Genomic DNA, 54,194 nt, shown 5'->3' on the forward strand with positions numbered 1-54,194 from the left:
GGTCCGCGCGGATTCAGTCATCGTTTCACGAACAACGACCTACTCAGGTGCCAGTCCAGCCATTTGCCCATTCACCTACGGGACTGTCACCCGCTGTGGTCACGCTTTCCAACGTGTTCGGTTTGGGGGAATGGATCTGTGATGACTGGTCCTACAACCCCGAGACGCAAGCGTCTCGGTTTGGGCTGATCCCTGTTCGCTCGCCGCTACTGGGGGACTCGATGTCTCTTTCTCTTCCTCCAGGTACTGAGATGTTTCAGTTCCCTGGGTTCCCTCTCCTTGCGGAGTCCCTCTTGCGAGGGGGGTTTCCCCATTCGGACATCCCCGAGTCAACGCGTATCTCCAGCTCGTCGGGGCTTTTCGCAGGTAATCGCGTCCTTCATCGGCTCCAGTGCCAGGGCATCCACCGTGGACCCTTAGTATCTTGACCTGTCCATTCATTTCACACCACTCAGCCGACCACCGGACAAGTCCAGCGGGCGCCGTGGTGGCGTTCTATGTGCTTGTTCTCTCGCACACCTCTTCGCTTGTCATGCTCCGCGCCTCGCTTGAGGCTCGGAAAAGATACAGGGGAAGACACGACCTGTCAACTCCCCCCGCCTGGTTGTTTCTGAACCTCGCTCGACATGCGGGAAAAGCCGCACCCAGTCGGGGAAAGCACTGCCGCCTCGACCCGAGTGCATCATGGGGGCGTGACCTCGCGCTTCCTTTCCCTCTTCCGACTCATGCTGCCCGCCCTCCTGCCCTCCAGTCTGGTCGGATGTGGTCAAGGGGAGGCCGCGCAAGTTCGGCAGGTCACTACAGGCGGCACCCTCTACACCGTGGCGACGGTGGACCTGACGCGGGACCGCCTGGAGCTGCACTGGGTCAATCCCACCACGGGGCAGCCTTACGGAACGTTTCGGCAGGTCACGGCTCGGCTCGGCAAGAGCGGGCGGCGCGTGCTGTTCGCCACCAACAGTGGCATCTACGCGCCTGGACTGAAGCCGTTGGGCCTGCATGTGGAAGGAGGCCGGACGTTGGTGCCTCTCAACAATGCCCGCTCAGGCGGCAACTTCGCCCTGCTGCCGAACGGGGTGTTCTGGGTCAGGGGCAAGCAGGCGGGCGTCACGGAAACCCGGGCGTATCGCCGTGCGGACCTGCGGCCCACCTTTGCCAGCCAGTCCGGGCCACTGCTGGTCGAAAAGGGGCGGCTGCATCCGGCCTTCAACAAGAGCGGCACCAGCTTCAAGGTTCGCAGTGGCGTGGGCGTGTGCTCGGACGGGAGGGTGCGCTTCGTGGTGAGCGGTGCGCCCGTCAACTTCTACAGTTTTGCGGTGTTCTTCCGGGACACGCTGGGATGTCCGGACGCCCTCTATCTGGACGGCAGCATCAGCGCCTACGCAACGCCACAGACCGACACGCAGTTCGCAGAGTTCGCCGGAATCTGGACGGTCAGCCGTTAGGCAGCCGAAAGCCGCCCCCGAGGAGGCGGCCTGTGAAGGTGGGGGAGGTCAGTTGGCGACGGTCAGATCGACGGTGCTGAGGGGCTCGGCATTGGGGTCTTCCAGGGGGCGCACGTCATAGGTCACCTCGCCGGGACCGGGGCGGCTCTGGTAGCTCCAGCCGCAGGTGCTGTCGAGCAGAACCCGCTTGGTGCCCACGACCCGCTCGCCCCGGCGCACTGTCACGAGGTAACCCTCGCCCGCACCCACCCCACCGAAGCGGAAGGGCTCGCTCACCGTCTGGCCGTCGGAGATGCTGAGGCTGTAGGGCTCGTCGCAGGTGGCGGCGCTGGCGTTGGGATCGGCGGCAGCTACAGTCACCGCCACGCTGGCGAGTTCGGTGCCCGCCTCGTCCTGCGCGGCGTAGGTGTGGGCACCCTCGGCGGGGCTGGGCACGTCGAGGTTCCAGGTGCCGTCGTCCGCGACCGTGACGGACCCCAGGCTGGTGCCGTCTTCCAGAATCTGCACGCTCTGGCCGGGCTCACCCGTGCCGCTCAGCGTGAAGCCCCCAGCCGGGAGTTCGGCGTCAGCTGCAGGCTCGGCAATGGCGAAGGCCGCTGCGGGTTCGGCAGACTCCGTCGCCGTGGTCTCAGTAGTCTCATCTGTGCTCGTACTCGCGGGAGGCGCAGTCGTCGCGCCCGACGCCGCAGTTCCGGTGCCCGGCGAGGCAGGCTCGCTCGGCGGAGTGGCCGGGGTGGTGCCGTTGGCCTCCTGCGCCGGGCTCTCCGTCGCGGCGCTATCGTCGGAGGCAGCGGCCGTACCCGCGTCCGCCGCGGCGTCGGCATCCTCCACGACATTGACCCGGAACTGGCTCTGGGTGCCATCGGAGCCTTCCACGGTGTAGACGTGTTCACCGAGGGTAGGGGCGGGGAGTTGGGCCTGCCAGTTGCCCGCATCGTCCACCGTCGCGGTGGCGACCTCCTGACCCTGGTCAGAGACGGTGAGGGAGATGCCGGGTGTGGCAGTGCCGCTCATCTCGAAGGGCTCGGCGGGGAGATTGGCCCCAGCGGTGGGGTTGGTCACGAGGATGCTCTCGCCGTCACCGGGCGCCGCGGCCGCGTCGTCCACGATGTTGACCTTGAACTGGCTCTGGGTGCCGTCCGAACCTTCCACCGTGTAGGTGTGTTCGCCGGGAGTGGGCGCCGGGATCTGCGCTTCCCAGTTGCCTGCGTCGTCCACGGTGGCAGTGGCGACCTCGTCCCCTTCGTCGGAAATGGTGAGGGTCACGCCAGGAGCCGCCGTCCCGCTCATAACAAAGGGCTCGGCGGGAAGGTCGGCGTCCGAGGTCGGGTTGGTGACCAGGATGCTCTCGCCGTCACCCTGGGTCGCGGCGGGGGCGCTGGCGGTCGTCGGCTCGCGGCCATTCTGCTGGGTCAGCCAACAGCCGCCCAGGCCGAGCAGCAACAGGAGGGGAATTAACCACCAGGGGAAGCCGCCGCGCCGCCGGGTCTGGGTGACGGTGGTGGTGCTGGTCGTCGTGCTGGTGGAGGGGGCGGGTGCAGGCTGGGGCGCAGGAGCAGCCCGCACCTGCGGGGTCGCCGACGCGACGGTGGGCGGATTCAGCAGGGCGGAAAGGCCAGACATTCCCGCCGGAATCAGCCCCGGCAGCAGGCCCGGCAGGTCGCCCAACACCCGGCTGAGGCCCGCCGCGTTGGTGCCGCTGGCCCGAGCCTCGCGGCCCAGCAGCCCCAGCACCACGGGGGCGAGGAGCGCCAGCAGCTTGCCCGCACTTGTGCCCGAGCCCCCCACCGCCGAGCCGAGGCGCCCCGTCACGGCGTCGGCAGAGCCGAACAGGTGCGTGACGAGCGGACGGCCCTGCCCCTCCAGCCGGGTGACCTCGGCAGAATCGGTGGGGAGGGGACCAGCGGCCAGACCCTCCAGGTCGCGGCTGCGGCTGAGGAGGTCGGCGGCTCCAGCCTCGTCCTGTCCCTTGCGGGCGATGGCGGCGAGCAGGACAGGGAGGGAGGCAGCCGCCGCACGACCCGCCGTGCTGGAGGTGAATCCGGCGGCGCGGCCTAGTGCCTCGCCCGACGACCCGCCCAGGTGACCGCGCAGGGTTTCGAGCAGCCCGGCAGCGGTCAGCCCGGCGGCGACGGGGGCCGTTCCTGTGCTTCCCACCGTGGCCGTTGCCACCAGATCGCCGGGCCGCAGGCCCCGCCCCGCGAGCAGGCTCAGCAGGAGAGGCAGGGCAAGCTGGAGCAGGCGGGTGGCTCCCGCCGAATCCGCCGAGCCGAGCCGGGCCGCAATAGACGGCAGCGGCTCGCGCAGCACGTTCGCGGAAAGCACCTCGCCCGCCTGCATCAGCTCGGAGGCGCCGCCGAGGGCCGACAGGGCCGCGTCCACGCTGGGAAAGTTAGGGATGGCCGCGTAGGCCTGGTCGATGGCGGCCCGGCCCTCCGGCGTGCGGTCGGTATCGGCCAGCGCCTGCACGAGCAGGGGGAGGCCGCCTTCCAGCACGCGGCCGGAGTCGGCGGGGGACAGCCCGGCGATCTCGCCCAGAGCGGGCGTCGCGGGGCCAAAAAAGGAAACGAGCGGATCATTCACGGTCATGCAGGCTCCTGGGCAGACGGGAAAGGCGTGGGAAACTGCCGCCCACTGGGGCGGCCCGGCTCACCGTACCTCAGCGCCGCAGCCGCGCCCTGACCGTCACCATGACCTTTTCCTAAGAAAAAGAGGGAGGGCCAGGTGGCCCTCCCCCTCTCCCCTGCCCACACTTCTACGCTTCCAATGCCGGGTCCATCTCGTCGCGTGCCCGCTCTACCAGGGTCAGGATGTCGTAGGTGGCGACGAGTTCCTCGTTCTGGTTGGTGATCTCGGCCCGCCACTCGACCACGCCGGTCGGACGGGTTTCGCCGGGGCGCAGGTCCTTGCGAATCTTGCGCTTGCAGGTCAGGCGGGTGCGGATGGTGTCCCCGATGCCGACCGGCGTGATGAAGCGTAGGTTTTCCAGGCCGTAGTTCGCCAGCACCGGCCCCGGCGCGGCGGAGACGAACTGCCCAGCGGCGGCCGAAATCAGGAAGTAGCCGTGCGCCACCCGCTTCCCGAAGATGCCCTCCTTCGCGCCGATCTCGTCCACATGGGCGTAGAAGTGGTCCCCGGTCAGGCCCGCGAAGTTCACGATGTCGGCCTCGGTGACGGTGCGGCGGTGGGTCAGCAGGCTGTCCCCGACCTGAATCTCGTCGAAGGACTTGCGGAAGGGGTGAACCACGTCCTCGCGCACCTGGGCGCCGGGCACGTACTCGCGGGTCACGGCCGCCAGCGTGGTGGGGTCGGCCTGCACCGCGACCTTGTTCATGTGGTGCTTGATGCCCGCCACGCCCGCGAGTTCCTCGCCACCGCCCGCGCGACCGGGGCCGCCGTGCTTGAGCTGGGGCAGTGGGCTGCCGTGCCCGGTGTTCTCCTTGGCGTTGTCGCGGTTGAGGACCAGCAGGCGGCCGTGCGTGCTCGCCATGCCCATCACGAGGTCGGTGGCCTCAGTGCGGTCATGCGTCAGGATGCTCCCCGCGAGGCTGCCCCGGCCCATCCGGGCGAGGCGCACGGCGTCGTCCAGTGTGTCGTAGGGCAGCAGGGTCGCCACCGGGCCGAACGCCTCCAGCTCGTGCGGGCCGCGTGCGGTCAGGGGCGAGTCGCACAGCAGCACGGTGGGGTCGAGGAAGGCCCCCTTCTCGCGATCACCGCCCAGCAGGTCGCGTTCCTCGCCGCCGATGACCACGCGGGCCTCCTCGCGCAGCGCCTCCAGGGTGGCCTGCACCCGCTCACGCTGAGCGGTGCTCACGAGGGCGCCCATCCGGACGTCGTCGCGGGCGGGGTCGCCCAGGGTCACCTTGCCCAGTTCCTTACGGAGCGCCTCCACCACCGCCTCCACCCGGTCGCGGGGCACTAGGGCGCGGCGGATGGCCGTGCATTTCTGCCCGGCCTTCCCGGTGATCTCGCGGGCAACTTCCTTGATGTAGAGGGCGAACTCGGGGTCCTCCGGGCGCACGGTCAGACCCAGCACCGAGGCGTTCAGGCTGTCGGCCTCGGTCACGAAGGGCACGTTGCGGGTGACGATATTGGGGTGCACCTTGAGCTTGGCCGCCGTCGCCGCCGACCCCGTGAAGGCCACCATGTCCTGTTCCTCGAGGTGGTCCAGCAGGTCGCCGGGGTCTCCGGTCACGAGTTGCAGCGCCCCTTCAGGCAGCAGGCCCGACGCCACGATGTCGCGCACCACCCGTTCGGTGAGGTAGGCCGTCTGCGGGGCGGGCTTGACGAGGCTGGGCATCCCCGCGATAAAGGCGGGCGCGAGCTTTTCCAGCATTCCCCAGACCGGGAAGTTGTAGGCGTTGATCTGCACCGCCACCCCGTCGCGCGGCACGAGGATGTGGCGGCCCACGAAGGTGCCCCCCTTGCCCAGTTGCTCCACCTTGCCGTCGGGCAGGAAGCGCTCGTCGGGCAGCTCGCGGCGGGCGAGGCTGGCGTAGGAGAACAGGGTGCCGATGCCGCCCTCGATATCCACCCACCCGTCGCGGCGGGTCGCGCCGGTCAGCAGGTTGAGGGTGTAATAGTCCTCTTTGCGCTCCATCAGGTACGTCGCCAGCGCCCGCAGCGCCCGCGCCCGCGCGTGGAAGGTCAGTTTGCGAATGGCCGGGCCACCCACGTCGCGCCCGTAGGCGAGCGCCTGCGCGAAATCCACCCCCTCCGAGGAGATGACGGCGACGGGACGGCCGTAGATGGCGTCCACCAGGGTTTCGCCGTCGGGGTTGGCGTGCCAGGTGCCGTAGACGTAGGAGGCGGGGCGGAGGAGGTCAGGGGTGGGAAGGGTGGTCATGGGGACTCCTTACAGAGTGGGGATAGAAAGCAAAGGCAGATGGCAAAAAGCCTGGAGCCTTCTGCCATCTGCGGTGCGTCTGTGGCGCGGTCAGACACTCTTGAAGCCCTCAAATGGCTCCTTGCAGCTATCGCACACGTACAGCCGCTTGCACAGCGTCGGACCGAAGCTGCCGGTCATTCTCACGTTGAAGCTGCTGCACCGTGGGCAACGGGTCGGTTCAATGTCGAGGGTGATCAGGGGCAAGTCGCCCGCCGGGGCCGGGGGTGCGATCCCATACTGGCGCAGGCGTTCGCGGGCGTCCGGCTGAATCCAGTCGGTCGTCCAGGGGGGTGTGAGGGTGCTCCGGACCTCCACGTCCTGCACGCCCAAAGCCCGCACCGCCTCCCCGATGGAATCGCGGATGACGTGTAGGGCCGGGCAGCCAGAGAAGGTGGGCGTGAAGGTCACGCTGACCCGCCCTCCGTCCACCGTCACGTCCCGGACCATGCCCATGTCGGTCACGGAGACGACGGGAATCTCGGGGTCAGGCACAGCGGCGAGCGCGGTCCAGACCTGTTCGGGGGTGACGGGGAGGGTTGTCATAACTTCACCACACCTCGGCGTTCGGCACCGCGCGGGCCACGCTCTGCATCTCAGCGAGGAGCGGGGGGAGGTGCTCGGTGTGCGTGTCGCGTCCGGCCCCAGCGTCGGCGGGCGCGTCCGGCAGGGTCAGGCCGCACTTCCCGATCAGGTGGGGCAGCACGAAGCTTTCCCAACTGCCGCGCAGCTTGTTCAAGTCGGGGACGATCCGGGCCGTCACCAGCTCGGCCTCGCCGGGCACAGGCTGGAACAGTTGCGCCGCGTAAGGCCACAGCTCGTCCAGCGCGGCCTGGGTGCGGCGGCGGCTTTCCTCGGTGCCCAGCGCCAGCCGCTCGACCCATAGGGCCGTGTGCTGGAGGTGAAACTTCTCCTCGCGTAGCGCCTTGGCCGCGACCGCGGCCAGCGGCGCGTAGCTGCTCGCGCGGGCCGCTTCCAGCCACAGCGCCTCGTAGGTGTCGAAGAGGAACTGGCGCAGCATGGTGAAGCCCCAGTCGCCCTTCGGCAGCTCGACAAAACGGGTGCAGCGGTACTCGGCGGCGTCCCGGAAGAAGGCGAGATGATCGGCGTCCGAGCCGTCCAGCGCCCGCCGCAGCTCCAGATACAGCCCGGCGTGCCCCAGCTCATCCTGCGCGATGTTCGCCAGCGCAATGTCCTCTTCGAGGATGGGCGCGTGCCCGGTCCACTCGCCGTCCCGGTGCGCGAGGACAATCTCGTCGTCGGCGAGGGCGGTGAGCTTCTCGATCAGCGCAGCCCGAAGCTCCGGGGCGAGGTCGTGCTGATCGCTGACAGCTGACGGCTGAACGCTCCCCGTCATTCCTGCACCCCTTCCTTCGCGCGGCCGGGAATCAGGCCCTCACGCTTGAGTTCTCCGATGTGGCGGCCGATGACCCCGTAAAACTGCTGCTGCTTGTAGGTCTTGTCCTTCGCCGGGGCAAACCAGCTCTCCACCGTGCCGGGGTCCTCATCGGTGCGGACCACCGCGCTCTCGGGGAAGACCAGCCACGTCAGCGCGTCGGGGTACCCCTCCCGCGCCTGCCGCAGCGCGTCACCGGGACCACTCGCCTCCAGGGTGCCCACCAGGTCCACGAAGGTCATGGAGCGCTTGTGCGTGCGCTTGAGGCCCACGTGGTAGGTGCCCGCCTCGCCGGGGGTGTCCAGCACCTCGGGACGGGCGGCAACTTTCTCCGGGGTGGCGGTCAGGATGTCGGCCTCGCGCACGGTCCACAGGCTCACGGCGGCGGGGCGGCGCACGAAAACGTTGCGGGCGGTGACCAGCGCATGCTGCGGGTCCCCGGCGTGGACGCTGCCCACCGCCTGATGGGGGCGGCCCGGCGCGTCCTGCTTGAACACTTCCCAGCGGGGCCACTGGGTGTCGGCGGACGCGGTCATCAGTCCGCCGCCTGTTCCATCTGCCGCGCCGCGTACGCTTCCAGCGCCTCGCGCACCCAGGCACCGTCCTCGTGGGCCTCGCGGCGAGCACCGAGACGCTCCCTGTTCAGCCCCTGCTGGCCCCTCACGACCGCCCAGAACTCGTCCCAGTTGATCGGGCCGTGCCGCCAGTTGCCGTCCGCGTCCTGGTGCAGGTCGGGGTCGGGGATGGTCAGCCCGGCTTCCAGCAGCTCCGGCGCATGCTCGTTGATGAACTCCTGGCGGACCTCGTCGTTCGTCTTGAGCTTGATGCCCCACCCCGCCAGCGCCCCGGTGTTGGGGCTGTCGGCGTCGTGCGGCCCCAGCATCATCAGGGCAGGCCACCACCAGCGGTTCAGGGCGTCCTGCGCCATCTGGCGCTGCTCGGGCGTGCCCTGCGCGTAGGCGACGATCATCTCCTTGCCCTGCTTGTGGTGGAAGGTCTCCTCCGAGCAGATGCGGACCATCGCCCGGCTGTAGGGGCCGTAGGAGCAGCCCGCCAGCATGGTCTGGTTCTTGATCGCCGCGCCGTCCACCAGCCAGCCGATCATGCCCACGTCGGCCCAGTTCCGGGTGGGATAGTTGAAGATCGAGGAGTACTTGGCCCGGCCCGACAGCAGCGCGTCGAGCATCTCCTCGCGGCTGATGCCCAGCGTCTCGGCGGCGTGATAGAGGTACTGCCCGTGCCCCGCCTCGTCCTGCACCTTGGCGATCAGGATGGTCTTGCGCTTGAGGGACGGCGCCCGCGTGATCCATTCACCCTCGGGCAGCATCCCGACCACCTCGGAATGCGCGTGCTGGCTGATCATGCGGATGAGCTGGCGGCGGTACTCGGCGGGCATCCAGTCGCCGGGCTCGATCTTCTCGCCACGGGCAATCCGGGCGTTGAAAGCGGCGTGCTGCTCGGCGGTCTCGGCGGGCGTCAGGGTCTGGGTCATGCGGGCTCCTCCTGGGTCGGGACAACGTGCCTAACGAGCGTTTGTTAGATGATACAGGAGAGCAGCCTCCACCACCTTCCCTGGCTTACAAAGTGCGGGGCAGAGATCAGGGCTGGAGGTCACCCTCGGGCGCGTCCGCGAGGGCTTGCAGGGCCGGGCGCAGAGCAGGCAACTCCACCCGTGCGGTGTGCCACACCAGCCGGGGGTCCACCCCGAAATAGTCATGCGCGAGCAGGTTGCGGATATCGCGCAGCCGGGGCCAGGGTACGCCGGGGGTGCGGTCCTGCACGCTCTGGGGGATGTACTTGGTGCCCTCGCCCAGCCGCAGCAGGTTGGAGAGAACGGCGTCCTGGGTGCGTTCGTCGGCGAGGAAGGTGGTCAGGGTATGGCCGTCGGTGTAGGCGGTCACCCGGTCCAGCGCCCGTAGCAGATCGTGGACCCGCCAGCGCCAGCGTTTGCCCCGATGCGAGTGGGGCGGCGGGTCGGGCACGGCCAGCACGTCCACCGCGTCGGCCAGAATCTCGCCGCGCAGGGCAGGGTGCAGGCCGCCTTCGGTCAATACATCCACCCGGCGGCCCAGCAGGTCCTCGAACACGGCCTTGGCCCGCATCAGGTCGAGCAGGCCCACCTCCTCCCCGAAGTCCAGCAGCAGGTCGATATCGGCCGACGAGTCCGCCTCGCCCCGCGCGACCGAACCGAAGACGCGCACACGCGACACACCCACCGCCCGCCACGCCGCCTCGCCGGCGCGCAGGACGGCGGCGATGGTGGGGAGGCGCAGGTCGGGGAAGAGGCTGGGGGGCGGCGCGGCCATGCCCGGCAGGATAGGGCGGGGCCGTGTCAGGATGCCTGCGGAATGATTGTCGCCATCGGCCATGACCTCATCGAGATCGAGCGCATCCGGGGCCTGCTCGCGCGGGAGGGGCGGCGGGCCGAGAAGCTGTTCGCCCCGTGCGAACTGGCCTACTGCGCCGGGCACGCGGACCCCGCCCCCAGCCTCGCGGCCCGGTTCGCGGCCAAAGAGGCTTTCCAGAAGGTCTGGCCGCGCCCGCACGGCTGGCGCGACGTGTGGGTCGAGCGCGAGCCCACGCCAGAGGGTCCTTTTCCCTTCGCGCGGCCGGTGCTGGGCTTCGCGCCGGAGATCGCGGCGGAGCTGGAGGCGCGGGGCTGGGTCGCGCACCTGACGCTGACGCACACGAAGGAACATGCGAGCGCGGTGGTAGTGCTGGAGGAGCGGACAGCCGGAAGGGGGTAGCGTTCGCCGCCGTTCTATGGGGCACGGCTCAGCCTACCCACCCCCGCACCCCCTCCACCCCGGTGAGTTGCTCGCTGAGGCGCACGCCGTCCAAGAGATGCGCCCGCAGGACATCGGGCAGCCAGGGCAGACAATCTGGCGGCAGAGCGTTCGGCGCGAACCAGCCCACCTCGGAGGTCTTGTCAAGGGGGAGCGGATCGCCCTCCCACGCGTCAGCCAGAAAGAGGAAATCCACCCCCGCGACCGGGCCACCCAGACCCACGATGTCGTAGCGGGACACGCCCAGCGAGCGCAGCGCGGCCGGGTCGAGCCGCAAGCCGACCTCCTCACGGGCCTCGCGGGTCACGGCGTCCAGCAGGCCCTCGCCGGGTTCGACCCCGCCGCCGGGCAGGTTCCACAGGCCATCCGCAAAGGTCGTCCCCGACCGCCGCCCCAGCAGCACCCGGCCCGAGGCGTCCCGCACGACCAGCCACACCACGAGAGTCAACACCGCGCCACTCTAGCCGGTGCGCTATGCTGCCTCCGCGTCACCGGGGGTGCCCCTGCTGCAATCGGCACGGGCTGAGATCACACCCCAGGAACCTGAACCGGGTCATTCCGGCGGAGGGAGCGTGACGGAGCTGGCCCTACACGGGGCACGGTTCCTCTGCTTCCCCTCGTGACGCGAGGGGGATTTTTTATGCGCAAGACCCTGCTGCTCGGCCTGCTGCTCGCGGGCACCGCCCACGCCCAGACCACCCTGACGGTCATCACGCACGACTCCTTCGACGTGGACAAGAAGCTGGTGGCCGAGTTCGAGAAGACCAACAAGGTCCGCGTGCGCTTCGTGCGGGGCGGGGACGCGGGCGAACTCCTGAACCGCCTGATCCTGACCCGCCGCGCCCCGATTGCCGACGTGGTGTACGGCCTGGACAACGCCATGCTGCCCCGCGCGAGGGCCGCCGGGATTCTGGAGGCCTACCGTTCCCCCGCGCTGGCGAAGGTGCCCGCCGCCTACCGTCTGGACGAGGCAGGGCTGCTGAACACGGTGGATTACGGGCTGGTGGCGCTGAACTACGACCGGGCGGCGTGGGCGAAAACGGGCCTGCCCCTACCCCGCAGCCTGGACGACCTGAAAAAGCCCCAGTATGCCCGGCTGACGGTGGTGCCCTCGCCCGCGACGAGCAGCCCCGGCCTCGCCTTCCTGCTCGCCACCGTGAACCACTACGGCGAGGCGGGCGCGTGGGCGTGGTGGCGGGAAGCCCGCGCAAATGGGATGAAGGTCGTGCGCGGCTGGTCGGACGCCTACAACAAGGACTTCAGCAAGAACGGCGGTAAATACCCCATCGTTCTGAGCTACGCGAGCAGCCCCGCCGCCGAGGTCTATTACGCCGACGGCTACGACCCCAAAAAGCCGCCCGCCCAGGCCCCCACCGCCAACCTCTTCCTGCCGGGCAGCACGTTCCTGCAACTGGAGGGCGTGGGCGTCCTGAAGGGGAGCAAGCAGCCCGCGCTGGCCCGCAAATTCGTGGATTTCATGCTCTCGGGCGGCGTGCAGGCCGATATCCCCACCCGCATGTGGATCTACCCGGCCGTGAGTGGCACCAAACTGGACCCCGTCTTCCGCTTTGCCGAGAAGCCGGAGACCAAGCCCGTGAAGGCCAGCGTGACGGCCAATCCGCAGCGGCTGGTGGACGCGTGGGTGACGCAGGTGCTGCGGGCGCGGTGGGGAAGCTGACGCTGCTCACGCGCCCCCTCACCCCAGCCCTCTCCCACGAGGGGAGAGGGAGCAACAACGCTCAAGCTTTAGCCTCCCCAACCCGCCTACAGCGGACGGCCGATCAGCCCGCGCGGCTGACCCTCGCACCGCCTTCACCACGTCGGCTCGCGCAGCGAGACGGTGGCCGCCCGCAGCACGCACCAAGATCAAACATTCCGCGCCGAGGAACACGAACACCGATGCACCGGACGAAGGCCCTGCCCAGCGCAGCGCCGCTCCCCCTGCCCCCTCTGGGGGTAGGGGGCTGGGGAGTGGGGGCGAAGACGAATCAAGACGTCCTGCCCCTCCCATGACCCCTTCCCCCCGCACCGGCTGGCTCCTCGCCCTCCCCCCCCTTCTTTTCCTGACCCTCTTCCTTGCCCTCCCCCTCGCCCGCACTCTGGCCGAAGGTGGCGTCAACCTCGCCATCTGGCAAGACCCCTACTTCCTGGGCCGCCTGACCTGGACGCTGACCCAGGCAGGCGCGTCCGCCCTGCTCGCCCTGCTGATAGGGGCTCCCCTCGCCTATCTGCTCTCGCGCCACGCGGTCCCCGGCAAGGCCCTGCTGCTGCGTCTCCTCCTCCTGCCCTTCGTGACGCCGACGCTGGTGGCCGTGCTGGGCCTCTCGGCGCTGCTGGGACCGCAGGGGTGGATCAGCCGCCCGCTGAGCCTCGACCTGGAGGAGACGCCCGCGCTGCTGATCCTGGGCAACCTCTTCTTCAACCTGCCGGTGATGGTCCGGCTGGCCTATGCGGGCTTCTCGCGGGTGTCGCCGGGACTGATCGGCGCGGCGCGGACGCTGGGGGCGTCGGGCGGGCGGGCGGCGCTGACGGTCGCGCTGCCACTCGCGCTGCCGGGGTTGCTGGCCGGAGTGATTCTGGTCTTTCTGTATTCGGCACTGAGCTTCGGGCTGCCGCTGGCGCTGGGGGGCGAGCGGTACGCCACGCTGGAGGTGGAAATCTATACGCTGACGGCCTACCAGTTCCGGCTGTCAGAGGCGAGTGCCCTGATCGCCGGGCAACTCGCGCTGACGCTGGGGGCGACGTGGGCGTATGTGACCCTGCTGCGCGGCGGGACGGGCGTGCCCGCGAGCGGCCTGCCCCCGGCGCGGGGTGCGGCGGCGGTGGGCCTGTGGAGCCTCGTGACGTTGGTGGTCCTGCTCTGCTTCGGGCCACTGCTCGCCGTCGTGGCGCGGGGGCTGCTGGGGTCAGCCGGGCCGACGCTGGCCTACTGGCAGGGCATCCTGGCGGACCCGGAGACGCCGCTGCTGGTGGGCAACACGCTGCGTTTCGGACTGTTCGGGCTGGCGGGGGCCGTGCTGCTGGGCGGATTGCACGCGCTGGGGGCCTGGCGGGCACGGTCCCGCCTCCTCGACCTGCTCTCGCTGCTGCCGCTGATGGTGTCGCCCGTGAGCCTGGCAGTGGGCTACCTGCTGGCGTACCCGGCGCTGTCGGCCACCCTGCCCCTCCTGATCGCGGCCTATACGCTGCTGGGCTTTCCGCTGGTGACGCGCAGCCTGCTTCCGGCGCTGCGGGCACTCCCGCCCCGGTTGACGGAGGCGGCCCGCACCCTGGGTGCTCGGCCCCTCGGGGCGCACCGCACAGTCACGCTGCCACTCACGCTTCCAGCCCTGCGGGGCGGTGCGGCGCTGGCGCTGGCGACCGTACTGGGCGAGTTCGGAGCGACGCTGGTGCTGACCCGGCCCGAGTGGGCGACCCTCAGCGTGGGGCTGTATGACCGGCTGGGCCGCCCCGGCGAGCGCAATCTGGGCGAAGCCTGTGCGCTGGCGACGGTGCTGCTGCTCCTCGCAGCCGGGGCCTTCACCTTGCTGGACGGCGGGGAGGGGGAGGTGACGTGAGCCAGAATGCGGCCGTGCCCGCCCTCTCCCTCCACAATCTCTCCAAACGCTATGGCCCCACCCTGGCCGCCGGGGAAGTCTCTCTGACCGTCGGCGCAGGTGAAACGGTTGCCTTGCTGGGGCCGAGTGGCTGCGGCAAGAGCACGGTGCTGCGCTGCGTGGCGGGGCTGGAACGTCCCGATATGGGCCGGGTGGAGATCGGTGGGCGGGACGTGACGGCCCTGCTCCCGGAGGCGCGGCACGTCGGGCTGGTCTTTCAGGACTACGCCCTCTTTCCGCACCTGACCGTGCTGGGCAACGTCGCCTACGGTCCCCGGATGCGGGGAGCGCGGCGGGCGGAGGCCGAGAGGCGGGCGCGGGACGCCCTGGCGCTCGTAGGCCTGGACACCTTGGCGGAGCGCAAGCCCGCGCAGCTTTCCGGTGGGCAGGCGCAGCGGGTGGCCCTGGCCCGTGCGGTGGCGACCGGGGCTCCCCTGCTGCTTCTCGACGAGCCACTGAGCAATCTGGACGAGCAACTCCGGGCGCGGCTGCGCGCCGACCTGCGGGCGCTGTTCGGCCAGGTCGGCGCGGGCGTTCTGCTCGTCACCCACGACCAGCGGGAGGCGTTGGCGCTGGCCGCCCGGGTCGCCGTCATGCGGGCTGGACGGTTGGTGCAGGTGGGGGGGGCACAGCAGGTCTTCGCCCGGCCCGCGACCGCGTGGGTGGCGGCCTTCCTGGGGCACGCGAATGTGCTGGCCGCTCCGGGCGGTGTGGCGCGGCTGATCCCGGAGGAGGCGGTGCGGCTGGGCGAGGGCGACCCCTTCCCCGTCACCGCGCACCAGCCCACCGACACCGGGGCCGAGGTGACGGTCGCGCACCCCCTCGGCCCCCTCACCCTGCACCTCAGTCCCCGGGAGGCAGCGGACATCGAAGAAGGGCGCCTCAGGCTGAACGTGGACGAGGAGCGTGTCCTGACCCTGCCGGATGACCGGGAGGGCCTGTGACCGCCTGGATTCTGGTTGGAGGGCGGCTGGTCCCCACGCCTGCCCTGGCTGCCCTCCCCCACCCTGACCTCGTGGTGGCAGCCGACGGTGGAGCACGGCACGCGGCGGTGCTGGCAGTGCCTCTTGACGTGTGGGTGGGCGACTTCGACTCGTCCGGGGGCCTGGAACTGGATGCCCCGCGCGAGGTTCACCCCGCCGCCAAGGACGAGACGGACGCCGAACTCGCCGTGCGGGTGGCACGGCACCGGGGGGCCACCCAACTCGTGTTTCTGGGGGCCTTCGGGGGCCGCTTCGACCACGCGGCGGCGCTGGCCCTGGGAGCGGTGCGGCTGGTGCGGGAGGGATGCGGCGTCACCCTCCACAGCGGCGACGAGAGCGGGCATCCGCTGCTGCCGGGTCAGGTCCTGAGCCTCGACCTTCCTTCCGGCGCCACGCTGAGCGTGCTCGCCCTGAGTGACCTTCGTGGCCTGACCCTGACCGGGGTGCGCTGGCCCCTCTCCGGGGCCGACGTGCCCCTGGGCAGCGGCTGGACCGTCAGCAACGAGGCGCTGGGCGGCAAAGTTCAGGCCAGTCTCACCGCCGGGATGGGGTTGGTCACGGTCCTGCACTCAGGGGAAGGTCAAACCGCGCTTGCCCGGTAGGGCCGGTTCAGGCGGCGCTCCAGCAGGGCGAACAGCCGCGCCGCCACGTTCGACAGCAGGAAATAGATCAGCGCGACGGCGAGGTACAGCGGCACCGGCTGGTAGGTGATGGACACCAGCCCACGGGTGGTCAGCAGCAGTTCGGACACCGTGATCACGCTGGCGAGGCTGGAATCCTTGAGGAGGCCGATGAACTGGTTCCCCAGCGCGGGCACGGCCGTCCGGGCCGCCTGCGGAATCAAGACCAGCCGCAGGATGTCCCAGGGCTTCAGGCCCAGCGCCCGCGCCGCCTCGGTCTGGCCCCGGTCCACGGCGTTCAGGCTGCCCCGGATGATCTCGGCGGCGTAGGCCCCGGCGAAGAGGCTCAGGCCCAGCACCGCCGTGTTGAAGGCGGGCAGCGAGACGCCCGTGATCTGCGGCAGCGCGAAGAAAAGGAAAAAGAGCTGCACCAGCAGCGGCGTGCCGCGGAAGGTCTCGATATAGGCCCCCGCCAGCAGCCGCACGGGCGCCAGGCGCGACCTCCGCCCCAGCCCGGCGATCAGACCCAGGATCAGGCCGAAGATGCTCGCCAGGACCGTGAGGGACAGCGTGAGCTGGGCGCCGCGCCACAGGGCCGCGAGCGCGTCGGGGGTGAACACGGTGGAGAGGGTGGACAGCATGGGCAGAACCTCCTATATCGGCGGGGCCAGAAGAAGGGGCCGCACGGCTGATCCGCACGGCCCACTTCCGGCTGCCTGGTTTTACTTGGCGGGCACCGTGATGTCGGAGCCGAGGTACTTGAGGCTCAGGCGCTTCATCGTGCCGTCGGCCCGCATGGCGGCCAGCGCCTTTTCCACGGCGGCCTTGAGCTGCGGCTGGTTCTTGCCCAGCGTGATGTAGGGGTTGTCCTGCAACAGCACCGGCCCGGCCAGCTTGAGCTTCTGCCCGTTCTTGATGGCGACGCTGCCCACCGTGCGGGTGGTGATCATCCCGGCGGCGCGGCCCGCGTTCAGCGCCAGGAAGATCTCCTGCTCGCCGCTGTAGGTCACGACGTTGGTGTACTTGCGGTCGCGCAGGAACTTTTCGAAGACGGTGCCCTGGGCCACCGCAACGGGCTTGCCGTTCAGCCCCGCGAGGCTGCGGGCCGATGAATTCGCGGGCACCACCAGTTGCAGGCCGTCGTAGTAGTAGGGACGGCTCAGGAAGTCCACCGCCCGCTCGCGCTCCGGGGTCTTGCTCTGGGAGGCGACGGCGATGTCGAACTGCCCGGCCTGCAACCCCGCGATGATGGAGGGGAACTCGGCTTTGATCAGCCGGGCGCGGACGCCGAGGCGCTTGGCGATCTCGCGGGCCACGTCGGCATCGAAGCCGGTCAGCGAGCCGTCGGGGGCAGGCTGCGAGAAGGGCGGGTACTCACCGCTCATCACGACGCGCAGTTCGCCGCGCTTGCGGACATCGGCGAGCTCGGCATGCGCGGCCGAGGTGACCGCGAGGGCGAGGGTGGACAGCAGCAGCAGACGGGATTTCAACATGGGACTCTCCTGACCCTGGAACGTGAAAGAGGGCAAACGGGTCCCACGCTACCCCGTCTGCCCCCCGATTGCCGAGAAGGGTTTCTTAAGTTGGTACGAGAGGCTACAGGTCAGGCCTTGCGGATCAGGGTGTTGCCGGGCACGCCTCTACCCCCGCACGGGTCTTGCGGGTAAAGCGGCAGCCGTAGGTGGGGCTGGCGACGGTGGTAGCGGTCAGCACGTCATCCCCGGCGGGCTTCACGCCCGTGCGCTCCCAGGCCACGAGGTCATTGAAGGCTTCGACGAGTTCCGCCCCATCGAACTCGCAGTGGCCCGCCGCGCGAATGGCCCGCTGCACCAGGCGGTCGCCGTTGCCACTGGCCTGCGCCGCCTGGCGGTAGAGCTGCTGGTGCCGGAAGGGCACGTAGAAGTCGCCCAGCGTGTGCAGGGTCAGTACGGGCACGCTGAACTGACCGTTCACGGCGGGCAGCCAGCGCAGGCCGCCGGGCCGGGCGATGTTCGCGGCGGGATCGGCCTTCACGCGCAGAATCACGTCGTTGAAAGTCTTCTCGGCGGCGGTGGGGGCGGCGTCGCTCGTCCAGCGGTAGACCCGGCCCTCGTTGCCGTAGAGGTTGCGGGTCAGGATGCCGTTGATCGTGCCGTCGGACCCACCCGTGCTGAAGACCGCGTTCTGGTAGGCGGCGAGGCGGAAGCCCTGCTCGAAGACGGGGCGGTCCCCGCCGGTCAGGCGGCGGGCGATCTCGCGCAACCGGGCACCCTGGGCCTCGTTCTCGGTCCAGGTCGGCCCCTCGGTCTCGGTGAAAAGGGCCTGTTTGATCGCGGGCAGCAGGTCCTGGTAGTTGCTCTGGGGGAAGGTGCGCGGCCCCAGCCCGGCGAGCTGGGCGGCAACCAGGGTGTAGTCGCCCAGCCAATCGAACTGGTACGCCTCGTCCATCACCCCGCACAGCGGGAGGGCGGCGGCGTAGTTGACGCGGTTTTTGGCCGTCGCCAGCGTCTCCTTTTCCACGGCGGCGGCCGTGATGTGCCCGCCCATCGAGACGCCCATGATCAGGTACTTGCTCGGCTTGGCGTACTTGTTGCCGGTCAGGCGCTCGAAGGCGAGCGCGAGTGCGTTGGTGTCCTCCACCCCCGCCTGCACGTCGTAGTAGTTGGCCGAGTAGCTGCTCGCGGCCCAGGCGTATCCCTGCGCGAGGAGGGCGGCGCGGATCGGGGGCGGGGCCACGGTCAGGTTCTCCCCGGTGCCCGCGTAGCCGTGCGCGTACATGACCAGGGTGCCGTTCCAGTTCGCCGGAACCTCGATCTGGTAGGCGGCGTCGCCGCGCAGCCCCGCATAGGTGCCCTGGTAGAGGGTGGCGCCCGTCACGGAGGCGAGGGTGGGCGGGACGGCCTTGAAGGTGCGGCCCGCCTGGGCAGGCACCTCGGCGGGGGGCCGCACCTGGGTGCAACTGCCCAGCAGCAGGCTGGCGGCAAGGAACACGGGCACGGGGGAACGGAAGAGCGTCATAGAACCTCCGAAGAAGGGGAAGCCGTCCGGCGACCACGCGGGGACCCGGGGAGAGGCGAAGCGGATTGTGAACAGAAGCTCCCCCAGTTAAGGGCACCCGGGCGGCCCCTGTCAACGCGCCGGGAACCCCCCACCCGCCCGCCCCGTATGGGGGGCTATGACGAGACGTGGACCCGGATGTGGCTGCCTGGGGTGTGGGGGCGGCGGCCTGCTCGTGTTGGCCGTGCTGGGAGCACTCGCGTGGTTCCTGGTGATTCAGCCTGCGCGGACCTTTCTGGAATCGTGGCAGGGGGCGGGGACGGCCACCACCCAGCCGCAGACGCCGCCCCCCTCCCCGGGCGGAACGGGCATCGACGTGCCCACCCTGCCGGGGCCGAACGGCGGGAGCACGGCGACCACGCCCCCGCAGGGGGAAGCGAGCCAGCCCGCTTCCCCAGCAGGAGCGCCCCTCACCCGGTCGGATGTGGAGAGCTTCCTGGCCGTGCGCCGAGACGTGCAGGCCGCGCTGGGAGACAACTTCGCGCAGCTTCAACAGGTCTGGACCGACATCCAGCAGGGCCAGTCGCCCAACATCCTGACGCTGGCGCAGGTGCTGGGGCGCGTCAGCGGCAGCGTCGGCGCAGCCCGCACCGCCCAGGCGCAGGCCCTGACCCGCGAGGGCCTCAGCCCCGAGCGCTACGCCCAGATTCGCGGCGCGGTGAACCGGGCGCTCGGCGTGCCCGACATCGACTTCGCCCAAGCCGCCGAGGCCCTGCGCTCGGGCCGTCTGCCCGACCTAGGGACGACCGTGCGGGCGGCGACGCCCGAAGAACGTGCCCTGGTCGCCCCCTACCGGGCGGAGTTAACGCAGACAGCGGCGCTGGGGTTGCTGGGGCTGTAGACCCTGCCTCCACCAAGCGGAGATGCCCTGGCCTCGGCCGGGGCACTTTTCCTTTTGGCAGGCTCAGCACGGATTACTGACGGGCCTTCTCCACACCCCGTAAGGTAAGCCCATGACCACCGACTCCCTTCCTTCCACCGCCCGGTCGGAGGCGCTGTTCGCCCGCGCCCGCGCCGTGACCCCCGGCGGCGTGAACAGCCCGGTGCGGGCCTTTAAAAGCGTGGGCGGCACCCCGCGCTTTATCCGGGAAGCCCACGGTGCCTTCCTCACCGACGCGGACGGCACCCGCTACCTCGACTACATCGGCTCGTGGGGGCCGATGATCCTGGGGCACGACCACCCCGCCGTGCGGGAGGCCATCGCCTCGGCCCTCGCGGGCGGCACGTCCTTCGGCGCTCCCGGCGAGCGCGAGGTGCAACTGGCGGAAACCGTTACCCGCATCACCGGGGTCGACCGCGTGCGCTTCGTGAACAGCGGGACGGAAGCCACCATGAGCGCCCTGCGGCTGGCGCGGGGCTTCACCGGGCGGAAATACCTCCTGAAATTCCGGGGCAACTACCACGGCCACGCCGACGGCCTGCTCGTAGAGGCCGGAAGCGGATTGATGACGAACGCGGCGGGCGCCCTGGGGCAGGCGGCGCCCAGCAGCGCGGGCGTGCCGGAGGAATACGCGGCCCTCACGCTGGTGAGCGAGTACAACGACCCGGCGGCGCTGGACGCGCTGATGGCCGAGCGCGGCGGGGAGATCGCCGCTGTCATCTTCGAGCCGGTGGTGGGCAACGCGGGCGTGCTGATTCCCACGCCGGAGTTCCTGGCCGCGCTGCACCGGGTCCGCGAGCACGGCGTCCTCCTGATCGCGGACGAGGTGATGACGGGCTTCCGCCTCTCGCTGCGGGGAGCGACCGGGCGTCTGGGCCTGTCCCCCGACCTGATCTGCTGGGGCAAGATCATCGGCGGCGGGTTGCCGGTGGGGGCCTATGGCGGTCGGGCCGACGTGATGGACTTCGTGTCTCCGCAGGGGCCGGTGTACCAGGCCGGGACGCTGAGCGGCAACCCGCTGGCGATGGCGGCGGGCCTCGCCACGCTGGAGGTGCTGGAGGGTGACCCCGGCATCTACGAGCGGCTGGAGACGTATACAACTGCCCTCGCGGACGGCCTGCGCTCGGCGGCGCGGGAGGCGGGCGTGCCCCTCAGCGTGAACCACATCGGCTCGATGCTCACGGCCTTCCATCAGGACGCGCCTGACGGGTCCATCCGCACCTACGCGGACGCGGCCCGCAGCGACACGGCCGCCTTCGCCGCGTGGTTCCAGCACATGCTGGGCCGGGGCATCTACTGGGCGCCCTCGCAGTTCGAGAGCATCTTCGTGAGTGCCGCCCACACCGACCACGACCTGAACGCCACGCTGAACGCCGCCCGCGCCGCCTACGCCGGGCTGGGGAGGACCGCATGACCCTGCTGGAAAGCACCCCCGACGTGATTCGCGTTCTGGCCGACAACAAGGTGGTCGCCGTCGTCGGCTTTCACCCCGACCCGATGAAACCCGCCCACTACGTCCCCGAGTACCTGCACCGCCAGGGCTACACGGTGATTCCGGTGAACCCGGCCCTCGCCGCGCGGGGCGAGAGTTACTTCGGGCAGAAGGCGGTCGCCACCCTCGCGGAGATCGGCACGCCGGTGGACGTGGTGGAGGTCTTTCGCCGCAGCGACAAGGTGCACCAGCATCTGGGCGACATTCTCGCCATGCAGCCCCTGCCGCGCGTGGTGTGGCTGCAACTCGGCATCCGCGACGACGCGACGGCGCGGGCACTGACCCAGCGCGGCATCGACGTGATTCAGGACCGCTGCATGCTGGCGGACCACCGGGCGCTGCTGTAGGAAGCCGTCAGGGGTCGGTCCCCGCCCCGATCTGCCGGGGACCGACCCCTACAGCCACACCACCTCCACCTCCTCCCCCACCGGCACCCCTGGCCCCTCCGGGATGACCACCAGCACGTCCGCCTCGCCCAGCGAGCGCAGCACCCCGCTGCCCTGCTGGCCGTAGTCGCGAACCTCGCCGCCCGACACGACGCCGCGCCAGAGGGCTGTCTTGTCGGGCAGGCCCTTGAAGGCCGTCCCGGCCCGCAGCCGCAGCGTCCGCAGGGGCTGTCCGGTCAACACGGGCCGCACGATGACCCCGAACACGACGAGGCTGCTCACCGGGTTGCCGGGCAGCCCGAAGACCGGGAGCCCCCCCCAGCGTCCCAGCAGGGCAGGGCCGCCGGGCCGCATCCGAATCTTCCAGAAGACGACCTCGCCGCGTTCGATCAACAAGTCGCGCATGAAGTCGTACTTGCCCATGCTGACGCCGCCGCTGGTGAGCAGCAGGTCAGCGCCGCCCGCCGCCGCCAGGGCCTCCGCCAGCGCGTCGGGGCTGTCGGGAGCGTGGCCGAGGTTGAGCACGTCGCAGCCGCACTCTTCCAGCAGGGCCGCGAGGCCGTAGCGGTTGCTGTCGTAGACCTGCCCCGGCAGCAGGGCCTCGCCCGGTTCACGCACCTCGTCCCCGGTGGAGAGCAAGGCCACCCGCAGGCGGCGGCGCACCGGCACCTCGGCGTGCCCCAGCGCCGCCGCGAGTGCGACGCGGGCGGGTGTCAGGAGGACTCCGGCCCGCAGGACCAGCTCGCCCGCCCGGAAGTCCCCCCCCTCGGGCCGCACGTCGCCAGGGCTGGCAGGGCGGCGCAGGAGGACGTGCTCGGGGCCGTCCTCCGCCAGTTGCTCCACCGGGCAGATCGCGTCCGCGCCCGGTGGCAACGGCGCCCCGGTGTAGATGCGGACACACTCACCCGGCTCCACGGTCCCCGCGAAGGGCAGCCCCGCGCGGCTCTCGCCCACCACCCGCAGGCGTGCAGGCGTATCCGGGCTGGCCCCCAACGTGTCGGCCTCCCGCGCGGCGATGCCGTCCAGGGCGCTCTCGGTCGCGCTGGGATGGCTCACGCGGGCGGCGAGGTCGGCGGCGAGGCGGCGGCCCCGTGCTCCGGCCAGGGGAAGCACCTCGGTGCCGGGGTCGGGGAGCAGGGCCGCGAGGCTCTGCCGCGCTTCGGCCACACCGACGTGCATGGGAAAGGTCGGGCGGGTCATGGGGGCAGCATAGGGCGGCGAAGGAGCGGGGCCGGAGCGACGGGGTAGACTCCGGGGGCAAGTCCGCGATTCTGGCCCGCCTATTTCCCCGAATGGAGACTCCCATGAACATTACCCAGGACAAGGTTGTCGAGATCGACTACGTGCTCAAGGTGGACGGCGAGGTCGTCGACGCCAGCGAGGGCGGCGAGCCGCTGACCTACCTGCACGGCCACAACAACATCATCCCCGGCCTGGAGCGGGCGCTGGAAGGCAAGCGCCAGGGCGACAGCCTCCACGTGACCGTGCAGCCCGAAGACGGCTATGGCGCCCGCGACGAGGACAACATCGAGACCCTGGACCGCGAGGACTTCGAGGACGACATCGAGGTCGGCGCGACCTACTACGCGCAGGCCGAAGACGGCTCCGTGCTGCCCTTCACGGTACTCGCGGTCGAGGGGGACACCGTACAGGTGGACTTCAACGCTCCCCTCGCGGGCAAGGTGCTCGACTTCGACGTGACCGTCAAGGCCGTGCGCGACGCCACCGCCGAGGAACTGGAGCACGGCCACGCCCACACGCCGGGCATGCACGACGAGGAATAAGCCGCCAGCAGATGAGAAGGCCCCAGTCTGAAGCTGGGGCTTTCTGCTTTGGGTTGGCCGCTTCCCTACACCCTCGCCGCCGCCCGCCCCGCCAGCACATCCACCAGATGCGCCCGGTACTCGGGGCTGGCAAAGCGGTCGCCCAACAGATTGGCGGCGTCCACCAACCCCTGCCCGGCGGGCTGGCCCGCGTTCAGGCGCTCCTCAAGGAGGGTCAGGCGCTCGGCCTTCTCCCCCGCCCCGGTGTAGGCGGCACGAATCTGCCCGTCCGCGTGGCGCACCACGGCCACGCCCGCAATCGCGTAGTGGCTGGCGGGGTGCTTGAACTTCTCGTAGGCGCCCCCCCGCACGGTCGCCGGGATGCGGATGTGGGTGAGCAGCTCGCCGGGCTGCACCGCACTTTCGAACATACCCACGAACATCTCGTCGGCGGGGACGGTGCGTTCACCGCCGAGGCCGCGAATGACGAACTCCGCGCCGAGCGCCAGCGCCACCGCCGGGTAGTCCGCGCTGGGGTCGGCGTGGGCGAGCGAGCCGCCGATGGTGCCCCGGTTGCGGACCATCGGGTCCCCGACCTCGTGGGCGACCTCGGGGAAAAGGGGCAGTTCCGAGCGCAGCACCTGCGCGTGGGTGGTCATCGCGCCCACCACGAACACGTCCCCCTCGCGCCGGATGCCCCGCAGTTCCTCCAGGCCGAACACATCGAGCAGGGCGGGCGGTTGGGCCAGCCGCAGCCGCATGGCGGGCAGCAGCGAGTGGCCCCCCGCGATCACCTTGAGGTCGGGATTCTCGGCCATCAGCGTCAGGGCTTCCTGCACGCTGCTGGCGCGGTGGTAGTCGAAGTTGACTGGGTACATAGGCCTCCCTTTGGTCGGTGTCTCAGGGTCAAAGGGTCTAAGCGTCCAAGAAGGGCAGGAACTTTAAGCCCTTAGACCCTTTGACTCTCGACTCTTAGACCTTCGTCAGTCGTCCGCCGCCTGCCCCATCCCCGCTGCCCGCACTTCCCGGATCGCTCGCCAGACCTTTTCAGAGGTGTAGGGCATATCCAGATGCGCGATGCGGCATTCGTGCCACAGGGCGTCCATCACGGCGTTGGCGACGGCGGCGGTGCTGGCGATGGTGCCCGCCTCCCCGATGCCCTTGACCCCCAGGGGGTTGTGCGGGCTGGGGGTGACGGTGTGGTCGGTCTGGAAGTTCGGCAGGTCGTCGGCGCGGGGCACGGCGTACTCCATGAAGGTCCCAGCCAGAAAGTTGCCTTCCTCGTCGTAGGCGGCGTCCTCCCACAGCGCTTGCCCCGCCCCCTGCGCGATGCCGCCGTGAACCTGCCCCTCCGCGATCAGCGGGTTGATCAGGGGGCCGCAGTCGTCCACGCAGCCGTAGTCGCGGAGCTTGACCACGCCTGTGTCCGTGTCGATCTCCACGACCGCCACGTGCGTGCCGAAGGGATACACGAAGTTCTTGGGGTCATAGAAGGCGGTCGCCTCCAGCCCCGGCTCCATACCGTCGGGCAGGCTGTGGGCGAGGTGCGCCATCAGCGCCACGTCGAAGAAGGTCTTCTGCTGCCCCGGAGCGCCCTTGACCCGGAAGACGCCGCCTTCGTGCTCGATGTCCTCTTCCGAGGCTTCGAGGAGGTGCGCGGCGATCTTCCTCGCCTTGGCGGTGATCTTCTGGAGGGCCATCTTCAGCGCACTCCCGCCCACCGCCGCGCTGCGCGAGCCGTAGGTGCCCCAGCCGTAGGGCATCCGGCCCGTGTCGCCGTGGATGAGGTCGATGTCCTCGATGGGAATCTGGAGTTCGTCGGCGGCGATCTGCGGGAAGGCCGTCTCGTGGCCCTGGCCGTGGCTGTGCGAGCCGGTGTACAGCTCGACCTTGCCGGTCGGGTGCACGCGCACCAGCGAGCTTTCCCACTGCCCCGCCTGCGCTCCGAGCTGCCCGACGAGGGCGGATGGGGCCAGCCCACACGCCTCGAGGTACGAGATCACGCCGATGCCCAGAATCTTGTTGCTCCCCTTCATCCGCTCCTGCTCGGCGCGGAGGTCCTGATACTTCATCATGTCCAGCGCCATGTCGAGCGCGGGTTCGTAGTTGCCCGAGTCGTAGACCAGCGCGACCGGCGTCTGGTACGGGAACTCGTCCGGGCCGATGAAATTGAGGCGGCGGAACTCGGCAGGGTCCATCCCCAGTTCGTGCGCCATCACGTCCACCGTGCGCTCGATCAGGTAGGTGGCTTCCGGGCGGCCCGCGCCCCGGTAGGCGTCCACGGGGACGGTGTTGGTGACCGCGCCCGTCACCTTCGCGTGGACGGCGGGGAACTTGTACACGCCGTTCAGCAGCGTGCCGTACAGGTAGGTCGGCACGGCGGGCGCGAAGAGGGTCAGGTACGCGCCGAGGTTGGCGACCGTGTTCACCCGCAGCCCCAGCATCCGGCCCTCCGCGTCTACGGCGAGTTCGGCCTCCGACTCGTGGTCGCGGCCCTGCATGTCGGAGACGAAGCTCTCGGAGCGGCGGGCGGCCCACTTGACTGGCTTGCCCAGCAGCCGGGAGGCGAGCAGCACGGCCACTTCCTCCTGATACTGGAAAATCTTGGAGCCGAAGCCCCCGCCCACATCCGGGCTGATGACCCGCAGCTTGTGCTCGGGGATGTTCAGCACGAAAGCCGCCAGGATCAGGCGGTGGATGTGCGGATTCTGCGAGGTGGTGTAGAGCAGGTATTCGCCGCTGGCGGGCGAGAACTGGGCCAGGGACGCCCGCGGCTCAATCGCGTTGGGCACCAGGCGGTGGTTGCGCAGCTTCACCTTCACCGTCTTGTGCGCCCGGTTGAAGGCCTCGTTCAGCGCCGTCTCGTCCCCAATCTCCCACCGGAAGGCCACGTTGCCGGGCACGTCGTCGTGGACCTGCGGGCTCCCTTCCTCCAGCGCCGCGCTCCCCAGCGCCACCGAGGGCAGGGCCTCGTAGGCCACCGCGAGCAGGCCCGCCGCGTCCTCGGCCTGCGCCCGCGTCTCGGCCACCACGACGGCCACGATGTCGCCCACATGGTTGACCTCGCCCTGCGCGACCGCGTGGTGCGGGGGCACCTTGAGGTCGGGCAGCAGCCAGCCCACCGGGATCGGCCCCGCGCCCGCCGCCGCCACGTCCTCGCCCGTCAGCACGGCGACCACACCGGGCAAGTCCTCCACACTGCTCTTGTCGATTCCGGTGATCCGGGCATGCGCGTAGGGGCTGCGGACCATCGCCGCGTGCAGCATCCCCGGCAGCACGAAGTCGTCGGTGTACTGCCCCGCCCCGGTGATAAAGCGCGGGTCCTCCTTGCGCTTGAGGGCCTGGCCCATGTACTTCTCAGTTCGGTCGGTCATTGTGCCTCCCTTTGGTCGGCGTCTCAGGGTCAAAGGGTCTAAGTGTCCAGAAAATCGGGGACTTCATGCCCTTAGACCCTTCGACTCTCGACCCTTGGACCTGCTTCAGTCGTCCGCCGCCTGCCCCGCCCCCACGCCGCGCTCCCGCATCGCCGCCGCCGCGTGCTGCACGGCGAGGACGATGTTGTGGTAGCCGGTGCAGCGGCAGTAGTTGCCTTCGAGGTGGTGGCGGATCGTGGCCTCGCTGGGGTCGGGGTCGTGCCGCAGGAGTTCGGCGGCGCTCATGATCATGCCGGGGGTGCAAAAGCCGCACTGGAGGCCGTGTTTCTCCCAGAAGCCCGCCTGAAGGGGGTGGAGGTCGGCGGCGGTACCGATTCCCTCGATGGTGGTGACCTCCATCCCGTCAGCCTGCACCGCGAGGACCGTGCAGCTTTTGACCGCGTCGCCGTTCAGGTGGACCGTGCAGGCCCCGCACTGGCTGGTGTCGCAACCGACGTGGGTGCCGGTCAGGCCCAGGTCCTCACGCAGGAAATGCACCAGCAGGGTGCGCGGTTCCACGTCGCGGGTGTGGGCCTTGCCATTGACCGTCACGGTGACGTTCATGGCCGCCTCCCGGCGCGGGCGGGGAGAGGAGGAAACGGGGAGTGCTCCAGCATGGTCGACCTCCGGGTGGGGGGTGAGCGGGCGGGGCAAGCAGGAACCGGGTTGTGTGTACTCGCCTATTGAAGCATGAACGCCGCCGCCCATGCGCGGGACAGGTTGCGGTCTAGCCCTGGTGTGCCCGGTGACAGACGCGGTTGGTGTAGGCTGTACGCTGTTGTCACGACCGGGGCAGACCCCCCGGCGGCTTTTTGTGGGACGACCACTGCCCCGGAGCCAACTCGTGAATTCCTTCACTGGAGAGTGTGCATGAAGACCCTGATCCTCGGTGCTGGCTACGCGGGCCTCGCGGTGGCCACCAAGCTCAAGCCCACGCCGGGCCTCGAAGCCCTGCTGGTCGAACAGAACCCCTTTCATACCTTCGAAACCCGGCTGCACGAGGCCGCGGCCCACAACACCCGCGTGACCCTGCCCATCCAGCCCCTGCTGCGCGGCACGGGCGTGGAGTTTGAGCAGGCCTCGGTCGAGGGCGTGGATATCGACGCCCGCGAGGTCACCCTCAAGGACGGCCGCGTGCTGACCTACGACACGCTCGTCGTGGGCCTGGGGTCGGTCACGAACTTCTACCGGATTCCGGGACTGGCCGAGCACGCCTCGGAGCTCAAGCAGCTCAGCGACGCCGACGAGATCTACGGCTTTGTCAATCAGGTCTACTCGGGCGACTACCCGGGCAACCGCGACATCGTGGTGGGCGGCGCGGGCCTGACCGGCGTCGAGCTGGTCACCGAGCTGGCGCAGCGGGCCGAGCTGCTGTCCAAGGCGCGGGGCCTGCCCCCCTTCCGCATCTACCTCGTGGAAGCCGGACCCAAGATCCTGCCCATCCTCGACGAAGCCCTGCGCCAGAAGGCCGAGCGCGTACTGCGCGACTATGGCATCGAGATTCTGGTCGGGCACCGCATCACCCAGGCGACCGAGGGCAGCGTCACCGTGCAGACGGCAGACGGCGAGCAGAAGGTCATCGAAGCGGGCAAGATCATCTGGACCGGCGGCATCCAGGCCCGCGACATCGTCAAGGGCGAGCGGCTGGAAAAGGGTCCCGGCGGGCGTATCGCCGTGGACGAGTTCCTGCGGGCCAAGGGCTACCCCGACGTGTTCGTGGTGGGCGACATGGGCCTTGCTTTGAACCAGGAAGGCAAGCCGGTGCCCACCACCGCGCAGCACGCCGGGCAGCAGGGCCGCCTGACAGGCAAGAACCTCCTGCGGCTGGTGCGCGGCGAGGAGCTGGAGCCCTACGAGCCCACCACCCTGGGCGAGTTCGTCTCCCTCGGCGGCCTGATGGCGGTGGGCTGGATGAAGCTGCCCTGGAACCAGAAGCTTGCCATCACGGGCGGCATCGCCCACGTGATGAAGAAGGCCAGCGAGTGGCGCTGGCGGGCCAGCATCGACTGAGTCGGCGCTGAGCACGACAGAGGGGGCTGCCTGCGGGTGGCCCTCTTCCCTTTGGGTGGGAAAATTCTCTGTCAGACCTCTGCACGAATGCCACGCCTACACTGCCCCCCATGGTGCGCGGTGATCTGGCGGTCTTTCCGTTCCTGCCCGTGATGCAGATGTTGCTGTCGAGCGGTCGCCGGGGGCGGCTGAGCGTGGCGCACGCACGGGGCGGCGAAGTGTGGGTCGAGCCGGGCGAGCTGGTCCACGCCCGGTCTGGGGGACTGACCGGCGAAGGTGCCTTGCAAGTCCTGAGCACGCTGGACGGCGGGCAATTCACCTTCGCCCCCGACGTGCCCGCCGCCGAGCGCACGCTCTCGCTGCGGCGCGAGGCCGCCCTGCGCCGCTTGATCGAGGAGTCGGACGCCTGGGGACCGCTGCTGCACGTCTTTCCAGACTGGAGCCGCCCGCTGCGCTTCACGGCCCGCTGGACCGAGGCTCAGCCCGTGACCCGCTCGCAGTACGTAGCTCTGAGCCTGATTCCCGAGGCACTGCCCCTGCGAACCATGCTTGACCGCTGCGGCCTTCCCCCCCGGAACGCCCTGGAAACCATTCACCCCTTTGTCACGGCGGGGCTGGTAGAGGTCGGCTAACTAGAGCCGGACCTCTCCCAGCGCGGAAAGCGGGATCGTTCCCCGGTACAGCACATGGGGCACGTCCGACCACAGGATCAAGGGGGCTTGCGGGGGGAGGGTCCGCAGCCGCTTCAAGGTTGTGACGGGCGGCTCGCTGACCTGCGCCAGCGTGGGAGCGTCGTAGGGGGCGTAGTCGTCCGGGAGGGGCGGTGTGTAGCGCCCACCGGGCCAGAGGCGCACGCGCTTCACGCACGCCCGCGCCGGGTTCAGCGCGTCCGCCCGCAGGGTCCAGAAGCGGATGGGCGGCACCTCGCGTCTGGACTCGCGCACAGCGTCCAGCAGTGGGCCGGGGTGAACGGGCGAAAAGAACAGCACGTCGCCCCAACCGCACTCCAGGGGAAGCACCCGCTCGGCGGCCAGTTCCTCGCGGCCCGCGTATTTGGCAGCCTCGCGGGCATAAATGTCGGGGTGGGCTTCACGCAGCGCGTTGAGCGGCAGGAGCCTACCGCCTCGTACGTCCCGCGCGGCCCGGTGGTAGAGGGTGAACTCGCTCAAAGCTGGCATCGCCCCAGGGTGACGGCCCCGCCCTTCCCCTACTATTCGCCAGGAGGCGGATTGAAACCCGCCCGCCCGCACCCTAGACTCCCCATGCAGTGACCGGGAGGAGTACCCGGCAGGAGCGCACCCACAGAGAGCCGGGGCCGTGGCTGAAAGCCCCAGCGGGAAGGCGCACCGGGGAAAGTCGCCCGCGAGCGTGGGGGAAGAAAGGCACCTGAACAGGGGGCCGAGTAGAACCCTCCGGGACGCGCCCGTGACAGCGCAGCACGAGTGCCCCACACGGGTGGGGAAACGCGGTGGTACCACGGGACATACAGCCTCACGTCTCGTCCGCATCCGGCACACGCCGGTCGGACGGGACGTTGTTCGTTTTCTCTCTTCGCAGGACGGCCAGCAGGAGCCCACATGCTCACCCTTTATCACCTTGACGAAGCCCGCGCCCACGCCAGAGCCCGCCACCTGCGGGAGAAGGCGGTGTGCCAGATCACCCGGCAGACCCAGGGGAGCGCCGAGCTGCTGGTCTTCGACCACGTGCCCGACAACGGATCCGGCGTGCAGGTCGTGGCGGGCGGCGTGGACCCCGGCGAGACGCCCGACGAGGCTGCGCTGCGGGAAGCGCAGGAGGAGACCGGACGCACAGGCTTTCGCCTGGAGGGATACCTCGGCAGCACCGAGTGGATTGACGACCTCCACGCGAAGCGAGAGTTGCGCCACTTCTACCACCTGACCGCCCCGCCGGGCCTGCCCGACACCTGGGACCACGCCGCCGACGGCCATTTGTTCCGCTTCCGCTGGGAGGGGCTCTCCAACGCCCGTATTGACTGGCACATGGACGCTTTCCTCCCCACTCCCACCCCCGAGGAGACCTCCGCATGACCGACCTCCCCACCCTCCACGACACGAACGACACTGCCCTTGCCAAGGCCTTCGACCCTGCCGCCATCGAACCCGGCTGGGCGGCCCGCTGGCGCAGCGAGCCCTTCCGCGCCGACGCGAGCAGCGCCCGCCCGCCCTTTACCATCGTGATTCCGCCGCCCAACGTGACCGGGAACCTGCACTTGGGGCACGCCCTGGACAACACGCTGATCGACACCCTGATCCGCTACAAGCGCATGGCGGGCTTCGAGGCGCTGTACCTCCCCGGTACCGACCACGCGGGCATCTCCACGCAGGTGGTGGTGGAGCGGCAACTGAAGGAACTGGGACAGACCCGCTTCGACCTGGGGCGCGAGGCCTTTCTGGAACGCGTCTGGGACTGGAAGGCGCAGTCGGGCGGCATGATCTTGGAGCAGCTCACCCGCCTGGGCGTGAGCGCCGACTGGACCCGCGAGCGCTTCACGATGGACGAGGGGCTGTCCAAGGCCGTGCGGGCGCAGTTCGTGCGGCTCTACCACCAGGGCCTCGCCTACCGGGGCGAGCGCATCGTGAACTGGGACCCGGCCTCGCAGACCACCCTCTCCGAGCTGGAAATCGACCGCGAGGTGAGGAAGGGCAAGATGTCCACCCTCTCCTACAAGCTGGAGGACCCCAGCACCCCCGCCAGCAACGGCGAGCCCGGCGAGATTCGCATCGCCACCGTGCGCCCGGAGACGATCTTCGCGGACCAGGCGATCGCCGTGCATCCGGAAGACGAGCGCTTCGCCCACCTGATCGGCCAGCGGGCGCGGATTCCGCTCACCGACCGCTTTATCCCGATCATCGCGGACGAGGCCGTGGAGCGTGAGTTCGGGGTGGGGGCGCTGAAAATCACGCCTGCGCACGACCCCACCGACTTCGAGATCGGGGAACGGCATGGACTAGCGCGGCCCAGCGTGATCGACCTGCACGGCCACCTGACCTCCGACCTCGTGCCGGAACCGTTCCGGGGGATGGAACGCTTCGCCGCCCGCAAAGCGGTGGTGGCCGCGCTGACCGAATCCGGCGACCTGATGGAGGAAAAGGACCACGACACCGCCATCGGCCTGTCCGAGCGGACGAAGGTGCCCGTGGAGCCCATCGTGTCCACCCAGTGGTTCGTGAACATGAAGCCGATGGCCGCGCGGGTGCTGGAGGGGCTGGACGCGGGCGAAATCCGGCTGACGCCCGAGCGCTACGGCAAGGTCAACCGCGACTGGCTGGAGAACATCCGCGACTGGAACATCTCTCGCCAGCTCTGGTGGGGCCACCAGATTCCTGCGTGGTACGACGAGGAAGGCAACGTCTACGTGCCGGACCCGGAGAACCCCGAGCTGGATTGCGACCAGGACCCGCGTTACGCCCACCTCAACCTGCGCCGCGACCCCGACGTGTTCGACACGTGGTTTTCGTCGAACCTGTGGCCCTTCTCCACGATGGGCTGGCCCGACACCGACTGCGAGGACTACCGCAAGTTCTACCCGACGCAGGTGCTCGTGACCGGCTACGACATCCTCTTTTTCTGGGTGGCGCGGATGCAGATGGCCGGGTACGCGATGACCGGGCAGGCGCCCTTCGAGACGGTGATGCTGCACGGCCTCTACCTCGACGCCAAGGGCCAGAAGATGTCCAAGAGCAAGGGCAACGGCATCGATCCCCTCGAGCTGTTCGGCGAGTACGGGGTGGACGCCTGCCGCTTCGCCTTTACCAGCCTCAGCACGGGCGGGCAGGACATCCGGCACGACCCCCGGCGGTTCGAGCAGGGGCGCAACTTCGCCAACAAGCTGTGGAACGCGGCCCGCTTCGCCCGGCTGCGACTCTCGGAGGCGGCTCCGGCCCTCACCGGCGAGGACGAGCTGACCCGCTACGTGCGCAGCGCGGTGGAGCAGCCCGACGCGCACGGCAGCGACCCCATGCGGAGCCGGGACGTGCTGGCCGCCCTGCGCCACCGGCTCGACCTGACTCTGGCCGACCGCTGGATCATCAGCCGCCTGAACGCGGTGACGGCGGAGGCGACGGTCCAGCTCGACGAGTACGACATCGGCGCGGCTATTCGGACCCTCTACGCCTTTACCTGGGACGAGTTCTGCGACTGGTACATCGAGGCGGCCAAGCCCGCGCTGGCGGCGGGGCACCTGGGCACGCTGGCGACCCTCAAGGCCGTGCTGGAGCACATCCTGAAGCTGCTGCACCCCTTCATCCCCTTCATCACCTCCGAGCTGTACGCGCACCTGGGGCACCGCCGCCAGATCGCGCTGCACTCGTGGCCGCAGCCCGACGCCGCGCTGCACGATGCGGAGGCCACCCACGCCTTCGACGCGCTGCGGGCCGCCGTGAGTGCCGCCCGTTCCCTCAAGAACGAGCTGGGCCTCTCGCCGCAGGACCGTCTGGGCGTGTCGGTGGAGGGCGACCTCGCCCCGACCGTGCTGGAGAACGCCCGCATCGTGGAGGGCATCGCCCGCGTGACGCTGGTGCCGGGGTTGGAGGGCCGCACGCTGAGCGCCGTGGAACAGGGCGTGACCGTCCGCGCTCCGCTGGAGGGCACGGTGGACATCGCCGACTGGCTGGGCAAGCAGCAGAAGCGCTTGGCCGAGCTGGACAAGCAGATCAAGCAGGCGCAGGGCAAGCTGAACAACGCCGGATTCGTGGCCCGCGCCCCGCAGGAGGTCGTGGAGGAGGAGCGGCGCCGGGTGCAGGATTTTGGCGCTCAGAAGGAACGGCTGGAGGCGGTGCTGGCGCAGTTCGCGTAAGCCGGAGGCTGGGGGAGTCCCGCTGCCTGGGAGGGTGGCGGGACCCTTCTTTTCGGACTGGCAGAGACACGACAGCCCCTCCGCAGTGCAGGGCGCATCCTGACTCCATGACCCCACCCACCCTCACCGACCTCGCCCGCTGGCTTGGGGCCGAACTGGACGAGCCGGAGCCGCTGCGCCGGGACGGTCCCGCCGAGGTACGGCGGCTGGCCCTCGCGCTGGAGCCCACCGACCTCCCGCCCACCTTGGAGGCCGACGCCCTCTTCCTGCACCGCTCGCGCCGGGTGGGGAACGGCTGGCCGGGGCTGGGCGTGCTGGCCGCCCACGACGGCTTCGACACCCACTTGACCACCGGGCCGAATCACCGGCTGGCGCGGGTGCTGGGCTGGACAGAGGTGGAGGAGGTCGTGTGGGAAGGACGTGTCGTCGGGATCAGCGCGACGCCGCCCCAACGTGGGTGGGCCAGCTTCCGCGCGGCGCTACACGCCGAACTGGGCGGGGAAGATACGTCGTGGTCGCCTGAACCGCCCTCCGGTGCGTTGCGGCTCGCGCTGATGAATGCGATGAATCCGGCCTTGATCGGACATGTCGCGGGGCTGGGGGTGCGGGTCTACTTGACGGGGCAGCTTCGGCCCTCGGCGGTCGGGGCCGCGCGGGAGCAGGGGCTGGGGGTGGTGGCGCTGGGGCACCGCCGTACCGAGCTGTGGGCGCTGCGGCGGCTGGCACGGGAGTTAGAGGGAACGTTTCCGGGGCTGGAGACGCGGGTGTACGGGGCCTGAGACGCGCTTAGAATCGGCTGAATTCGGCCGCCTGGACCAGCGCCGCTGCCGCCGTATCCACCTCGGTCTCAGTGGTCGCCGCGCCGAAGCTAAAGCGCACCGAGGCGCGGGCGTCGGCTTCGCTGAGTCCCAGGGCCGTCAGGACGTGGCTGGGCTGCATTGTCCCCGCCGAGCACGCGCTGCCTGCGCTCGCGCATACGCCCATCAGGTCCAGGTTCATCAGCAGGGCCTCGCCGTCCGCACCGGGGACCGTCAGCGAGGCGACCTTGGGGCTGCCGTCCGCCGGGTGGTTGAGGCGCAGGCCGGGGATGGCCGAGACGCCCGCCAGGAAGCGGTCGCGCATCCGGGCGAGGTGGGCAAACGTCTCCTCGCGTGCGGCTTCCGCCGAGGTCAGTGCCACGCCCGATGCGTACACCCCCGCCGTGTTCCCGGTGCCGGGGCGCAGGCCGCCCTCCTGCCCGCCGCCCAGGGTCACCGGGGGCAGCTCGGTCCCGCGCCGCACGTACAGGAAGCCCACCCCGCGCGGCCCCCCCCACTTGTGGGCGCTGAAGGTGGCAAAACTGACGCCCCAGCCCGTCAGGTCGAGGGGCAGCACGCCGGGGGCCTGCACGGCGTCGGTGTGGTAGGGGACGCCCCGTTCCTGCGCCACCGCCGCGAGCGCTGCCGTGTCCTGCACGGTCCCGATCTCGTTGTTCGCGTGATGGATGGAGACGAGCGCGGTGTCCTCCCGCAGCACCTCCGCCAGTTGTGCCGGGGCGTAGTGCCCCCCTGCGTCCGGCGTCAGGAAGGTGACGACCCACCCCTGCGCCGCCAGGGCGCGGGCCGGGGCCAGCACCGCCGAGTGCTCAGTGGGGGTGGTCACGAGGTGGCCGGGGCGACCGTGCCGCTCGCGCCACGCCTGCGCCACCCCCAGGAGCACGTGGTTGTCCCCCTCGGTGCCGCCGCCGTTGGCGATCAAGGTGCGGGGGTCCACCCCCAGCGCGGCGGCGACTCGGGCGCGGCCCTCCTCCAACCGCTCGCGGGCAGCCTGCCCCGCCGCATGGACGGAGGACGGATTGCCGGGCAGCGCGGCGGCCTCGGCGTAGGCGGCGAGCGCCTCCGGGGTCATGGGGTGGGTGGCGGCGTAGTCGAGGTAGATCATGTGGGGGCGATCAGAGCAGTAGCCTTACGGCGTGACCGTCGCGTATTCCTCGCCGTCGCGGCGAATCACGATGACCGCGTTGCCCCGCACGGTGAGGGGGTCGGCGGGGTCGCTCTCGGCCACCGCGCCCGCGAGGTCGGCGCCGCTGTAGGGGCCGTCCACCTGGCGCTCGCCGTCGGCGTCACGCACCGAGATGGTGTAGGTCCCGGCGGGCAGGTCGGCGGGGAACTCATAACGGAAGTTGACCGTGCGGGTGGCGTCGGGCACCGCTTCCGGCTCGGCGGCCTCGGGCTCGGTGGGGGCCGTCTCCTCGGGCACGCTCTCGGGGGGCGTGACCGGGGTGGGCGTCTCGGCGGGGTCCTCCGGGGTGGGGGCTGTCTCGGTCGGCGGCTCGGCAGGGGCCGTGCCCTCGCCGGACGGGTCTTGCGGCTCCTCCTCCTCCGGCTCGGGAACCACCGGGGGCGGCGGCAGGGGCAGGCTGCCCGCGGGCTCGGCGGGGGGGCTGTAGCGGGCAGTGGCGACCGTCAGGGTGACCGGGCCATTCACCGGCACCCGCACGTAGGGGGCGGGCGTCTGGTCGAGGATGGTGTTCTCGGCGGCGTCGCTGGGCTGCTGAATGACCCGCGTGACCACCAGCCCAGCCAGCCGCACGTGCTCGCGGGCATCCTCGTACTCCAGGCCGGTCAGGTTGGGCAGGTAGGTTTCCTTGCCGCGCACTCCGGTCGAGACGATCAGCGAAACAGGCTGGCCGCGCTCGATGGTCGCGCCTGCCTCCGGCACCTGCGCGATCACGCGGCCTTCCGGGGTCTTGGTGAGGGTGCCGTCCGCGCGGATGATCTTGCCGGGCACCAGCGCCCCGTCGCGCAGGGCGGCGCGGGCCTGGGTCAGACTGAGTTCTTCCAGCCGGGGCACGGGCACCGAGGGCGGATTGTTCACCGTCAGGGTGACGAGGCGGCCCACCGGGAGGTTGGTTCCCGCCGCCGGGTCCTGCCGGATCACGGCGCCCACGTCCACCCCCGAGGCGTCCCCCAGGGTGTACTCCACCCGGAAGCCCGCGTCGGTCAGGGTGCGGGCCGCCTGCTGCCCCGGCTGCCCGGTCACCGAGGCCACCTCGCGCACGGGCGGGTTGAGGTAGACCTGCGCGGCCTGGGCGCCCAGGTAGACGGCGCCCCCCAGGAACAGCAGCCCCGGCACGAAGGTGAGCCACGCGCCCGGCTGCCGCTTGCGCTTGATGCGGCCGCCGCCCAGGGCCGCGAGCGCCGCCACGTTCAGGCGCTGCACTTCTTCCGGGGTGCGTCCCTCGGGGGCCGGGCGCAGGTAGGCCACCCGCACCTCCCGGCCGTCCACGACCACGTCGGCGTCGGGCAGGGCATGGCCGTGGGCCGCCAGCGCCGCCGCGAGGGCCTGCACCCCCTGCACGACCTCCTCCTGCTTGGTGGGCTGCGCGGCGACCTCCGAGAGGGGCGTGCCGGAGACGGGTTGCCACACCGCGTAGTAGGCGCCGGGGCGGGCGACCACATCGGTCAGGCCCGCCGGGTTCACGGCCCGCAGGGCGGCGCGGTAGGCGTGAAAGCCCTGCCGGGCGGCGGGCGAGGCCACGTCGAACCACGCGAGGTGCCGGGTGACGCCCTCGCCCGCGCGAACCTCGCTGAGGGTGACGTGCCCCTCGCGCGAGAGTTCCCGCACGACCTCGTACTTTCCGTCGATGACCCCGCCCTGGACCGTCATGCGCCGCCAGCATAGCGCGTCGCGGCGCCGGGCTCGCGGCAGGGGACCCGGGCGCCGGGGCGCCTCTACAGGCCCGCCACCCGGAGCAGCCAGTACGCCGCGAAGCCCCCCAGAACGCCCAGCGCGAGGTGGCGCGTGCGCCACAGCAGCAGCGCCCCCACCAGGGCGGCGGGCAGGCGCCGGGGCCATTCCGGGCTGCCCAGCACGTCGGGCACGATCAGCGCGGCGAACACGCTCACGGGCACGAAGCGCAGAAAGGCCAGCCAGAAGGGCGGCAGCCGCAAGCCCCCCAGCGAGAGGCCCAGCAGCCGCGCCGGGTAGGTAACCAGCCACATCAGCCCTATGACGACCAGGGGACTCACGCCTGCCCCCGGCCGGTGCTCCCGGATTCATCCGATTCCCGGACTTCCGGAACGGCGCCGGAGGCCCGTCCATCTCCTGAAGACCGGTCGTCGCTTCTCATTCCGTTCGGGTTTGTCTTCGACTCGCCGCGATTTCGTGTCACCAGCCACGCCCCCAGCAGCGCTCCGCCCACCCCCGAGGCGAGCACGACGAGGCCGCCCGGCAGCACCCGCGCCAGCCCCCACGCGCCCAGCCCCGAGGCGAGGGCGACGAGCACGGCCCTCCGGTCCACGAGGAGCGGCACCAGCAGCCCCAGGAAAGCGAGCGGGAAGATCACCCCCACGCCGAGCGCCTCCGGGTCGGGCAGCACCTCGCCCGCGAGCGCCCCCGCCAGCGTTGCGGCGTTCCACACCAGGTACAGGCTGAGTTCGGCCCCCAGCAGGAAGGCGAAGCTCAGGCCACCCGGCTCGCGCGGACCATGCACGACCGCCACCCCATACGCCTCGTCGGTGAGGAACTGCGCGGCCACGAGACGCTGCGACCCGCTCAGCGGCACCTGCCGGGCGAGGCTCAGCCCGTACAGGACGTGCCGGGCATTGAGCAAGAAGGTCGTCGCCACGATGCCCAGCGCCGAGGCCCCGCCCGCGAACAGCCCCGCTGCGGCGAACTGCGAAGCCCCCGCGAAGACGGTCAGGCTCATGAGCTGGGTGTCGAGCACGCTCAGCCCCGCCGCCCGCGCCGTGACCGCATAGGCGACCGCAAAGGGGATCAGCCCCAGCCACAGCGGCGTCAGGGCACGAAACCCGCGCCAGAAGGGAGGCCAGAAGGCGGAGGGGGTGGGGGCGGTCACCATGGCCCCGAGGCTAGCGGGCCGCGCACTCCGCTGAGCGGGGCCTGTCTGCCGGGGGCGCGGGGGTACGCTGGCCCCATGCTGCCCTCCCCCCTGCCCTGGCCAGCGCCCGAGGACTTCGTGCACGGCGAGCCACTGCCGCCGCCAACCGCGTGGGAGCGCCCCGGCTTGGTGATGGTCTTCAATCTAGAGTGCGCCGGGTGCGTGTCGCGCGGGATTCCCTTTCTCAAGCGGCTGCACGCGGAGCATGGCGACCGCGTTCACCTGCTGGCCCTGCACACCAGCCGGGGCCACCGCCTCCTGCCCAGGGAAGACGTGGAGCCCACGCTGGTGAAGTTCGCCCGCGACTTCGCCCGTCTCCCCTTCCCCGTCGCGCTCGACGTGTCCGGCGACCTCGCCCGCGCGTGGGAGACGGAGGGCACCCCGCACTGGCTGGCCTTTGCCCCCGGCGGCGAGCTGCTGCGCAGCGTATACGGCAGCCAGGAGAACGCGCAGACCCGCCTCGCGTACCTGCTGGAGGAGCAGGCGGGAGGCGGCTGATGCGCCCCTGGATGCTCGAGGCCCCTCCTGTGGAGCCTTCCGACGCTGACCTCGCCGCCTTTGGCCGGGTGCTGGAGGCCCACGACCCCAGCCTGCTGCCACCGGATACGCCGCGCTGGGTCTTTCTGAACTGGCTGACCGCGCAAGGGCTCCTGCTGCACGGCTCCCCCCAAGCGGGCATCCCCGAGTTCGAGGTGCGGCAGGCGGTGGACCTCAGCCCCGACGGGTTCAGCAACCGGGCGGGCGTGTACGCCACCTCGGACGGCCTGTGGGCACTGATGTACGCCCTGCGGGACCGCTCGCGGGTGGCGCGGATGGTGAATATGGCGTTGCAGGTCCGGGAGGAAGGCGGCTGGAGCGCGACGCGCTCCTTCCTCTCGCTTGCCCCACGTGGCCCGGCTGTGACAGACGGACGCTCGCTCCTCTCCCCCGGCGCCGTGTACGTGCTGCCCCCGCAGGGCTTCGAGCCCATGCCGCCCTACGAGTGGCCGGGGCTGGGGACCGTGCGCGAGCCGCAGTGGGTGAGCCCGGTCCCCGTGCGGCCCCTCTTCCAAGTGGCCGTCACCCCGGACGACTTCCCGCTGCCAGTTCGCACGCACGACGCGGCGCGGGTGGACGCCCTTTGCGCGGCCGACCCCTGGGGCTTTCCGTGGCTGGAGGAAGGGGCGGCGATCACTCCGCCTGATCGGCCTCGCTGACTTCGGGACTGCCTTCGTCTTCGGGGCGGTCGGGGGCCGGGAGGGTCCCCCCCGCCGAGGAGTCCTCGAAGGTTCCGGCCTGCTCGGCGGCAGCCTCGGCGGTGCCCCGGTCGCGGTAGTCGTAGGTCTCGCCGTCCTTGCCCCGGATCACGATGGTGTAGGCACTCAGGCGGGTGGGGTCGAGGCGGATCACGCTGCTCTCGACCGTTGCGGCTTGCTCGGCGGAGAGCGCGTACTCGTTCAGGACCGGGCTTTCGCAGCTCTGCCCGTCCAGGGCACGGGGCAACGTGCCCTCGTTCGGACCGGGCTGGACCCGGAAGCGCTCGATGGCCTCCACGCAGCGCTCGCGGTAGTACAGCGCGTTGTCGTGGGCCAGCCGGGTCGCCCGCTCCTCGTCGTACTTGCGCGTGGCTTCCTCGCACCCGGTCAAGGCCAGAACCCCGGCCAGCGCCCACCCATACCTCGTCCGCATGGGGTCACTGTACGGTGCCCTGCCCCAGTCGCGGGCCAACTTGCGGCGGGGCCACGCCTGCCCGTCCGGTACCCTGCCCCCTATGCCCGAGCGTGCGCTGCCCACCCTCCTCTCCCTTGCCGCCGCCGACGCACTGGGGGCCGCCACCGAGTTCAAGACCCCGGAGGCCATCCGCGCCCGCTACGGCGACACCTTCACGGGCTACCAGCCCGGAAGCGTGTTCGGCTTCGCACCCGGCGAGGCCACCGACGACAGCCAGATGGCAGCGGCCACCCTGCTGGGCTACGCGCGGGGCGGCGGGCTGGCGGGGGTCCTCGCGGCCCTGCGCGAGTGGCTGGGCGCCGCTCCCCCCGACGTGGGCGGGCTGACACGGGCGGCCCTGCGTTCGGGTGGGCTGGGCTGTGGGGGCCTGGAGGGTGGGGCGCGGGCCTGGACCGAAAGCGGGCACCAGAGCGCCGGAAACGGCGGCCTGATGCGGATCGCCGCCGTGTGGCTGGCGGGCTTCCGGGGCGAGGTCCTGGACCGGGAGGCGGCGGCGGTCACGGCCCTGACCCACATGGACCCCCGCTGCGTCCACGCCTCGGTCTTCCTCACGGCGTGGCTGGAGGGGCTGGGCGCGGGGGGAGGGGACCGGGAGGCGGCGGAGGCGGCGCTCGACCGGATGGACCGCCTCGACGCCCGCGCCGCCCTGCTGGACGCCGGGCTCCTCGGCTTGGACACCCGCCCCGCCCACGACGCCTTCCGGGCGGGCGACCGCTCGGCCCGCTCGCAGGTTCGCGCCCGCGTGCGCTCGGGCCTCTCGGGGCACGTCACCTCCCAGAGCGGGTACGTGCTGGACACGCTGGAGGCCGCCGTCGCGCACGCCCGCGCCGACTCGTGGCTGGCCTGCGTCGAACCCGCCGTCCTGCGCGGCGACGACAGCGACACGGTGGCCTGCGTGGTGGGGGCGGTCGCCGGGGCGCGGGGCCTGGAGGTGCCGCCCCACCTGCTGCCCAGGCTGCGCCTGGGCCACTCCTGGCCGGGCTGGGAGCGGGGCTGGAGCTGCGCAGAGCACTTCCCGGCGCTGCTGGAGGCTGCCCGTGCCCAGCTCCGGTCATGAACAGCGCTGAGTTCCTGGCGACCATCCGCCTGAACCGGGCGAACGCGGCGATTCTGGACCGCCTGCCGGAATTGGAGGCACCCCAGGCGCACCTCGTCGCGGGGGCGCTCTTCCAGACCGTCTGGAACGTGCGCGGCGGGCAGGCGCCGGAAGCGGGCATCCGCGACTACGACCTCTTCTACTGGGACGCCGACCCCAGCTACGAGGCCGAGGACGCCGTCATTCGCCGCGCTGCCGCCCTTTTCGGGGACCTCGGCGTGCGGGTGGAGGTCCGCAACCAGGCCCGCGTCCACCTGTGGTTTCCGGGGAAGCACGGCCTGACCCGCCCCCCCATCCGCAGCACCCGCGAGGGCATCGACCAGTTTCTGGTGGAATGCACCTGCGTCGGCGTGGACGCCTCGGGCGAGTTGTACGCGCCCTACGGCCTGGCCGACCTCGCCGCCGGACTCCTGCGGCCCAACCCCCGCAACCACACGCCGGGCCTGTACGCGGCGAAGGTGGCCGACTACCGGGCGCGGTGGCCCTGGCTGCGGGAGGGGTGAGGGTAGGAGCGGCCAGCCGCCAGCTTCCAGCAGCCAGCGGGAAAAGGGCGGGCGGGGTGGTCACACGCCCCCTCATCCCGTTGCTTCGCGGGCGCCCCTCTCTGCAAGCGGCTCTACGAGTCCCGCAAGGGCCGCGGGGTCAAGTGCTGCTCTTGCCAAAGCACTCTTTTCCTTGTGTCCGCCGATCTCACCGTCCCTACCTGACAAGTCTGATTTCCAGGCAGACGAGCCGTTCGGCGCGTCCGCGCCGAGGCCTTTCACTTGGGCGACAGGATGGCGTGAAGGGGGACACGGGGGCGAGACAGGCGGCGCTGGAATGTGGAGGAACAATCTTTGCCTAGCGCAGCGGTGCTCCCCCCTTCCCTCTGGGGAGGGGGGCTGGGGGGAGGGGCAGGACCGCGATCAAGATGCCCAGCCCACGAACCTGACAACCCTCACGCCATCCGCACCCGGCTCGCATGCGCCGCCATCTGCCCCGCCGTCCACAGCGCCTCCCGCGCGTGCTCCAACAGCAGCTCCCCCACCGAGCGCCCCCCCACCCGCTGCCGCAAGTGCTCGGCGGTCAGGGCAGCGGCGGCCTCCACCTCCCACGCCGCGAGCCGGGTCAGCCCGGCGTCATCGGGCGGGGGGGGCGTGCGGGTGGCGGCGGCGATGTCCGCCCACAGCGCCCGCTTGCGTGCGGTCAGGCCCGCCGCCAGAGCAGCGATGCGGGGCGACGGCTGCCCATCGGCCAGCGCGAGGGCCGCCCGCACGCTGTAGTGCGGCCCCTCCTGCGCGTCGTGCAGCAGCCGGGCGAGGTCGGCAGGCGGCAGGGTCACCCCGCTCACCGCACCAGCCGGAAGGTGTCGCCGTCGCGCACGAGTTGGCCCGCCTCCAGCATCCGCCGGGTCACCGTCCCCACCTGCTCGTCGGAAAGGGGCGAGAGGCGGCGCAGTTCCTCAGCGGTGAACTGCCCGCCCCGGCGGTAGGCGACCTTCAGGACCATGCGCTCCTGCACGTCGCCGCGTGCCGCCTGCCCCTCCCGCGAGCCGAACGAGCGCCACACCAGCCAGCCCACCAGCAGGCCGATCAGCAGCGCGACCGGAATCATCCGGGCGGCGAACTCGGGATCGGCGATGCTCAGGGCGAGGGCGCTGAGGTTCTCCTGGGCTGCCCGCACCGCCGCCGCGCCCGCCCCGCCCGCCTCCAGGTCGCGCACGTCGCCGCGCTCGCGCAGGTAGCGCATCACGCCCGCCGTATTCCCGCGCACGTAAAAGGCGCTGTAGGCGATCAGGGCCGCGGAGGCCCCCGTGAGGACGGTGACGAGCAGGCGCGGCGCATTCATGACCCCATGCTAGCCGCTCCCCCACGCCCGGCGCGGCAGCCCGGCTCACGGTGACACGCCGCGCGGAGGGAGGGTTCGACCACAGACCCCGCGCTAGCCTGCCCTATGGCACTCTTTCGGCTGGACGGCAAACGCGCCCTCGTCACGGGCGGCAGCAAGGGCATCGGGCGGGCGGCGGCGCAGGCCCTCGCGGAGTTGGGGGCCGAAGTGACCCTCGCGGCGCGGGGCGAGGCCGCGCTGCGGGAGGCCGCCGCCGAGATTCCCGGCTCGCGCTGGGTGGTCGCGGACGTCAGTACCCCGGAGGGCGTCCGCGCGGCGGTGGAGGCGGCGGGCGAGGTGGACATCCTCGTGAGCAACGCGGGTGGGCCGCCCCCCAGCCTGCCCAGCGAGGTGACGGAAGAGGGCTGGCAGCGCGGCTTCGAGACCACCTTCCTGTCCACCGTGCGCCTCGCGGACGCCGCGTTGCCGGGAATGCGCGAGCGGGGCTGGGGCCGCATCATCGCGGTGACCAGCCTGACGGTGGGGCGACCCTCGCTGACGCTTCCCGTGAGCAACGCGATGCGGGCCGCCGTGACCAACCACCTGCGGACCCTCGCGCTGGAAGTCGGCCGCGACGGGGTGACCTGCAACACCGTCGCGCCGGGCTACACCGCCACCGACCGCCTCAAGGCCCTGCACGCCGACCCCGCCGCCGCCGAGGCACTCGCGGGGCGCATCCCCGCCCGCCGCTTCGGGGGGCCGCACGAGGTGGGCGCGGCGGTCGCCTTTCTCGCCACGGGGGAAGCCGGGTACATCACCGGGCAGGAGATTCTGGTGGACGGCGGCTGGAGCATCTGAGAACCAAAGGAGGCCCCGCCGCGTCTTCCAGAGCGCGGCGGGGCCTTCCTGATCGTTACAGCCGCAGCAGAGCGCTGTAGTCGCCCGTCACGCTGTTCCCGCTCAGGCCGTCGGGGAAGAAGCCTCCCTTCGCCGTGCCCTGCGACAGGAAGACGATGTTCGCTACCTGACGCGGGGTGCGGCTGAAGGCCACCGCGTTCGCGTCGGTGGGCACGATGTTGGCGCTGCGGGCAGGAACGCCCGCGTTGCCGGTCGCGGTGACGCCCTGGTCGCGGTCGTCCGCACCGTCGACCGAGTCGCGAAGGTTGCTGATCGCCTGCACGACCGCTTCCACGTTCAGCCCTGCGGCGGCGGCCTCGCCCCGGCGGCGGTAAAGCTGGGTGCGGATGGACCCGGCGTGGTAGGACTCGACCGCCAGGATTCCGGCGGCCTGTTCGAGGTTGCCGTTCGCGCTGTCGTCGAAGATGAGGCGGGCCGCGCCCTTGTAGGCGGTCACGCCCACGTCCTCGAAGATAAATGCGCCGTGCAGGAAGAACAGCTCGTTCGCGTAGGGGTTGAAGCCGGTGATCGCCCCACCCGAGGCCGCCCGCCCCGCCGCGTCAAAGGCCGGGCCGAGGTCCAGCCGGGGCTGCGCGACGGCATTCGCCCCCAGCACGGTGCGGATGAAGCGCACGTGCGCCAGCTCGTCGTCGGCGATCTCGTTCGCCATCGCCAGCATGTCGCCGGTCAGGCCGGGCACGGTGGCGCCGCCGCGTCCAGTAAAGCCCGCAGGCAGGATGACCTTGCCCGCGTCGCCGCCCGCCGCCGTCAGCTCGTCGAGGCGGCCGACCGCCGCGAGGTAGAAGGCCGCTTCGAGGTATTCGAGGTTGAGGGCGAAGTTGAAGATGGCGGCGTCGAGGTTGGCCTTGCGCGGCGTCGTGGCGATCACGTTGGTGCAGCCGGACAGCACGGCGCCCGCGCCCATCAGGCCAGCCATCCCCAGGAACTTGCGGCGGGTGCTCGTGCCTTGCGTGTCGTTGCTCATGTCGGGGTCCTCCGGGAGGGAAAGGGGCAAAGGGACGGTTCAGCGGCCACCGAAGACCAGCACCCACCCGCCGAAGCAGGCTGGGAGGGCCTGTCCGTGTTTGGAGAGGTCGGGGGTCTTCTGGAGGGCTGTATCCCAGCCGGGGAAGATTGGATCAGGCCCCACGCAACGATGAAGGGGCGATGAACCCCCGGCCCGTCAGAGCGGCTGCACGAACAGCGGGGGGGTCGTGGGCTGCGGGCTGCCTCCGGGCGGCTCCACGCTGACCGCCAGGGTGGAACCGGGGGCCAGGGTGACCAGCAGGCCGCGCTCGAAGGTCCCCAGGGAAACGGGCGTGCCGTTCTCGATGCGCCACAGTTGATAGGTCCGCTCGGGGGGCAGGGGGCGCGAGAGGTGCACGTAGACCCGGCCCTCCGGCAGCCGCACCAGGGTTCCGACGCGCTCGCCGTCCGCCTCCAGGGACCGCTCGACGGCGCCGGGTGTTTCCAGGTACGCCTCCAGCGGGTCAGGCTGCGGGCGCGGCAGCAACGCAAACACCAGCGCCAGCGCGGCGACGAGGCCCACAGCAATTGGCCAGCGGCGCGGCGGGCGGGCGGGCGGGAGAGGGGCCGGGGCCACGTGCGGCACAGGCCCCCCCTCCGCCCGCACCCGCGCCAGCAGCGCGTCCTCGGCCCCAGCGGGCAGCGGCACCGCCGCCGGGTCGAGGTCGTCCAGCAGCAGCGCGAGCGCGTCCAGGTCAGCCCGCAGCTCGGCCCGCAGCGCCGGGTCGCGGGCCAGCTCGGCCTCAACCCGCGCCGCCTCCGCCGGGGAGAGGGTCCCCAGGGCGTAGGCCAGCAGGTCGTCGCGGTCGGGCGTCATGGGGTGTCCTCTCCTTTACCTGATGCCGGGCGCAGCGCCCCGCGCATCCGCTCCAGCGCCGAGCGCAGGCGGGACTTGACCGTGCCCAGCGGCAGCCCGGTCAGCGCGGCAAGTTCCGAGTGCGAGTGCCCCCGGTAGTACGCCAGTTCGATCAGCTCGCGCTGCGCGGGGTCCAGCACGCCCAGGGCGCGGCCCGCCAGCAAGCGGCCCTCATGGTCGGGGGCGGGGGTGGGCGTGTCCCAGTCGGCCAGCTCCAGGCCTGCATCCGGGCGGTCGCGCAGGTGCTGGAGAAAGCGGTGGTGCGCGATGCTCACCAGCCACGTCTTCGCCCGTGCCCGCGAGGGGTCAAATCTCCCCGCGTGCCGCCACGCATTGAAAAAGGCGTCCTGCACGCAGGCGTCCACGTCCTCGCGCTGGCGCAGCATTCGGTAGCCCAGGGCGGTGAGCAGCCGCACGTAGCGGCGGTGCAGCTCTACCAGCGCGGCCTCGTCGCCCCCGGCCATCTGCCGCAGCAGCGTCTCGTCGGTGGGTTCGGCGGGCGGCGGCTCGGCGGACATGGGGTGTGGGCAGGCTAGCACCCCAGGTGGGGCCGGGTCACGGACGGTCGCGCACGTCCTCCAGCCCGCCGCGCAGTTCGTCGGTGACTTGGGCAGTGGTGCGGCGGAATTCACGCAGGGCCTGCCCCACCGTCCGGCCGAGTTCGGGCAGCTTGCGCGGGCCGAAGACCAGCAACGCGACCACCGCGATCATCATCAGTTCAGCAGCTCCGATATTGGGCATAGTCACCGCTCCTTTCGCCGCCCTGGGGACGGTTCACCCGGCTGTATGCGCGGGAGGCATGGCTGGATGACCCCGGAGCAGGCACCTTCAGGCTTGATGAGGGTGGAGCGGGCATCCAAGGACCGCGCGGCCGCATAAGGGTGGGCAGGACCCAAGCGGCCCGCCGCACACGGTCGCCCCTCATCCCGCCGCGTTACCCTGAGAGGTCCCCGGCGGAGCCCGTCTCCCGCCCCCACCCTGCTTTCCCCCTCCGGAGGTTGCGCCATGCCCGGTCCCATGGAACTGATTCTGCTTCTGCTCGTCGTCGCCCTGATTTTCGGGGCCAAGAAACTGCCTGAACTCGGCAAAGGGTTGGGGCAGGGCATCCGCGAGTTCAAGAGCGAGACCCGAGACCCCGCCCCGCCCCCCCAGGCCACCACGCCCCTGAGCGACGTGACGGTCACCGACGTGCAGGCCCGCCCGCTGGACGCCGACCCTGCCCCGGCCGCCGCCGAGCGCGACCACCGCGCCTGAGCCCAGGAGAACCCGCCCATGACGAGGCCCGTGTCTCCGCCCCCACCGGGTGAACTCCACAGTGCCCCGCTGCTGGACCATCTGGAGGAACTGCGTAAGCGGCTGCTCTACAGCCTGGTTTTCCTGGCCCTGGGCATGGTGGCCGCGTTTCAGTACCGCTTTCAACTCATCGAGCTGATCAAGGCGCCGCTGCGGGCCTCCGAGCAGTTCCAGCTCGGCAACGTGAAGCTCGTGACGGTCAACCTCACCGACCAGTTTCTGCTGAGCCTGCAACTGTCGTTCTGGGCGGGGCTGGCGCTTGCCCTGCCGCTGATCCTGTGGCAGGTGTGGGCTTTTATCGCGCCGGGCCTGTACGCCCACGAGCGGCGCTGGGCGCTGCCCTTCATCCTGGGAGCGGGGCTGTCTTTCCTGGCGGGGGCGGCGTTCGGGTATACGTTCGTGCTGCCCGCGATGGTGCGCTTTCTGCTGGACTTTCTGGGCGGCACGGTCGAGCAGATGCAGAGCCTCGCCAATTTGGTGGGGCTCTTTACCAGCTTCCTGATCGCCTTCGGGCTGGCCTTCGAGATGCCCATTCTGGCGGTGATCCTCACGCGCATCGGGCTGGTCAACCACGTGATGTTGCGCCGGGCCTGGCGCATTGCTCTGGTCGTAGTGCTGCTGTTCGCAGCCTTTATCACGCCCACGCCGGACCCCTTCAACATGCTGCTGGTGGGCGTGCCGCTGTACGCCCTGTACGAGCTGGGCATCCTGCTCTCGCGCCTCTTCCGGGTGGTGCCGCAGGAGGACGAGGCCGCGCTGGGCGCTTGAGTCTCCTTTCCCGGAGCCCGGTCCCCGCAGGCCGGGCTTGGTCTTTGCCGCGCCTTCACGGTTGCATTCGCCCTACACTGCTCCTGACTTATGGACCCTGTCTTCCTTCAGATCGGCAATTTCACGATTGCCTGGTACGGCGTGCTGATCACGCTGGGCATCGTCCTGGGGCTGCTGGTCGGCACCCGGCTGGCCCGTCAGCGTGGGCTGAACGTGGACCTTTTCAACGACATGGTGCTGTGGGCGATCATCTGGGGACTGGTGGGCGCCCGCATCGTGTTCGTGGCGACCTCGTGGGAACAGTTCGCGGGCACGCCCATGCCCCGGCTGCTGCTGGACATCATCAACCTGCGCCAGGGCGGCATCTCGATTCACGGCGGGCTGATCGGCGGGATTCTGGTGCTGGTGTATTACGCCCGGCGCTACCGGCTGAACTTCTACCGGTACGCCGACCTGTTCGTGCCCGGCGTGGCGTTCGGCATCATCGGCGGGCGCATCGGCAACATCATGAACGGCACCGACACGGTGGGCCGGGTGACCGGGTGGCCGGTCGGCTACCGCTGGCCCGACAGCGCCCGCGCCTTTCACGAGGGCATGTGCATTCCCAACCCCAACCCCGACATGGACCTCTCGCGCTACTGCCAGGAGATCGGCGGGCAGCTCGTGATGACGGCGCCCGTGCACTTCACCCAGCTGTACGGCGTGTTCATTGGCATCGTGCTGAGTATCGCTGCCTACTTCTGGCTGCGCTCGCACAAGGCGGGCTGGGCCTTCTGGCAGTTCTGGCTGTGGTACTCCATCCTGCGGGCCGGGCTGGAGGAGACCTTCCGCCTCAACCCCCTCGCGATCAAGACCTATCTCAACCAGGGCCTCGACGCCCCCGGCATCGGCCTGTGGACCGACACGCACATCATCAGCGTGCCGCTGATTCTGCTGAGCCTCTACATGCTGCTGAAAATTCGGCGCCAGCCGGACTCCCGTCCCACGGTCCTGACAGTACCCACTCCGCTCACCTCTGCCCGTTCGTCCACGGAGTCCCCATGATCTGTATGGCTGTTCCCCCACATCGGCTTCAATTCGCTCTGCTGCCGGAGAGCTTAACTGGCGGCCGTGAAACGCCGCAGTGGGGCGCCATGTTGTGTGTCCTCCTCGGGGCAGGAGTGTCATGGCCACGGTCCTGATCGTGGATGATGACCCGGCCATCGTGGAGGTGCTCACGGCGTACCTCGCGGCGGAGGGTCACTCGGTGGTGATGGAGGAAGATGGCTTGGCTGCCCTGCCCCTGCTCGCCCGCGCGGACGTGGCGATCATCGACTGGATGCTGCCGGGCATGACGGGGGTGGAACTAACCGCGTACGCCCGCCGCGAGCACCCACAACTGCCGGTGCTCCTGCTCACGGCCCGGGGCGAGGTGGAGGACCGCTTGGAGGGGCTGAACGCCGGCGCGGACGATTACGTGGTCAAACCCTTCAGTCCGCGCGAGGTGGTGGCCCGTATCCGGGCCCTGTTGCGCCGGGTGGGTGTCCGGGAACGCATTGAGGCTGGGCCGCTCACGCTCGATCTGGCCGGTCGATCGGTCGCGTTGCACGGTCAACCCGTGGCATTGTCCCGCACGGAATTCGATTTGCTGGCGACGCTCGCGCAGCATCCCGGGCTGGTCTGGTCACGGGAGCGGCTGCTGGAACGGGTCTGGGGTCCAGAGTATCCGGGGGTGGCACGGGTGGTGGATGTTCACATCACGGCGGTGCGCCGCAAACTCAGGGATGATCCGGACGCCCCGCAGTTCATTGAGACCGTGCGGGGGCTGGGGTACCGCTTCCGGGAGGACTGAATGCGCCTGTTTCCACGCTTGCTGCTCAACCACCTGGTGGTCGTCACGGTGACGGCTGCCGTCCTGCTGGTCGCGGCGGAGCTGGCGGCCCATCCGTTCATTCAGCGGCACGTGCAGGAGATGATCGACCTCATCGGCCCCGAGGGGGGAGTGCTGCGGGAGGACCTCACGCACGGAATGCGGGACACCCTGACCCGGGCCCTGATGGCCGCGCTGCCCCTGGCCCTTCTGGTGGCCACCGTCACCGCCTGGGTAGCGGCCCGGCGCGTGACGGCCTCGGTGCGGTCACTTCAGGCGGGCAGTCGGTCCATCGCCAGCGGCGAGTACAGCCGCCGCCTGCCCGAGACCGGGCAGGACGAGCTGGCGGGCCTCGCGCGGAGTTTCAATACCATGGCGGGTGCCCTGGAGCGGGTAGAGCAGACACGGGTGGAATTGATCGGCAACGTGGCGCATGAGTTGCGAACGCCTGTGGCAGCGGTGCGCGGGTACGCGGAGGCCGCTCAGGATGGAGTCTTGCCCTCGGAGCAGGCCCTGAACGCCATCGCACGGGAGGTGGCCGGCATGGAACGTCTCGTCCATGACCTCAGCCTGGTCAGCCGTGTCGAAAGCGGGCGGGTGGACCTGCACCTCACGGCGGTTCCGGTGAGTGACCTGCTCGTGCAGGCCCGGGAGCGTTTCCAGATGGCCTTTGAGGACCGGGGGATCACGCTGCAGATGAACACGCCACCCCCCGAAATCAGGGTCCACGTCGATCCCCAGCGCGCTCAACAGGTACTCGCGAACTTGCTGAGCAATGCACTCAGGTACACCCCGCCGGGCGGAAAGGCGTGGGTCTCGGCGGCCGTGCAAGGGCGGCACCTGACCATCTCGGTCACAGACACAGGACCGGGAATTGCCCCGGAGCACCTCGAGCGCGTCTTCGAGCGTTTCTTCCGTGCGGACCTTGCCCGGACACGGGGTGATGGGAGTGGCGTGGGGCTGACGATCGCCCGCGGTCTGGCCCGGGCGATGCAGGGCGACCTCAGGGTGAATTCCAGGCCCGGACAAGGGGCCTCCTTCCACTGGAGAATGCCCCTGAGCCCGGAGCTGCCACACCCGCAGTGAACGCTCGGGGAAGCACGGCTGTTCCCGGCAACTGCGCTTCCCCAGCAGCGTCCTTTGCGCGAGAATGCTCACCAGTTCCGTAACTGGAGGAGTTCGTGTCATGACGTTACCCGCGGCTTTGCCCACCATCAGCACGCACCCCGCCTTGTTTCTGGACGGGCTAACCCTGGACGGCAGTTGGCGCGTGACGGGCCGGGCGACCACAGTCAGGGGACAACCCGCGGGCGGGCATCAATCGGTCGGGTACTTCGCCGAACGCGCCGACGGGCACCAGGGGTTTCTCAAAGCCATCGACCTGTCCCGACTGATCCAGGCCCAGAACGTCATGCGGGCCCTTCAGGAGGTCACCGAGCAGTTCAATTTCGAGGTGAGCTTGCTCGAGCAGTGCTGTGATATGCGGCTGAGCCGGGTGGTGCACGCGATTGACCATGGGGAACACCGGGTTCCGGGCGCCCTCGTGCCGGTCCCGTACATCATTTTCGACCGGGCGGACGGCGATGTCCGCGACCATCTGGAAGCGACGACCATCGACGACGTCTGGCTGTTGCGGTGCGTTCATCATGTGGCGGTGGGTCTGCACCAGCTCCACACCTCGAAGTTTGCCCACAATGACATCAAACCGGCCAACGTCCTCGTGTTCGCGGCTATGGGTTCGAAAATCGGGGATCTGGGAACGGCCGTGGACGCCTCCGGCATGTCCCCGCACGGTGACAAGGCGTTCGCGGGAAGCTGGGACTGCGCGCCTCCGGAAGTGCCCTATCTGGCTGAGCCAGCAGATGCCTGGCAGCACGGGCGGCGCTGTGACCTGTACATGCTAGGTGGACTCATCACCTTCCTGTTCACGCATCAGCACTTCAATACCTTCCTGAAACAGGAGCTCTCAGAGGACATGATGCCCCTCTTCTGGGGCGGCGACTTTACCGGGTCCTTTGAGGAGGCGCTGCCGCATCTGCTGGGCGCCTACGACCGGGCCAGCCGGAACGTGGGCGACACCCTGAGGGCCCGGCTACCGGGCACAGTCGCCACCGAGGTGCTGCAGAGTGTGCGCGAGCTGTGTCATCCGGAGCCAGCACGCCGGGGGCATCCCCGGAACTTGTCTGGCCTGAATCCTCTGGGTCTGGAGCGGTACATCAGTTTGTATGACCGCCTGGTGCTGAAAGCGAGTCTGGCGCGGGCACGCCAGAACACTCCATGAGTCTGCCTGCCAAACGCAGCAACCGCCGGGTTCTGCCGCGGTGGCGCGATGCCCAGGCCGCCGCCGAGACCGGGGAGATGAAGGGCCTGAAGCGCGTCACTGAGAAGGAGAGGGTCCGGGCGCAGCAGGGAGGGGCACAGCGCCTCAGACACCTGCAGCAGGAGTTTGCCGCGAAGCCCAACGTGGGACGCGCGGCCGAGCTGACCAGCGCCGCGGTCCTGATGAACCAGCCTGAGGCGGCGGAGGATGCAGCGGCCTACCTGCTGCTGAACGCGGAGCGGACAACGCCAGCCGCACTGACCTCAGCCCGTACCCTGCTGCAGTTGCCCTCGCCTGAAGGCACCGGGGGGCCGGAACGGCAGGAAACGCCCCTGATGACGGTGCAGGCGGAGGTCCGCCGCCTACGTCCCCTCCTGCGCGACTTCCCGCACAACCCGTTGATGCATTCGGATCTGGCGCGTGCTTACGCCGCGCTGGGCCAGGACCAGCGGGCCGAACGGCACCTGCGGGTGGCCCTGGCCCTGGCCCCGCAGCACCGCTTTATGCTCCGCACGGCGGTACGGTTCCACGTCCACATGCATGACCCACGTGCCGCCGTAGCCCTCCTGCGCCAATCGGACCGCACGCCACATGATCCGTGGCTCATCGCGGCCGAGATCAGTGCGTCCATGGTGGCCGGCGTGCCACCCAGGTTTGTTCGTCGGGCCCGGGAGGTCATCGAGCACTGGGACGCCGACCCCCTCCACATCAGCGAGCTGGCCGCCGCCCTGGGGACCCTGGAATTGAAGGACGGCGCCAAGAGCAAGCGCGTGCGCAAGATGTTCCGACAAGCGCTGGAGCATCCAACAGAGAATGCGGTGGCGCAGGTGCAGTGGGTCGCGCCGCAGGTGCATGTCCCCCTGGACGAGCAGCAACTGACCGGGGTGCCCCGTAATTTCGAGATGCGGGCCTGGGAGGGGTACGCCTTATCGCGTTTTGGGGCGGCAAGATCCGCCTTCGAACGCTGGCTTCAAGACGAGCCATTTTCCTCCACCCCGGTGATTATGGCGGCGTATCTCGCTGGGGGCCTCGACCCCACGCCTACCCGGGCGATCGAGCTGACCCGCCTGGGGCTCACGGCGCACCCTACCAATGAAGTCATGCTCAACAACATGGCCTTCTACCTGGCCAGTGCAGATCAGTTGGAGGACGCAGAAGCGTACCTGGCCCGCGCTCAGGCCGCGACGTCACCCGGCGACACCTGGAACACCGCGAATCTGGTGGCCACCCAGGGCCTAGTGATGTTCCGCCGCGGTCATCCAGATGAAGGGGTCCAGCTGTATGAGGCAGCGGCCGCGATGGCGAGGAAGAGTGCTCTTCCGCGGCGGGCTGTGGTGGCGCAGCTCTATCTTGCGCGTGAACTCATCCGCTGCGGCGATGAGCGGGCTGCCAGGGTGCTGGCCCAGGCGCTTCAGGAAGCGCAGGCCTCAGCCGCACCGGAGGTGGATCTGGCGATGGCGGCTCTCCGCATCCAGGTGGCCCGACTCGAGGTTCTGCCGCCAGGGTTGCCAGCCACTCTGTTGCCATAACAAAGGGCGGGTCAACTCTCGCTGACCCGCCCTGCTGCCTCAGGACGCTCTTTGCTGCAGTTGTTCCACCGCAAACCCGAAGGCCTCTTCCGTTACCGGGCGCACCAGGCCGGTGTCGTCACGGCGGATCATGCTGTAGTACCGGGAGTTGGACTCGAACTGCCCCAGGTGCGCGTTGAAGGCCAGGATGACGGTCTGACCGCCGGGCTGCTTGATGACCTTTACGGGAACTGCGCCGACCATGTAGTACTTCGTCATTCCTCCACCTGCCCTTCCGTCACCAGGCTATTCCACACCCGGGAGAACATCAGTGTACTCGCATCATCCAGTGTTTCCAGGACAACCGTCTGGACCGCCGAAAGTTGGGGGAGAACTTCCAGGGTTCTCCTCATCTCGTACAAGCGGTGTTCATAGGAATCCAGTTCATCGAAGGCCGCCAGGGCGAGCTTGACCTCGGCCAGGTGGTTACCGAGGTCAACGATGAACTGCATGTCGCGGTACCCACTGGACCGTGGTTCAAGAAAGCGGTCACGGAATCCCACCACAGTAAACGCGTCGCTGACCTGTTCGGCGGAGGCGTAGATATCCGCGAGCGCGGTAAATACGATCTTGCCTGCCAGGATGTCCAGGGGGGGGAAACCGAACAGCCGGGTCT

56 protein-coding genes, 1 rRNA gene and 1 riboswitch (1 of these 58 running past the window's edge) are annotated in these 54,194 nt (G+C 70.2%); of the genes, 27 read left to right on the forward strand and 30 right to left on the reverse strand.

The window, feature by feature from the left end; genetic code table 11:
- Positions 1–430: ribosomal RNA gene (locus L1280_RS05305) — 23S ribosomal RNA — on the reverse strand; the annotation flags it as partial.
- Positions 431–725: 295 nt separating this feature from the next.
- Between L1280_RS05305 and L1280_RS05310 the strand changes: the two genes are divergently transcribed.
- A complete protein-coding gene (locus tag L1280_RS05310; RefSeq protein WP_253581499.1) occupies positions 726–1,445 on the forward strand; it encodes a phosphodiester glycosidase family protein in 720 nt (239 codons plus the stop codon).
- Positions 1,446–1,493: 48 nt separating this feature from the next.
- Here the strand turns inward: L1280_RS05310 and L1280_RS05315 are convergent, their stop codons facing one another.
- From L1280_RS05315 to L1280_RS05345, 7 genes are all read right to left on the reverse strand, one after another.
- Complete coding sequence (locus L1280_RS05315) at positions 1,494–4,034, reverse strand: DUF937 domain-containing protein (protein WP_253581084.1); 2,541 nt, start codon at positions 4,032–4,034, stop codon at positions 1,494–1,496.
- A 166-nt stretch (positions 4,035–4,200) separates the two neighbouring features.
- The gene (gene paaZ / locus L1280_RS05320) at positions 4,201–6,291 is read right to left on the reverse strand and encodes a phenylacetic acid degradation bifunctional protein PaaZ (RefSeq protein ID WP_253581085.1); all 2,091 of its coding nucleotides are present in this window, start codon (positions 6,289–6,291) and stop codon (positions 4,201–4,203) included.
- A gap of 90 nt (positions 6,292–6,381) precedes the next feature.
- Entirely contained in the window at positions 6,382–6,876 is a 495-nt protein-coding gene (gene paaD, locus L1280_RS05325; protein WP_253581086.1) for a 1,2-phenylacetyl-CoA epoxidase subunit PaaD, read from the reverse strand.
- A gap of 4 nt (positions 6,877–6,880) precedes the next feature.
- Complete coding sequence (gene paaC / locus L1280_RS05330) at positions 6,881–7,687, reverse strand: 1,2-phenylacetyl-CoA epoxidase subunit PaaC (protein ID WP_253581087.1); 807 nt, start codon at positions 7,685–7,687, stop codon at positions 6,881–6,883.
- On the reverse strand, positions 7,684–8,262 hold the full coding sequence (locus tag L1280_RS05335; protein ID WP_253581088.1) for a phenylacetic acid degradation protein: 579 nt from the start codon (positions 8,260–8,262) through the stop codon (positions 7,684–7,686). The genes paaC and L1280_RS05335 overlap by 4 nt, the downstream gene beginning before the upstream one ends.
- Positions 8,262–9,218 carry a 1,2-phenylacetyl-CoA epoxidase subunit PaaA gene (paaA, locus tag L1280_RS05340; protein WP_253581089.1) on the reverse strand — a complete coding sequence of 319 codons (957 nt, stop codon included), beginning with the start codon at positions 9,216–9,218 and terminating at the stop codon, positions 8,262–8,264. Before paaA ends, L1280_RS05335 begins: the two co-directional genes overlap by 1 nt.
- Before the next feature lie 106 nt (positions 9,219–9,324).
- A complete protein-coding gene (locus tag L1280_RS05345; RefSeq protein WP_253581090.1) occupies positions 9,325–10,032 on the reverse strand; it encodes a HepT-like ribonuclease domain-containing protein in 708 nt (235 codons plus the stop codon).
- A 42-nt stretch (positions 10,033–10,074) separates the two neighbouring features.
- On the opposite strand from L1280_RS05345, the gene L1280_RS05350 reads away from it, so the two are divergent.
- A complete protein-coding gene (locus L1280_RS05350) occupies positions 10,075–10,473 on the forward strand; it encodes a 4'-phosphopantetheinyl transferase superfamily protein (protein ID WP_253581091.1) in 399 nt (132 codons plus the stop codon).
- A gap of 28 nt (positions 10,474–10,501) precedes the next feature.
- On the opposite strand, the gene L1280_RS05355 is transcribed toward L1280_RS05350, so the two are convergent.
- Positions 10,502–10,963, reverse strand: coding sequence for an NUDIX domain-containing protein (locus L1280_RS05355; protein ID WP_253581092.1), 462 nt, complete (start codon positions 10,961–10,963; stop codon positions 10,502–10,504).
- A gap of 32 nt (positions 10,964–10,995) precedes the next feature.
- Positions 10,996–11,100: riboswitch (TPP riboswitch) on the forward strand.
- 52 nt (positions 11,101–11,152) lie between these two features.
- On the opposite strand from L1280_RS05355, the gene L1280_RS05360 reads away from it, so the two are divergent.
- From L1280_RS05360 to L1280_RS05375, 4 genes are all read left to right on the forward strand, one after another.
- A complete protein-coding gene (locus L1280_RS05360; RefSeq protein ID WP_253581093.1) occupies positions 11,153–12,190 on the forward strand; it encodes a thiamine ABC transporter substrate-binding protein in 1,038 nt (345 codons plus the stop codon).
- A 331-nt stretch (positions 12,191–12,521) separates the two neighbouring features.
- Positions 12,522–14,069 (forward strand): iron ABC transporter permease, encoded by a 1,548-nt coding sequence (locus L1280_RS05365; protein WP_253581094.1) that lies wholly within the window; start codon positions 12,522–12,524, stop codon positions 14,067–14,069.
- Complete coding sequence (locus L1280_RS05370) at positions 14,066–15,052, forward strand: ATP-binding cassette domain-containing protein (RefSeq protein ID WP_253581095.1); 987 nt, start codon at positions 14,066–14,068, stop codon at positions 15,050–15,052. The genes L1280_RS05365 and L1280_RS05370 overlap by 4 nt, the downstream gene beginning before the upstream one ends.
- Entirely contained in the window at positions 15,049–15,693 is a 645-nt protein-coding gene (locus tag L1280_RS05375) for a thiamine diphosphokinase (protein ID WP_253581096.1), read from the forward strand. The genes L1280_RS05370 and L1280_RS05375 overlap by 4 nt, the downstream gene beginning before the upstream one ends.
- Here L1280_RS05375 and L1280_RS05380 read toward each other — a convergent pair.
- From L1280_RS05380 to L1280_RS05390, 3 genes are all read right to left on the reverse strand, one after another.
- A complete protein-coding gene (locus tag L1280_RS05380; RefSeq protein ID WP_253581097.1) occupies positions 15,672–16,352 on the reverse strand; it encodes an amino acid ABC transporter permease in 681 nt (226 codons plus the stop codon). The genes L1280_RS05375 and L1280_RS05380 overlap by 22 nt on opposite strands.
- A gap of 81 nt (positions 16,353–16,433) precedes the next feature.
- Complete coding sequence (locus L1280_RS05385) at positions 16,434–17,204, reverse strand: transporter substrate-binding domain-containing protein (RefSeq protein WP_253581098.1); 771 nt, start codon at positions 17,202–17,204, stop codon at positions 16,434–16,436.
- A 124-nt stretch (positions 17,205–17,328) separates the two neighbouring features.
- Positions 17,329–18,708: an alpha/beta hydrolase gene (locus L1280_RS05390; RefSeq protein ID WP_253581099.1), complete on the reverse strand. Its 1,380-nt coding sequence runs from the start codon at positions 18,706–18,708 to the stop codon at positions 17,329–17,331.
- A gap of 157 nt (positions 18,709–18,865) precedes the next feature.
- On the opposite strand from L1280_RS05390, the gene L1280_RS05395 reads away from it, so the two are divergent.
- The 3 genes from L1280_RS05395 (at position 18,866) to L1280_RS05405 (ending at position 21,466) form a co-directional block, all read left to right on the forward strand.
- Complete coding sequence (locus L1280_RS05395; RefSeq protein WP_253581100.1) at positions 18,866–19,588, forward strand: hypothetical protein; 723 nt, start codon at positions 18,866–18,868, stop codon at positions 19,586–19,588.
- 112 nt (positions 19,589–19,700) lie between these two features.
- The gene (gene hemL, locus L1280_RS05400; RefSeq protein WP_253581101.1) at positions 19,701–21,041 is read left to right on the forward strand and encodes a glutamate-1-semialdehyde 2,1-aminomutase; all 1,341 of its coding nucleotides are present in this window, start codon (positions 19,701–19,703) and stop codon (positions 21,039–21,041) included.
- A complete protein-coding gene (locus L1280_RS05405) occupies positions 21,038–21,466 on the forward strand; it encodes a CoA-binding protein (RefSeq protein WP_253581102.1) in 429 nt (142 codons plus the stop codon). Before hemL ends, L1280_RS05405 begins: the two co-directional genes overlap by 4 nt.
- 48 nt (positions 21,467–21,514) lie before the next feature.
- Here the strand turns inward: L1280_RS05405 and glp are convergent, their stop codons facing one another.
- Positions 21,515–22,705 (reverse strand): gephyrin-like molybdotransferase Glp, encoded by a 1,191-nt coding sequence (glp, locus tag L1280_RS05410; protein ID WP_253581103.1) that lies wholly within the window; start codon positions 22,703–22,705, stop codon positions 21,515–21,517.
- Positions 22,706–22,809: 104 nt separating this feature from the next.
- Between glp and L1280_RS05415 the strand changes: the two genes are divergently transcribed.
- Positions 22,810–23,289: a peptidylprolyl isomerase gene (locus tag L1280_RS05415; protein WP_253581104.1), complete on the forward strand. Its 480-nt coding sequence runs from the start codon at positions 22,810–22,812 to the stop codon at positions 23,287–23,289.
- A gap of 65 nt (positions 23,290–23,354) precedes the next feature.
- Here the strand turns inward: L1280_RS05415 and L1280_RS05420 are convergent, their stop codons facing one another.
- The 3 genes from L1280_RS05420 to L1280_RS05430 all read right to left on the reverse strand — a co-directional run bounded on the left by L1280_RS05420 (position 23,355) and on the right by L1280_RS05430 (position 27,245).
- Entirely contained in the window at positions 23,355–24,146 is a 792-nt protein-coding gene (locus tag L1280_RS05420) for a xanthine dehydrogenase family protein subunit M (RefSeq protein WP_253581105.1), read from the reverse strand.
- A 105-nt stretch (positions 24,147–24,251) separates the two neighbouring features.
- On the reverse strand, positions 24,252–26,642 hold the full coding sequence (locus tag L1280_RS05425; RefSeq protein WP_253581106.1) for a xanthine dehydrogenase family protein molybdopterin-binding subunit: 2,391 nt from the start codon (positions 26,640–26,642) through the stop codon (positions 24,252–24,254).
- A gap of 105 nt (positions 26,643–26,747) precedes the next feature.
- On the reverse strand, positions 26,748–27,245 hold the full coding sequence (locus tag L1280_RS05430) for a (2Fe-2S)-binding protein (protein ID WP_253581107.1): 498 nt from the start codon (positions 27,243–27,245) through the stop codon (positions 26,748–26,750).
- A 306-nt stretch (positions 27,246–27,551) separates the two neighbouring features.
- Here L1280_RS05430 and L1280_RS05435 point away from each other — a divergent pair, with 306 nt between their 5' ends.
- Both L1280_RS05435 and L1280_RS05440 read left to right on the forward strand, forming a co-directional pair.
- Positions 27,552–28,691 carry an NAD(P)/FAD-dependent oxidoreductase gene (locus L1280_RS05435; protein ID WP_253581108.1) on the forward strand — a complete coding sequence of 380 codons (1,140 nt, stop codon included), beginning with the start codon at positions 27,552–27,554 and terminating at the stop codon, positions 28,689–28,691.
- Positions 28,692–28,801: 110 nt separating this feature from the next.
- Positions 28,802–29,323 (forward strand): DUF4388 domain-containing protein, encoded by a 522-nt coding sequence (locus L1280_RS05440; RefSeq protein WP_253581109.1) that lies wholly within the window; start codon positions 28,802–28,804, stop codon positions 29,321–29,323.
- On the opposite strand, the gene L1280_RS05445 is transcribed toward L1280_RS05440, so the two are convergent.
- Positions 29,324–29,869, reverse strand: a complete 546-nt coding sequence (locus L1280_RS05445; protein ID WP_253581110.1) for a hypothetical protein — start codon at positions 29,867–29,869, stop codon at positions 29,324–29,326. It abuts the gene before it with no gap.
- Positions 29,870–30,268: 399 nt separating this feature from the next.
- On the opposite strand from L1280_RS05445, the gene L1280_RS05450 reads away from it, so the two are divergent.
- The 3 genes from L1280_RS05450 (at position 30,269) to L1280_RS05460 (ending at position 34,286) form a co-directional block, all read left to right on the forward strand.
- Entirely contained in the window at positions 30,269–30,739 is a 471-nt protein-coding gene (locus L1280_RS05450; protein WP_253581111.1) for an NUDIX domain-containing protein, read from the forward strand.
- Complete coding sequence (locus L1280_RS05455) at positions 30,736–33,507, forward strand: valine--tRNA ligase (protein WP_253581112.1); 2,772 nt, start codon at positions 30,736–30,738, stop codon at positions 33,505–33,507. Before L1280_RS05450 ends, L1280_RS05455 begins: the two co-directional genes overlap by 4 nt.
- A gap of 107 nt (positions 33,508–33,614) precedes the next feature.
- Positions 33,615–34,286: a Nif3-like dinuclear metal center hexameric protein gene (locus L1280_RS05460; RefSeq protein WP_253581113.1), complete on the forward strand. Its 672-nt coding sequence runs from the start codon at positions 33,615–33,617 to the stop codon at positions 34,284–34,286.
- A gap of 7 nt (positions 34,287–34,293) precedes the next feature.
- Here the strand turns inward: L1280_RS05460 and L1280_RS05465 are convergent, their stop codons facing one another.
- The 4 genes from L1280_RS05465 to L1280_RS05480 all read right to left on the reverse strand — a co-directional run bounded on the left by L1280_RS05465 (position 34,294) and on the right by L1280_RS05480 (position 38,350).
- The gene (locus L1280_RS05465) at positions 34,294–35,427 is read right to left on the reverse strand and encodes a cysteine desulfurase family protein (RefSeq protein WP_253581114.1); all 1,134 of its coding nucleotides are present in this window, start codon (positions 35,425–35,427) and stop codon (positions 34,294–34,296) included.
- Positions 35,428–35,451: 24 nt separating this feature from the next.
- Entirely contained in the window at positions 35,452–37,155 is a 1,704-nt protein-coding gene (locus tag L1280_RS05470; protein ID WP_253581115.1) for a PASTA domain-containing protein, read from the reverse strand.
- A gap of 65 nt (positions 37,156–37,220) precedes the next feature.
- Entirely contained in the window at positions 37,221–37,517 is a 297-nt protein-coding gene (locus L1280_RS05475; RefSeq protein ID WP_253581116.1) for an AzlD domain-containing protein, read from the reverse strand.
- Positions 37,514–38,350 (reverse strand): AzlC family ABC transporter permease, encoded by an 837-nt coding sequence (locus L1280_RS05480; protein ID WP_253581117.1) that lies wholly within the window; start codon positions 38,348–38,350, stop codon positions 37,514–37,516. The genes L1280_RS05475 and L1280_RS05480 overlap by 4 nt, the downstream gene beginning before the upstream one ends.
- A 75-nt stretch (positions 38,351–38,425) precedes the next feature.
- On the opposite strand from L1280_RS05480, the gene L1280_RS05485 reads away from it, so the two are divergent.
- Both L1280_RS05485 and L1280_RS05490 read left to right on the forward strand, forming a co-directional pair.
- Positions 38,426–38,887, forward strand: coding sequence for a TlpA family protein disulfide reductase (locus L1280_RS05485; RefSeq protein ID WP_253581118.1), 462 nt, complete (start codon positions 38,426–38,428; stop codon positions 38,885–38,887).
- On the forward strand, positions 38,887–39,585 hold the full coding sequence (locus L1280_RS05490; protein ID WP_253581119.1) for a hypothetical protein: 699 nt from the start codon (positions 38,887–38,889) through the stop codon (positions 39,583–39,585). The genes L1280_RS05485 and L1280_RS05490 overlap by 1 nt, the downstream gene beginning before the upstream one ends.
- Here L1280_RS05490 and L1280_RS05495 read toward each other — a convergent pair.
- Positions 39,560–40,057, reverse strand: a complete 498-nt coding sequence (locus L1280_RS05495; protein ID WP_253581120.1) for a hypothetical protein — start codon at positions 40,055–40,057, stop codon at positions 39,560–39,562. The genes L1280_RS05490 and L1280_RS05495 overlap by 26 nt on opposite strands.
- Positions 40,058–40,139: 82 nt before the next feature.
- On the opposite strand from L1280_RS05495, the gene L1280_RS05500 reads away from it, so the two are divergent.
- Positions 40,140–41,156, forward strand: coding sequence for an ADP-ribosylglycohydrolase family protein (locus L1280_RS05500; protein ID WP_253581121.1), 1,017 nt, complete (start codon positions 40,140–40,142; stop codon positions 41,154–41,156).
- Positions 41,153–41,698: a nucleotidyltransferase family protein gene (locus tag L1280_RS05505; RefSeq protein ID WP_253581122.1), complete on the forward strand. Its 546-nt coding sequence runs from the start codon at positions 41,153–41,155 to the stop codon at positions 41,696–41,698. Before L1280_RS05500 ends, L1280_RS05505 begins: the two co-directional genes overlap by 4 nt.
- A gap of 434 nt (positions 41,699–42,132) precedes the next feature.
- Here the strand turns inward: L1280_RS05505 and L1280_RS05510 are convergent, their stop codons facing one another.
- Both L1280_RS05510 and L1280_RS05515 read right to left on the reverse strand, forming a co-directional pair.
- Positions 42,133–42,516: a hypothetical protein gene (locus L1280_RS05510; protein ID WP_253581123.1), complete on the reverse strand. Its 384-nt coding sequence runs from the start codon at positions 42,514–42,516 to the stop codon at positions 42,133–42,135.
- A gap of 5 nt (positions 42,517–42,521) precedes the next feature.
- A complete protein-coding gene (locus L1280_RS05515) occupies positions 42,522–43,022 on the reverse strand; it encodes a hypothetical protein (RefSeq protein WP_253581124.1) in 501 nt (166 codons plus the stop codon).
- Positions 43,023–43,127: 105 nt separating this feature from the next.
- Here L1280_RS05515 and L1280_RS05520 point away from each other — a divergent pair, with 105 nt between their 5' ends.
- Positions 43,128–43,859, forward strand: a complete 732-nt coding sequence (locus tag L1280_RS05520; RefSeq protein WP_253581125.1) for an SDR family oxidoreductase — start codon at positions 43,128–43,130, stop codon at positions 43,857–43,859.
- A gap of 55 nt (positions 43,860–43,914) precedes the next feature.
- Here the strand turns inward: L1280_RS05520 and L1280_RS05525 are convergent, their stop codons facing one another.
- The 4 genes from L1280_RS05525 to L1280_RS05540 form a co-directional block, all read right to left on the reverse strand.
- Complete coding sequence (locus L1280_RS05525; RefSeq protein WP_253581126.1) at positions 43,915–44,883, reverse strand: ferritin-like domain-containing protein; 969 nt, start codon at positions 44,881–44,883, stop codon at positions 43,915–43,917.
- Positions 44,884–45,081: 198 nt separating this feature from the next.
- On the reverse strand, positions 45,082–45,741 hold the full coding sequence (locus L1280_RS05530) for an anti-sigma factor domain-containing protein (RefSeq protein WP_253581127.1): 660 nt from the start codon (positions 45,739–45,741) through the stop codon (positions 45,082–45,084).
- Positions 45,738–46,298, reverse strand: a complete 561-nt coding sequence (locus L1280_RS05535; protein ID WP_253581128.1) for an RNA polymerase sigma factor — start codon at positions 46,296–46,298, stop codon at positions 45,738–45,740. Before L1280_RS05535 ends, L1280_RS05530 begins: the two co-directional genes overlap by 4 nt.
- Before the next feature lie 37 nt (positions 46,299–46,335).
- The gene (locus tag L1280_RS05540) at positions 46,336–46,521 is read right to left on the reverse strand and encodes a twin-arginine translocase TatA/TatE family subunit (protein WP_253581129.1); all 186 of its coding nucleotides are present in this window, start codon (positions 46,519–46,521) and stop codon (positions 46,336–46,338) included.
- A 264-nt stretch (positions 46,522–46,785) separates the two neighbouring features.
- Here L1280_RS05540 and tatA point away from each other — a divergent pair, with 264 nt between their 5' ends.
- From tatA to L1280_RS05575, 7 genes are all read left to right on the forward strand, one after another.
- Complete coding sequence (gene tatA, locus L1280_RS05545) at positions 46,786–47,034, forward strand: twin-arginine translocase TatA/TatE family subunit (RefSeq protein ID WP_253581130.1); 249 nt, start codon at positions 46,786–46,788, stop codon at positions 47,032–47,034.
- 18 nt (positions 47,035–47,052) lie between these two features.
- Positions 47,053–47,841: a twin-arginine translocase subunit TatC gene (gene tatC, locus L1280_RS05550; protein WP_253581131.1), complete on the forward strand. Its 789-nt coding sequence runs from the start codon at positions 47,053–47,055 to the stop codon at positions 47,839–47,841.
- A gap of 90 nt (positions 47,842–47,931) precedes the next feature.
- Positions 47,932–48,885: a prolipoprotein diacylglyceryl transferase gene (lgt, locus tag L1280_RS05555; RefSeq protein WP_253581132.1), complete on the forward strand. Its 954-nt coding sequence runs from the start codon at positions 47,932–47,934 to the stop codon at positions 48,883–48,885.
- A gap of 121 nt (positions 48,886–49,006) precedes the next feature.
- Positions 49,007–49,672, forward strand: coding sequence for a response regulator transcription factor (locus L1280_RS05560; protein WP_114673158.1), 666 nt, complete (start codon positions 49,007–49,009; stop codon positions 49,670–49,672).
- Positions 49,673–50,776, forward strand: a complete 1,104-nt coding sequence (locus tag L1280_RS05565; protein WP_253581133.1) for a cell wall metabolism sensor histidine kinase WalK — start codon at positions 49,673–49,675, stop codon at positions 50,774–50,776.
- Between the two features lie 100 nt (positions 50,777–50,876).
- Positions 50,877–51,971, forward strand: a complete 1,095-nt coding sequence (locus L1280_RS05570) for a protein kinase (protein WP_253581134.1) — start codon at positions 50,877–50,879, stop codon at positions 51,969–51,971.
- Positions 51,968–53,539, forward strand: a complete 1,572-nt coding sequence (locus L1280_RS05575; RefSeq protein WP_253581135.1) for a hypothetical protein — start codon at positions 51,968–51,970, stop codon at positions 53,537–53,539. The genes L1280_RS05570 and L1280_RS05575 overlap by 4 nt, the downstream gene beginning before the upstream one ends.
- Before the next feature lie 39 nt (positions 53,540–53,578).
- Here the strand turns inward: L1280_RS05575 and L1280_RS05580 are convergent, their stop codons facing one another.
- The gene (locus L1280_RS05580; RefSeq protein ID WP_104992409.1) at positions 53,579–53,797 is read right to left on the reverse strand and encodes a hypothetical protein; all 219 of its coding nucleotides are present in this window, start codon (positions 53,795–53,797) and stop codon (positions 53,579–53,581) included.
- Positions 53,794–54,194: the 3' portion of a hypothetical protein gene (locus tag L1280_RS05585; RefSeq protein WP_253581136.1), read on the reverse strand. It continues 256 nt past the right edge of the window; the window shows 401 of its 657 coding nt (coding positions 257–657); the start codon falls outside the window, past its right edge; its stop codon occupies positions 53,794–53,796. Before L1280_RS05585 ends, L1280_RS05580 begins: the two co-directional genes overlap by 4 nt.

The sequence above is a fragment of the Deinococcus sp. HSC-46F16 genome (genome assembly GCF_024171495.1).
Classification (GTDB): domain Bacteria; phylum Deinococcota; class Deinococci; order Deinococcales; family Deinococcaceae; genus Deinococcus.

Excerpts from the sequence above, each read along its gene's own strand:
- L1280_RS05310 (WP_253581499.1), top strand. The coding sequence starts at position 726 with ATGCTGCCCGCCCTCCTGCCCTCCAGTCTGGTCGGATGTGGTCAAGGG.
- L1280_RS05315 (WP_253581084.1), bottom strand. The coding sequence starts at position 4,034 with ATGACCGTGAATGATCCGCTCGTTTCCTTTTTTGGCCCCGCGACGCCC.
- paaZ (WP_253581085.1), bottom strand. The coding sequence starts at position 6,291 with ATGACCACCCTTCCCACCCCTGACCTCCTCCGCCCCGCCTCCTACGTC.
- paaD (WP_253581086.1), bottom strand. The coding sequence starts at position 6,876 with ATGACAACCCTCCCCGTCACCCCCGAACAGGTCTGGACCGCGCTCGCC.
- paaC (WP_253581087.1), bottom strand. The coding sequence starts at position 7,687 with ATGACGGGGAGCGTTCAGCCGTCAGCTGTCAGCGATCAGCACGACCTC.
- L1280_RS05335 (WP_253581088.1), bottom strand. The coding sequence starts at position 8,262 with ATGACCGCGTCCGCCGACACCCAGTGGCCCCGCTGGGAAGTGTTCAAG.
- paaA (WP_253581089.1), bottom strand. The coding sequence starts at position 9,218 with ATGACCCAGACCCTGACGCCCGCCGAGACCGCCGAGCAGCACGCCGCT.
- L1280_RS05345 (WP_253581090.1), bottom strand. The coding sequence starts at position 10,032 with ATGGCCGCGCCGCCCCCCAGCCTCTTCCCCGACCTGCGCCTCCCCACC.
- L1280_RS05350 (WP_253581091.1), top strand. The coding sequence starts at position 10,075 with ATGATTGTCGCCATCGGCCATGACCTCATCGAGATCGAGCGCATCCGG.
- L1280_RS05360 (WP_253581093.1), top strand. The coding sequence starts at position 11,153 with ATGCGCAAGACCCTGCTGCTCGGCCTGCTGCTCGCGGGCACCGCCCAC.
- L1280_RS05365 (WP_253581094.1), top strand. The coding sequence starts at position 12,522 with ATGACCCCTTCCCCCCGCACCGGCTGGCTCCTCGCCCTCCCCCCCCTT.
- L1280_RS05380 (WP_253581097.1), bottom strand. The coding sequence starts at position 16,352 with ATGCTGTCCACCCTCTCCACCGTGTTCACCCCCGACGCGCTCGCGGCC.
- L1280_RS05385 (WP_253581098.1), bottom strand. The coding sequence starts at position 17,204 with ATGTTGAAATCCCGTCTGCTGCTGCTGTCCACCCTCGCCCTCGCGGTC.
- L1280_RS05390 (WP_253581099.1), bottom strand. The coding sequence starts at position 18,708 with ATGACGCTCTTCCGTTCCCCCGTGCCCGTGTTCCTTGCCGCCAGCCTG.
- L1280_RS05395 (WP_253581100.1), top strand. The coding sequence starts at position 18,866 with ATGACGAGACGTGGACCCGGATGTGGCTGCCTGGGGTGTGGGGGCGGC.
- hemL (WP_253581101.1), top strand. The coding sequence starts at position 19,701 with ATGACCACCGACTCCCTTCCTTCCACCGCCCGGTCGGAGGCGCTGTTC.
- L1280_RS05405 (WP_253581102.1), top strand. The coding sequence starts at position 21,038 with ATGACCCTGCTGGAAAGCACCCCCGACGTGATTCGCGTTCTGGCCGAC.
- glp (WP_253581103.1), bottom strand. The coding sequence starts at position 22,705 with ATGACCCGCCCGACCTTTCCCATGCACGTCGGTGTGGCCGAAGCGCGG.
- L1280_RS05415 (WP_253581104.1), top strand. The coding sequence starts at position 22,810 with ATGAACATTACCCAGGACAAGGTTGTCGAGATCGACTACGTGCTCAAG.
- L1280_RS05420 (WP_253581105.1), bottom strand. The coding sequence starts at position 24,146 with ATGTACCCAGTCAACTTCGACTACCACCGCGCCAGCAGCGTGCAGGAA.
- L1280_RS05425 (WP_253581106.1), bottom strand. The coding sequence starts at position 26,642 with ATGACCGACCGAACTGAGAAGTACATGGGCCAGGCCCTCAAGCGCAAG.
- L1280_RS05430 (WP_253581107.1), bottom strand. The coding sequence starts at position 27,245 with ATGAACGTCACCGTGACGGTCAATGGCAAGGCCCACACCCGCGACGTG.
- L1280_RS05435 (WP_253581108.1), top strand. The coding sequence starts at position 27,552 with ATGAAGACCCTGATCCTCGGTGCTGGCTACGCGGGCCTCGCGGTGGCC.
- L1280_RS05440 (WP_253581109.1), top strand. The coding sequence starts at position 28,802 with ATGGTGCGCGGTGATCTGGCGGTCTTTCCGTTCCTGCCCGTGATGCAG.
- L1280_RS05445 (WP_253581110.1), bottom strand. The coding sequence starts at position 29,869 with ATGCCAGCTTTGAGCGAGTTCACCCTCTACCACCGGGCCGCGCGGGAC.
- L1280_RS05450 (WP_253581111.1), top strand. The coding sequence starts at position 30,269 with ATGCTCACCCTTTATCACCTTGACGAAGCCCGCGCCCACGCCAGAGCC.
- L1280_RS05455 (WP_253581112.1), top strand. The coding sequence starts at position 30,736 with ATGACCGACCTCCCCACCCTCCACGACACGAACGACACTGCCCTTGCC.
- L1280_RS05460 (WP_253581113.1), top strand. The coding sequence starts at position 33,615 with ATGACCCCACCCACCCTCACCGACCTCGCCCGCTGGCTTGGGGCCGAA.
- L1280_RS05465 (WP_253581114.1), bottom strand. The coding sequence starts at position 35,427 with ATGATCTACCTCGACTACGCCGCCACCCACCCCATGACCCCGGAGGCG.
- L1280_RS05470 (WP_253581115.1), bottom strand. The coding sequence starts at position 37,155 with ATGACGGTCCAGGGCGGGGTCATCGACGGAAAGTACGAGGTCGTGCGG.
- L1280_RS05480 (WP_253581117.1), bottom strand. The coding sequence starts at position 38,350 with ATGGTGACCGCCCCCACCCCCTCCGCCTTCTGGCCTCCCTTCTGGCGC.
- L1280_RS05485 (WP_253581118.1), top strand. The coding sequence starts at position 38,426 with ATGCTGCCCTCCCCCCTGCCCTGGCCAGCGCCCGAGGACTTCGTGCAC.
- L1280_RS05490 (WP_253581119.1), top strand. The coding sequence starts at position 38,887 with ATGCGCCCCTGGATGCTCGAGGCCCCTCCTGTGGAGCCTTCCGACGCT.
- L1280_RS05495 (WP_253581120.1), bottom strand. The coding sequence starts at position 40,057 with ATGCGGACGAGGTATGGGTGGGCGCTGGCCGGGGTTCTGGCCTTGACC.
- L1280_RS05500 (WP_253581121.1), top strand. The coding sequence starts at position 40,140 with ATGCCCGAGCGTGCGCTGCCCACCCTCCTCTCCCTTGCCGCCGCCGAC.
- L1280_RS05505 (WP_253581122.1), top strand. The coding sequence starts at position 41,153 with ATGAACAGCGCTGAGTTCCTGGCGACCATCCGCCTGAACCGGGCGAAC.
- L1280_RS05515 (WP_253581124.1), bottom strand. The coding sequence starts at position 43,022 with ATGAATGCGCCGCGCCTGCTCGTCACCGTCCTCACGGGGGCCTCCGCG.
- L1280_RS05520 (WP_253581125.1), top strand. The coding sequence starts at position 43,128 with ATGGCACTCTTTCGGCTGGACGGCAAACGCGCCCTCGTCACGGGCGGC.
- L1280_RS05525 (WP_253581126.1), bottom strand. The coding sequence starts at position 44,883 with ATGAGCAACGACACGCAAGGCACGAGCACCCGCCGCAAGTTCCTGGGG.
- L1280_RS05530 (WP_253581127.1), bottom strand. The coding sequence starts at position 45,741 with ATGACGCCCGACCGCGACGACCTGCTGGCCTACGCCCTGGGGACCCTC.
- L1280_RS05535 (WP_253581128.1), bottom strand. The coding sequence starts at position 46,298 with ATGTCCGCCGAGCCGCCGCCCGCCGAACCCACCGACGAGACGCTGCTG.
- L1280_RS05540 (WP_253581129.1), bottom strand. The coding sequence starts at position 46,521 with ATGCCCAATATCGGAGCTGCTGAACTGATGATGATCGCGGTGGTCGCG.
- tatA (WP_253581130.1), top strand. The coding sequence starts at position 46,786 with ATGCCCGGTCCCATGGAACTGATTCTGCTTCTGCTCGTCGTCGCCCTG.
- tatC (WP_253581131.1), top strand. The coding sequence starts at position 47,053 with ATGACGAGGCCCGTGTCTCCGCCCCCACCGGGTGAACTCCACAGTGCC.
- lgt (WP_253581132.1), top strand. The coding sequence starts at position 47,932 with ATGGACCCTGTCTTCCTTCAGATCGGCAATTTCACGATTGCCTGGTAC.
- L1280_RS05560 (WP_114673158.1), top strand. The coding sequence starts at position 49,007 with ATGGCCACGGTCCTGATCGTGGATGATGACCCGGCCATCGTGGAGGTG.
- L1280_RS05565 (WP_253581133.1), top strand. The coding sequence starts at position 49,673 with ATGCGCCTGTTTCCACGCTTGCTGCTCAACCACCTGGTGGTCGTCACG.
- L1280_RS05570 (WP_253581134.1), top strand. The coding sequence starts at position 50,877 with ATGACGTTACCCGCGGCTTTGCCCACCATCAGCACGCACCCCGCCTTG.
- L1280_RS05575 (WP_253581135.1), top strand. The coding sequence starts at position 51,968 with ATGAGTCTGCCTGCCAAACGCAGCAACCGCCGGGTTCTGCCGCGGTGG.
- L1280_RS05580 (WP_104992409.1), bottom strand. The coding sequence starts at position 53,797 with ATGACGAAGTACTACATGGTCGGCGCAGTTCCCGTAAAGGTCATCAAG.